General features: G+C 37.2%; 57 protein-coding genes and 1 pseudogene (1 of these 58 running past the window's edge). 32 read left to right on the top strand and 26 right to left on the bottom strand.

From position 1 onward, the window contains the following. From ggt to I6F45_RS00275, 3 genes are all read left to right on the top strand, one after another. Nucleotides 1–256, top strand: the final stretch of a protein-coding gene (gene ggt / locus I6F45_RS00285; RefSeq protein WP_165726052.1) for a gamma-glutamyltransferase. Its footprint begins 1,523 nt before the window's first position; only the last 256 of its 1,779 coding nucleotides appear in the window; its start codon lies off the left edge, out of view; it ends in the stop codon at nucleotides 254–256. Between the two features lie 142 nt (nucleotides 257–398). After that, nucleotides 399–2,093, top strand: a complete 1,695-nt coding sequence (locus I6F45_RS00280; RefSeq protein WP_007586692.1) for an NAD-dependent malic enzyme — start codon at nucleotides 399–401, stop codon at nucleotides 2,091–2,093. A gap of 153 nt (nucleotides 2,094–2,246) precedes the next feature. Further along, nucleotides 2,247–2,972 (top strand): SIMPL domain-containing protein, encoded by a 726-nt coding sequence (locus I6F45_RS00275; RefSeq protein WP_007586691.1) that lies wholly within the window; start codon nucleotides 2,247–2,249, stop codon nucleotides 2,970–2,972. A 182-nt stretch (nucleotides 2,973–3,154) separates the two neighbouring features. Here I6F45_RS00275 and I6F45_RS00270 read toward each other — a convergent pair whose 3' ends face one another. Then, the gene (locus I6F45_RS00270) at nucleotides 3,155–4,501 is read right to left on the bottom strand and encodes a DUF2254 domain-containing protein (RefSeq protein WP_165728638.1); all 1,347 of its coding nucleotides are present in this window, start codon (nucleotides 4,499–4,501) and stop codon (nucleotides 3,155–3,157) included. Nucleotides 4,502–4,654: 153 nt separating this feature from the next. Between I6F45_RS00270 and I6F45_RS00265 the strand changes: the two genes are divergently transcribed. From I6F45_RS00265 to I6F45_RS00200, 14 genes are all read left to right on the top strand, one after another. Next, entirely contained in the window at nucleotides 4,655–5,026 is a 372-nt protein-coding gene (locus tag I6F45_RS00265; protein ID WP_007586689.1) for an MAPEG family protein, read from the top strand. 14 nt (nucleotides 5,027–5,040) lie between these two features. Continuing rightward, nucleotides 5,041–5,673 carry a sulfotransferase gene (locus I6F45_RS00260; RefSeq protein WP_197159411.1) on the top strand — a complete coding sequence of 211 codons (633 nt, stop codon included), beginning with the start codon at nucleotides 5,041–5,043 and terminating at the stop codon, nucleotides 5,671–5,673. A gap of 47 nt (nucleotides 5,674–5,720) precedes the next feature. Further along, complete coding sequence (locus tag I6F45_RS00255; protein WP_007586685.1) at nucleotides 5,721–6,293, top strand: tRNA-(ms[2]io[6]A)-hydroxylase; 573 nt, start codon at nucleotides 5,721–5,723, stop codon at nucleotides 6,291–6,293. Between the two features lie 213 nt (nucleotides 6,294–6,506). After that, the gene (locus tag I6F45_RS00250) at nucleotides 6,507–8,426 is read left to right on the top strand and encodes a pilus assembly protein N-terminal domain-containing protein (RefSeq protein ID WP_024609061.1); all 1,920 of its coding nucleotides are present in this window, start codon (nucleotides 6,507–6,509) and stop codon (nucleotides 8,424–8,426) included. Then, on the top strand, nucleotides 8,423–9,100 hold the full coding sequence (locus tag I6F45_RS00245; protein WP_010552791.1) for a tetratricopeptide repeat protein: 678 nt from the start codon (nucleotides 8,423–8,425) through the stop codon (nucleotides 9,098–9,100). Before I6F45_RS00250 ends, I6F45_RS00245 begins: the two co-directional genes overlap by 4 nt. A 372-nt stretch (nucleotides 9,101–9,472) precedes the next feature. Beyond that, nucleotides 9,473–9,862 (top strand): hypothetical protein, encoded by a 390-nt coding sequence (locus I6F45_RS00240; RefSeq protein ID WP_010552792.1) that lies wholly within the window; start codon nucleotides 9,473–9,475, stop codon nucleotides 9,860–9,862. A 97-nt stretch (nucleotides 9,863–9,959) separates the two neighbouring features. After that, nucleotides 9,960–10,727 carry a hypothetical protein gene (locus I6F45_RS00235; protein WP_182736397.1) on the top strand — a complete coding sequence of 256 codons (768 nt, stop codon included), beginning with the start codon at nucleotides 9,960–9,962 and terminating at the stop codon, nucleotides 10,725–10,727. A 6-nt stretch (nucleotides 10,728–10,733) separates the two neighbouring features. Further along, on the top strand, nucleotides 10,734–12,032 hold the full coding sequence (locus I6F45_RS00230; RefSeq protein ID WP_039487860.1) for a CpaF family protein: 1,299 nt from the start codon (nucleotides 10,734–10,736) through the stop codon (nucleotides 12,030–12,032). After that, complete coding sequence (locus tag I6F45_RS00225; RefSeq protein WP_197159410.1) at nucleotides 12,025–12,900, top strand: type II secretion system F family protein; 876 nt, start codon at nucleotides 12,025–12,027, stop codon at nucleotides 12,898–12,900. Before I6F45_RS00230 ends, I6F45_RS00225 begins: the two co-directional genes overlap by 8 nt. Then, a complete protein-coding gene (locus tag I6F45_RS00220) occupies nucleotides 12,897–13,712 on the top strand; it encodes a type II secretion system F family protein (RefSeq protein WP_007586675.1) in 816 nt (271 codons plus the stop codon). Before I6F45_RS00225 ends, I6F45_RS00220 begins: the two co-directional genes overlap by 4 nt. A gap of 9 nt (nucleotides 13,713–13,721) precedes the next feature. Next, on the top strand, nucleotides 13,722–14,888 hold the full coding sequence (locus I6F45_RS00215) for a hypothetical protein (protein ID WP_197159409.1): 1,167 nt from the start codon (nucleotides 13,722–13,724) through the stop codon (nucleotides 14,886–14,888). Next, nucleotides 14,885–17,764, top strand: coding sequence for an ATP-binding response regulator (locus I6F45_RS00210; protein ID WP_197159408.1), 2,880 nt, complete (start codon nucleotides 14,885–14,887; stop codon nucleotides 17,762–17,764). The genes I6F45_RS00215 and I6F45_RS00210 overlap by 4 nt, the downstream gene beginning before the upstream one ends. A 37-nt stretch (nucleotides 17,765–17,801) precedes the next feature. Then, entirely contained in the window at nucleotides 17,802–18,227 is a 426-nt protein-coding gene (locus tag I6F45_RS00205; protein ID WP_010552799.1) for a response regulator, read from the top strand. A 460-nt stretch (nucleotides 18,228–18,687) separates the two neighbouring features. Beyond that, nucleotides 18,688–19,512 (top strand): alpha/beta fold hydrolase, encoded by an 825-nt coding sequence (locus tag I6F45_RS00200; protein ID WP_197159407.1) that lies wholly within the window; start codon nucleotides 18,688–18,690, stop codon nucleotides 19,510–19,512. Nucleotides 19,513–19,932: 420 nt separating this feature from the next. Here I6F45_RS00200 and I6F45_RS00195 read toward each other — a convergent pair whose 3' ends face one another. From I6F45_RS00195 to I6F45_RS00170, 6 genes and pseudogenes are all read right to left on the bottom strand, one after another. Beyond that, nucleotides 19,933–20,892, bottom strand: a complete 960-nt coding sequence (locus I6F45_RS00195; protein ID WP_197159406.1) for a sugar-binding transcriptional regulator — start codon at nucleotides 20,890–20,892, stop codon at nucleotides 19,933–19,935. Nucleotides 20,893–21,140: 248 nt separating this feature from the next. Further along, entirely contained in the window at nucleotides 21,141–22,142 is a 1,002-nt protein-coding gene (locus I6F45_RS00190) for an ABC transporter ATP-binding protein (protein ID WP_197159405.1), read from the bottom strand. 10 nt (nucleotides 22,143–22,152) lie between these two features. After that, a complete protein-coding gene (locus I6F45_RS00185) occupies nucleotides 22,153–22,983 on the bottom strand; it encodes a carbohydrate ABC transporter permease (RefSeq protein WP_197159404.1) in 831 nt (276 codons plus the stop codon). 2 nt (nucleotides 22,984–22,985) lie between these two features. After that, nucleotides 22,986–23,858 carry a carbohydrate ABC transporter permease gene (locus I6F45_RS00180; RefSeq protein ID WP_197159403.1) on the bottom strand — a complete coding sequence of 291 codons (873 nt, stop codon included), beginning with the start codon at nucleotides 23,856–23,858 and terminating at the stop codon, nucleotides 22,986–22,988. 146 nt (nucleotides 23,859–24,004) lie between these two features. Beyond that, nucleotides 24,005–25,316: pseudogene (locus tag I6F45_RS00175) on the bottom strand (ABC transporter substrate-binding protein). 152 nt (nucleotides 25,317–25,468) lie between these two features. Beyond that, nucleotides 25,469–26,797 (bottom strand): hypothetical protein, encoded by a 1,329-nt coding sequence (locus I6F45_RS00170; protein WP_197159402.1) that lies wholly within the window; start codon nucleotides 26,795–26,797, stop codon nucleotides 25,469–25,471. Between the two features lie 529 nt (nucleotides 26,798–27,326). Between I6F45_RS00170 and I6F45_RS00165 the strand changes: the two genes are divergently transcribed. The 5 genes from I6F45_RS00165 to I6F45_RS00145 are packed head-to-tail and all read left to right on the top strand — an operon-like array spanning nucleotide 27,327 to nucleotide 32,922. Further along, entirely contained in the window at nucleotides 27,327–27,710 is a 384-nt protein-coding gene (locus tag I6F45_RS00165; protein WP_165741180.1) for a response regulator, read from the top strand. Nucleotides 27,711–27,723: 13 nt separating this feature from the next. Continuing rightward, the gene (locus I6F45_RS00160; protein WP_165741179.1) at nucleotides 27,724–28,629 is read left to right on the top strand and encodes an AAA family ATPase; all 906 of its coding nucleotides are present in this window, start codon (nucleotides 27,724–27,726) and stop codon (nucleotides 28,627–28,629) included. A 6-nt stretch (nucleotides 28,630–28,635) separates the two neighbouring features. After that, the gene (locus I6F45_RS00155) at nucleotides 28,636–29,622 is read left to right on the top strand and encodes a DUF58 domain-containing protein (protein ID WP_197159401.1); all 987 of its coding nucleotides are present in this window, start codon (nucleotides 28,636–28,638) and stop codon (nucleotides 29,620–29,622) included. Beyond that, a complete protein-coding gene (locus tag I6F45_RS00150; RefSeq protein WP_197159400.1) occupies nucleotides 29,622–31,592 on the top strand; it encodes a transglutaminase family protein in 1,971 nt (656 codons plus the stop codon). Before I6F45_RS00155 ends, I6F45_RS00150 begins: the two co-directional genes overlap by 1 nt. 7 nt (nucleotides 31,593–31,599) lie before the next feature. After that, the gene (locus tag I6F45_RS00145) at nucleotides 31,600–32,922 is read left to right on the top strand and encodes a Na+/H+ antiporter family protein (protein ID WP_197159399.1); all 1,323 of its coding nucleotides are present in this window, start codon (nucleotides 31,600–31,602) and stop codon (nucleotides 32,920–32,922) included. Between the two features lie 303 nt (nucleotides 32,923–33,225). Here I6F45_RS00145 and I6F45_RS00140 read toward each other — a convergent pair whose 3' ends face one another. The 3 genes from I6F45_RS00140 to I6F45_RS00130 are packed head-to-tail and all read right to left on the bottom strand — an operon-like array spanning nucleotide 33,226 to nucleotide 35,331. Further along, nucleotides 33,226–33,657 carry an acyl-CoA thioesterase gene (locus I6F45_RS00140; protein ID WP_010552809.1) on the bottom strand — a complete coding sequence of 144 codons (432 nt, stop codon included), beginning with the start codon at nucleotides 33,655–33,657 and terminating at the stop codon, nucleotides 33,226–33,228. A gap of 5 nt (nucleotides 33,658–33,662) precedes the next feature. Next, nucleotides 33,663–34,481: a M23 family metallopeptidase gene (locus I6F45_RS00135; protein ID WP_165739853.1), complete on the bottom strand. Its 819-nt coding sequence runs from the start codon at nucleotides 34,479–34,481 to the stop codon at nucleotides 33,663–33,665. Next, entirely contained in the window at nucleotides 34,474–35,331 is an 858-nt protein-coding gene (locus tag I6F45_RS00130; protein WP_197159398.1) for a 6-carboxytetrahydropterin synthase, read from the bottom strand. Before I6F45_RS00130 ends, I6F45_RS00135 begins: the two co-directional genes overlap by 8 nt. A 203-nt stretch (nucleotides 35,332–35,534) precedes the next feature. On the opposite strand from I6F45_RS00130, the gene fabA reads away from it, so the two are divergent. Further along, entirely contained in the window at nucleotides 35,535–36,050 is a 516-nt protein-coding gene (fabA, locus tag I6F45_RS00125; protein ID WP_007582756.1) for a bifunctional 3-hydroxydecanoyl-ACP dehydratase/trans-2-decenoyl-ACP isomerase, read from the top strand. Nucleotides 36,051–36,117: 67 nt separating this feature from the next. On the opposite strand, the gene rmf is transcribed toward fabA, so the two are convergent. Next, on the bottom strand, nucleotides 36,118–36,288 hold the full coding sequence (gene rmf, locus I6F45_RS00120; RefSeq protein WP_002960897.1) for a ribosome modulation factor: 171 nt from the start codon (nucleotides 36,286–36,288) through the stop codon (nucleotides 36,118–36,120). A 409-nt stretch (nucleotides 36,289–36,697) separates the two neighbouring features. Between rmf and acuR the strand changes: the two genes are divergently transcribed. From acuR to I6F45_RS00105, 3 genes are all read left to right on the top strand, one after another. Then, nucleotides 36,698–37,333, top strand: a complete 636-nt coding sequence (acuR, locus tag I6F45_RS00115) for an acrylate utilization transcriptional regulator AcuR (RefSeq protein WP_197159397.1) — start codon at nucleotides 36,698–36,700, stop codon at nucleotides 37,331–37,333. Between the two features lie 49 nt (nucleotides 37,334–37,382). Then, nucleotides 37,383–38,375 (top strand): acrylyl-CoA reductase (NADPH), encoded by a 993-nt coding sequence (acuI, locus tag I6F45_RS00110; RefSeq protein WP_197159396.1) that lies wholly within the window; start codon nucleotides 37,383–37,385, stop codon nucleotides 38,373–38,375. A gap of 72 nt (nucleotides 38,376–38,447) precedes the next feature. Then, a complete protein-coding gene (locus I6F45_RS00105) occupies nucleotides 38,448–38,864 on the top strand; it encodes a VF530 family DNA-binding protein (RefSeq protein WP_007582761.1) in 417 nt (138 codons plus the stop codon). A gap of 102 nt (nucleotides 38,865–38,966) precedes the next feature. Here I6F45_RS00105 and I6F45_RS00100 read toward each other — a convergent pair whose 3' ends face one another. Further along, nucleotides 38,967–39,398, bottom strand: coding sequence for a DUF3859 domain-containing protein (locus I6F45_RS00100; protein ID WP_197159395.1), 432 nt, complete (start codon nucleotides 39,396–39,398; stop codon nucleotides 38,967–38,969). A gap of 206 nt (nucleotides 39,399–39,604) precedes the next feature. Between I6F45_RS00100 and I6F45_RS00095 the strand changes: the two genes are divergently transcribed. Next, nucleotides 39,605–40,612 carry a YHYH protein gene (locus I6F45_RS00095; RefSeq protein WP_197159394.1) on the top strand — a complete coding sequence of 336 codons (1,008 nt, stop codon included), beginning with the start codon at nucleotides 39,605–39,607 and terminating at the stop codon, nucleotides 40,610–40,612. A 13-nt stretch (nucleotides 40,613–40,625) separates the two neighbouring features. Beyond that, complete coding sequence (locus I6F45_RS00090) at nucleotides 40,626–41,150, top strand: hypothetical protein (protein ID WP_165721876.1); 525 nt, start codon at nucleotides 40,626–40,628, stop codon at nucleotides 41,148–41,150. Between the two features lie 111 nt (nucleotides 41,151–41,261). Here I6F45_RS00090 and I6F45_RS00085 read toward each other — a convergent pair whose 3' ends face one another. The 3 genes from I6F45_RS00085 to I6F45_RS00075 all read right to left on the bottom strand — a co-directional run bounded on the left by I6F45_RS00085 (nucleotide 41,262) and on the right by I6F45_RS00075 (nucleotide 44,654). After that, nucleotides 41,262–43,079: a protein kinase domain-containing protein gene (locus tag I6F45_RS00085; RefSeq protein WP_165739842.1), complete on the bottom strand. Its 1,818-nt coding sequence runs from the start codon at nucleotides 43,077–43,079 to the stop codon at nucleotides 41,262–41,264. A gap of 198 nt (nucleotides 43,080–43,277) precedes the next feature. After that, nucleotides 43,278–43,727, bottom strand: a complete 450-nt coding sequence (locus tag I6F45_RS00080; protein WP_165728608.1) for a hypothetical protein — start codon at nucleotides 43,725–43,727, stop codon at nucleotides 43,278–43,280. A gap of 267 nt (nucleotides 43,728–43,994) precedes the next feature. After that, nucleotides 43,995–44,654, bottom strand: a complete 660-nt coding sequence (locus I6F45_RS00075; RefSeq protein ID WP_165739840.1) for an NADPH-dependent FMN reductase — start codon at nucleotides 44,652–44,654, stop codon at nucleotides 43,995–43,997. A gap of 205 nt (nucleotides 44,655–44,859) precedes the next feature. Between I6F45_RS00075 and I6F45_RS00070 the strand changes: the two genes are divergently transcribed. Together I6F45_RS00070 and I6F45_RS00065 are read left to right on the top strand one after the other, a co-directional pair. Next, nucleotides 44,860–45,936 carry a YHYH protein gene (locus tag I6F45_RS00070; protein ID WP_231609579.1) on the top strand — a complete coding sequence of 359 codons (1,077 nt, stop codon included), beginning with the start codon at nucleotides 44,860–44,862 and terminating at the stop codon, nucleotides 45,934–45,936. Nucleotides 45,937–45,943: 7 nt separating this feature from the next. Further along, on the top strand, nucleotides 45,944–46,258 hold the full coding sequence (locus I6F45_RS00065; protein WP_165739838.1) for a hypothetical protein: 315 nt from the start codon (nucleotides 45,944–45,946) through the stop codon (nucleotides 46,256–46,258). Between the two features lie 286 nt (nucleotides 46,259–46,544). Here the strand turns inward: I6F45_RS00065 and I6F45_RS00060 are convergent, their stop codons facing one another. The 4 genes from I6F45_RS00060 to I6F45_RS00045 form a co-directional block, all read right to left on the bottom strand. Further along, nucleotides 46,545–47,348 (bottom strand): hypothetical protein, encoded by an 804-nt coding sequence (locus I6F45_RS00060; protein WP_165728606.1) that lies wholly within the window; start codon nucleotides 47,346–47,348, stop codon nucleotides 46,545–46,547. Nucleotides 47,349–47,743: 395 nt separating this feature from the next. Further along, nucleotides 47,744–47,980, bottom strand: a complete 237-nt coding sequence (locus I6F45_RS00055) for a hypothetical protein (protein WP_165728605.1) — start codon at nucleotides 47,978–47,980, stop codon at nucleotides 47,744–47,746. A 72-nt stretch (nucleotides 47,981–48,052) separates the two neighbouring features. After that, nucleotides 48,053–49,066 (bottom strand): DUF5924 family protein, encoded by a 1,014-nt coding sequence (locus I6F45_RS00050; RefSeq protein WP_165728604.1) that lies wholly within the window; start codon nucleotides 49,064–49,066, stop codon nucleotides 48,053–48,055. A gap of 170 nt (nucleotides 49,067–49,236) precedes the next feature. Then, nucleotides 49,237–50,001, bottom strand: coding sequence for an ATP-binding protein (locus I6F45_RS00045; protein ID WP_165739837.1), 765 nt, complete (start codon nucleotides 49,999–50,001; stop codon nucleotides 49,237–49,239). A gap of 611 nt (nucleotides 50,002–50,612) precedes the next feature. Between I6F45_RS00045 and I6F45_RS00040 the strand changes: the two genes are divergently transcribed. Continuing rightward, the gene (locus I6F45_RS00040; protein WP_165739835.1) at nucleotides 50,613–51,590 is read left to right on the top strand and encodes a DUF1852 domain-containing protein; all 978 of its coding nucleotides are present in this window, start codon (nucleotides 50,613–50,615) and stop codon (nucleotides 51,588–51,590) included. An 88-nt stretch (nucleotides 51,591–51,678) separates the two neighbouring features. After that, the gene (locus I6F45_RS00035; protein WP_165739833.1) at nucleotides 51,679–52,716 is read left to right on the top strand and encodes a methionine synthase; all 1,038 of its coding nucleotides are present in this window, start codon (nucleotides 51,679–51,681) and stop codon (nucleotides 52,714–52,716) included. 123 nt (nucleotides 52,717–52,839) lie between these two features. On the opposite strand, the gene I6F45_RS00030 is transcribed toward I6F45_RS00035, so the two are convergent. The 7 genes from I6F45_RS00030 to I6F45_RS00005 all read right to left on the bottom strand — a co-directional run bounded on the left by I6F45_RS00030 (nucleotide 52,840) and on the right by I6F45_RS00005 (nucleotide 57,531). Further along, a complete protein-coding gene (locus I6F45_RS00030; protein ID WP_197159393.1) occupies nucleotides 52,840–53,271 on the bottom strand; it encodes a retropepsin-like aspartic protease in 432 nt (143 codons plus the stop codon). A 101-nt stretch (nucleotides 53,272–53,372) separates the two neighbouring features. Next, nucleotides 53,373–53,753 (bottom strand): hypothetical protein, encoded by a 381-nt coding sequence (locus I6F45_RS00025; protein WP_165728599.1) that lies wholly within the window; start codon nucleotides 53,751–53,753, stop codon nucleotides 53,373–53,375. A 381-nt stretch (nucleotides 53,754–54,134) separates the two neighbouring features. Beyond that, nucleotides 54,135–54,731: a DUF6624 domain-containing protein gene (locus I6F45_RS00020; RefSeq protein WP_197159392.1), complete on the bottom strand. Its 597-nt coding sequence runs from the start codon at nucleotides 54,729–54,731 to the stop codon at nucleotides 54,135–54,137. Between the two features lie 124 nt (nucleotides 54,732–54,855). Continuing rightward, nucleotides 54,856–55,146, bottom strand: a complete 291-nt coding sequence (locus tag I6F45_RS00015; RefSeq protein WP_231609578.1) for a hypothetical protein — start codon at nucleotides 55,144–55,146, stop codon at nucleotides 54,856–54,858. Between the two features lie 289 nt (nucleotides 55,147–55,435). After that, the gene (locus I6F45_RS21495) at nucleotides 55,436–55,564 is read right to left on the bottom strand and encodes a hypothetical protein (protein ID WP_269435514.1); all 129 of its coding nucleotides are present in this window, start codon (nucleotides 55,562–55,564) and stop codon (nucleotides 55,436–55,438) included. A gap of 239 nt (nucleotides 55,565–55,803) precedes the next feature. Beyond that, nucleotides 55,804–56,778, bottom strand: a complete 975-nt coding sequence (locus I6F45_RS00010; protein WP_197159391.1) for a transposase — start codon at nucleotides 56,776–56,778, stop codon at nucleotides 55,804–55,806. Between the two features lie 342 nt (nucleotides 56,779–57,120). Further along, the gene (locus I6F45_RS00005) at nucleotides 57,121–57,531 is read right to left on the bottom strand and encodes a hypothetical protein (RefSeq protein ID WP_197159390.1); all 411 of its coding nucleotides are present in this window, start codon (nucleotides 57,529–57,531) and stop codon (nucleotides 57,121–57,123) included. Nucleotides 57,532–57,671 lie beyond the last annotated feature (140 nt).

The raw sequence follows: 57,671 nt of genomic DNA, 5'->3' as shown, positions 1-57,671 counted from the left end.
ATCAGCACAAGACGCTATTAACTTACCGCGTACAACAAATCGTAACGATTACACCAGCCTTGAAAAAGGCACAACCATTGAAGCCATTGCGCCTGCGCTTACTAAACGTGGCCACAATGTACGTATTATTGATTTAAACTCAGGCTTACACGCAGTTGAAGTTAAAAATAATACCTTATATGGTGGTGCGGACCCTCGCCGTGAAGGTGTTGCGTTATCTGATTTAACTGATAATAACGCCACTATACAATTTTAAATTATGTATAATATGCATGTGGGCAGTGAAGCCCGCATGTATTTTCTCTCAATGGTCTGACTAGCTTAATTGTCGTTGCAATTAAACCTTTAACACTGATAATGACAGATCATAACTTAAGACTCCGTTAAAGCCTGGAAATATGACAACTAATACTGATCCTAACTACTTATATATTCATCATTCTGGCCCTGGCCTAATTGAAACACCGCTATTAAATAAAGGCAGTGCCTTTAGTAAAAAAGAACGCGAAAATTTCAATCTTGCTGGTTTACTTCCTCCTCGCTTTGAAACAATAGAAGAGCAAGTTGAGCGTTGTTATCAGCAGTATTCTAGCTTTACCGACAACCTTAATAAGCATATTTACTTACGTGCGATTCAAGATAACAACGAAACACTTTACTACCGTTTAGTGCGTGATCATCTTGAAGAAATGATGCCAATCATTTACACGCCGACAGTTGGCGACGCTTGTGAAAAATTCTCAGACATTTATCGCAGCGCACGCGGCTTATTTATTTCGTATGAAGATCGTTACCAAATTGACGACATTTTACGCAACGCTACCAAAGGTAAAGTAAAAGTGATTGTTGTAACTGATGGCGAGCGTATTTTAGGCCTAGGCGATCAGGGTATTGGTGGCATGGGTATCCCAATTGGTAAATTGTCACTTTACACTGCGTGTGGTGGTATAAGCCCAGCATACACATTGCCTGTAATGCTTGATGTGGGTACTAATAACGAAAAGCTTTTAAACGATCCTATGTACATGGGTGCACGCCATAAGCGTATTGCTCAAGACGAATACGATGAGTTTTTAGATTTATTCATTAAAGCGGTTAAACGTCGCTGGCCAAATGTATTACTTCAGTTTGAAGATTTTGCACAACCAAATGCAATGCCGTTACTTAAGCGCTACCGCAATGAAATTTGTAGCTTTAACGATGACATTCAAGGTACTGCGGCTGTAACGGTCGGTTCTTTACTTGCTGCGTGTCGTGTTAAAAATTCAACCCTAAGCCAACAAAAAGTAGTTTTTGTGGGTGCAGGTTCTGCTGGTTGTGGTATTGCTGAGCAAATTATTAGCCAAATGGTTTTTGAAGGTATTACAGAAGCTCAAGCGCGTAGCCAAGTATTTATGGTTGACCGTTTTGGCCTACTTTCAGAGGGTATGGAAGGCTTACGCGATTTCCAACAAGCACTTGCACAACCGCAAGGCTCGTTAAGTGATTGGACTTACAGCGGTGAATACGCATCACTTCTTGATGTTATGCACTGTGCACAACCAGACATTTTAATTGGTGTTTCAGGCCAACCTGGTTTGTTTACTGAGCAGGCTATTCGTGCAATGCACGCCGGTTGTGAACAGCCAATTATTTTCCCATTGAGTAATCCATCTAAGCAGGTAGAAGCGCATCCTGCTGATGTGATTAAGTGGACTGACGGTAAGGCGCTTGTTGCAACAGGTAGCCCGTTTGATCCGGTTGAACACAACGGTGAAATTTTCCCAATCCCACAATGTAACAATAGCTATATTTTTCCTGGTATTGGTTTAGGGGTTATTGCCGCTAAAGCGACACGCATTACAGATGCTATGTTAAGTGTGTCTAGCGAAATGCTTGCAGAGTCGTCGCCGCGTGCAAACACAGGTAAAGGCAGTTTATTACCAGCCTTAACTGAAATTGAAACGCTAAGTAAGCGTATTGCATTTGCCATTGCTAAAAAAGCAATCGAAGAGGGCGTTGCTCTTGAGATTACAGATGATGCGTTATGGGCAGCAATCGACAAAAATTACTGGTTACCAAAATACCGTAACTATAAACGTTGTAGTGTTTAATTAGGTTTATACGTAATTAAAAATAAATAACGTTGTAGGCACAGTTACAACGCTTAACAAAAAACAGGCAATTGCCTGTTTTTTTGTGCTTGTTCATATTTAATTAACCACGTAAGGTCTTTAATAGCATTTACAAAATTAAAGGATCGACTAATGAAAACACTGACTCTTGTTTTAGGTAGTGCACTGGCTTTAAACGTACTTAGTTTTGATGCACTCGCGGCAGCGACACCCGATGCTCCTCATATTTATGTTAAGGGCGAAGCGACTCTTACTACAATGCCAGATTACGTACAGCTTAGTGTAGGTATTACCGAAGTTGATAAAGACTTAATTGCAGCTAAAAATAAAACCGACTTAACCATCGCTAAGGCAATTAAGCTCGTAAAAGAAATTGGTGTTAAAGAGGGAGATATAAACGCCGGGCAAATCTCAATAAACCGTGATAGCCAATACAACCGCACTACCGGTAATCAAGAATTTAAAGGCTTTAAGGTTTCTCGTACGTTAACAGTAAAACTCAGCGATATAAATAAATACCCAGAGTTACTACAAAGCTTAGTTAACAACGGTATTAACGAAATTAATCAAACGCAATTTTTAGCAAGTAACTATAACGAGCTGCATAAAAAAGCGCAAAAGTTAGCAATTAAAGATGCACGGGATGCTGCAAAAGAGTTTAGTGAAGATTATGGCGTTGATTTAAAAGGATTATATAGCGCGTCACTAAGTCCACTCAATGTGCAGTCGCAGCCGTACATGCGTGCAGAAAAAGTAATGATGGCTGATAGCGCACCAAGTAACTATGTACCTGATGCCTACCATGCTGGAGAGATTAAAGTTACTGCCTCAAGCTATGCTGTGTACTACATAGATTAAAATATAGGTTCTTCCTAGGGACGATTAACTCTATGTTGCTCGGTTTTTACTTATTCTTACATGGATGTAAGTCATTAGAGTAACGCAGGAGCAGTTACCGAGCCCACTAGGTTACAAACCTCGCGCCGCGATTTAATCGCCCCTAGATTGAACAAATTTCAATCCAAATAATTCAACACGCCCTAGTGGTGCTCAAAACGTGCCACCAACTTCTCACCTTGCTCTTGGCTGATACGCGCTATAGAGTTGAGCATATTAGTGACTTCGCGCCTGTCGTATTCATTAGTTACATGCTCATTTATGTCATCAACAATTGCATTTAAATAATTAAATAAACTGTTTCGTGCATCGGTATCTTTATGGGCAACAAACAAAATATTTTTAAATGCCTCAAGCACGTTTGTCATTACGTATGCATCGCCTTTGGCGTAATTACGCAGCGGTGTAAAGTTGTCGTGTAATAACTCATCAAAGCTTGTTTCATGAAGGTATAACAATGGGGCATTATCACTGTGCTTAAACGAGTAGTTAATATCGTTAATTGACAGCCTTTGGATAAGTAAAATACTCAGCATATCAATTGATTTAACCGCAGTACCTGGATCGTTGATACCCGGGCTCATTGCCTTAACTGCAATCTCAGATATTTGCGTTAACCCATAACGGTAATGATCGCTAATGTACTCTTCTATATAAAAAATAAAGCAGTCGAGAATTTTATTTATCAGCTCTTCATCGTTTGCTATATCTTTATTACATTTTAAAAACGGGTAACCTTTAACTGTAAAATAGCCTTGGTTAACAGAGATATACACCTTTATATCTTGCTCTGCCAAAATGGCACACAGCTTATCGGTATGTACGCCTTTATAATATCCCTCTGTTTTACTGCTTACCGAATGCCACTTGCTAAAGTCTGGAAAGTCTTCAACTGGGTTCTCTTGTTGTCTTAGTATTATTGTTTTAATTTCGTTTTTAGTTTGGCTAAACAAGCCATTTAATACGTTATCAACCTGAATGGCACGAGAGATTGAATGTATAAAAAACACAAATAAACCTAATGAAATCAAGCCAAAAACAAGTGCAAACAACACACCAATTGAAGGAATAGCCGTACTGCCACCTTCAAGTTTATTAATGTTTATAAGCATAATAATTGAGTAAATTATGCTGCCTAAATAAAAGCCCAAAACCATTTGGTGTGATTTACGCGTAATAAGCCCAGGCACTACGCGGGGCGATAAACTCGCACTGGCCGAATTTAAAACCACCATTACCATCGAAAAACTAAACACGGTAAGCGAAATAATACTCCCCGCTAAAGTGCTTAAAATAGTACGCGCGTTTTCGGCGCTATCAACAAGTACAACCGATATAAACGATTTTAGCTGCTCAATAGGGGCTAAATATTCAACCGACATAGTTATAATGGCAAATACTAAAAAGCCCACTGAAAGCATAGAAGGGTAAAAGCCAATACTGTTAATCATTTCACGGTAACTGTCGGCTACTTTGCGAGGTACAAACATAAAATCCTTATGTAATTTTCTACTTACTTAATACCCTTAGCTTAGCATAGGCATTTATTAAACTTCTGATAATGCTGCTCAAATTTATATGTTATTATCACGCCCACAATAATAAAGCGCATGCTTATGCGATAAAAATAACAGGAAAACGCCGTGATCATTTCAACTTATGCTGCATTACTTGCATTCTTTTACATTTATTTGAGCTTTAACGTAATAAAAGTGCGCCGCGCGGAGCAGATATCACTTGGTGATAATGGTAACGCAACGCTACAACGTGCTGTGCGTGCCCACGCTAACTTTATGGAGTACGTGCCAATTGCTTTAATTTTGCTTTTTTTAGCAGAATACCAAGGGCTTGCTAGCCATTACTGTCATATATTAGGTGGTGCGTTATTAATAGGGCGTGTGTTTCAAAATTTAGGCATAGTAGAAAAAAGCCTGAAATATCGCCAAATTGGTACCATTACTACATTTTTGGTGATTATTGTTAGCGCCTTTGTATTGCTAGTGACACGTGGCTAATTAAAGAAAAGTTAATGAGCAAAATATTTATAATAGGTTTACCGCGTACCGGCACTACTAGTGTGTGCCACGCATTTTTAGAGCTTGGTATTACAACGGCGCATACCGCGTATACTAATGCTTGTTTTGAAAATGCTAACGCGATTGCCGACACTCCCATATTTAATGACTTTAAAGCGCTTGATATTCATTACCCAGACTCTAAGTTTATTTATTTAGAGCGCGAACTTGGTGCATGGCTTGTATCAATAAAACAGCTTTTAGCGCGTATGCACACTAATTTAACCCGTGCAGATGGGGGCTTTAATATTCATATAAAACGTTGTTATTTAAATACGTTTAGTGAGCTTTCGCTTAATAATATTAGCGACGATAGTTACTTAGCTCACTGCTATAAAACACATTTTAATGATGCTCAAACGTACTTTAATAACCGTGACAACGATTTTTTATCCATTGATATAGCAAAGCCTGATAGCTATAAAAAGTTATGCAATTTTTTAGCGTTAAAAAGTGATAAAACTGATTTTGAAAAAATGAATATGGGCGGTAAAGTCACCGCATGGAACGATATTAAACACTCGTTAAAAGTTGAATCTACGGCTAAAGGGCGCATAGATAAATTACTGCCTTACAAGATTTTTTAAATCAAATACGTTAAAATCCCCGCATTATTATTTAAGTTGTACAGAACATGTTTGAATTAAAATACCACACCCCATTTGAATGGACCGAAGTTGTCCTTGCTGACTTTAATACATTTTTACAAGATCATGCTGCTGCTGAAAAAAAAGCATCGGGTATGGCTATGTCTATGCTTTCTCATTACCCAGACAAACGTAAATTAGTAAAAGCTATGACCGACTTAGCGCTAGAAGAATTAATACACTTTAAACAAGTACTTAAATTGCTTTTAGAGCGAGATGTAAACTTAGGTGACGACAAAAAAGACCCGTACATAAAACAAATACGTGCACTGTTTAGACACGGTCGTGATGGTTTTTTAATGGACCGATTACTGGTTGGCGGTGTAATTGAAGCACGTGGCCACGAGCGTTTTTCTTTAGTTGCACAAGCGCTTCCTGAGGGTAAAGAAAAAGACTTTTATGTTGCTATTGCTAAGTCAGAAGAAAAACATAAAAACCTATTTGTAGAACTAGCTTACGAATACTTTGAAAAAGAAGAAGTTGATGTTCGTCTAGAAGAGCTGCTTATAGCTGAAGCTAAAATCTGTGAAAGCATCCCGTTTACAGCCGCTTTGCATTAATTAAAACTAGCGTAAAGCGTATTTTCACTCGCTTTGCGCCACACACCTCTGCTCTTATTTCTTTGTTAACCTCTTCATGAATTGTTGATTTGCAATTTGCGAATCAAAATAATAAAAAACACGTTTATACATCTTAATCCACTGATTATAAATACAAAAACCCTTGGTCTCATACTTGCTACCTATACAGTAAGCAAATTGAGGGAAAGGCTTATGTTAAAATTTATTTTTATACTATTACTAATATCTTTTACCGCTATGGGCAGTGAAAGTCATTTAGATTATATAGAAAATGCAAATGGTGAGCGGGTACAAAAAGTATCGCACTTAGTTAAATGGACGCATACTCGCTTTGTGTTTACCCGTGATATTTCTCGTATTGCACTTGGCCACGAAACAACACTTGATGTGAACGTGGTAAATGGCCGTGAGCTACTAATTTTAGCTAAAAAGTTGGGCCGTACATCTATGATGGTGTGGTACGACGATAAAAGCTCTGAAACATTTTTACTTGGCGTAACCGAAGACTACAGCGTACTAGAAAATGCCTTAAACGACATCCATCCTGACGTACAGCTAACCATAGCGCCTGATCGCCATGCTGTTGTATTACGTGGTGAAGTACCTACTATAAATTATCGTCATGCCGCTTATGAAGCTGCAAAAAACTACCTTTATGCCAGTAGCTCACAAGCATCACAACCCGTTATCACCTCAAATCCTAACCAAGGTATGTTTAATTCACTTGCTCAACGCTTGCAAGGCTTGGGTAACGCAAACGGCGGCAGCTCTCAAAACTCGAGTAAAGTCGCTATTATTAATTTAATAAAAGTAACTCAAGCACCCAAGCCTAAAGAAGAACGTATTAGCGAAGTAATAAAATCAATGGGCGCAGATAAAGTGACCATTAAACGCATCTCGGTTGATGAGTTATCAAATGACGACAACGATGTGTTTTTACTTTCCGGCTCTGTAAAAAACCAGATAGAGCTAGTGCGCTTATTAAATACAATTAATAAATTATTCGAACCAGAGCAAGCATTACAAACTCAGGGTTCTCCTCTTGATCCTAATAATTTAATGGGCGGCGCAACGCAGGATAAAAGTTCAGGTATTGAAGTACTTGCCAACGAGTCAGGCGGTTTAATAAATGATGCTACCTCAGGATTAAATTTAAGTAATGTGAGTTCTAATATTGCAAGAGCAACGTTGCTGTCAGTGGCTGGCGGTAAAGTTTTGTCGAGTATTGAAGTTGAAGATTTACCGCAAGTGCGTGTATCGGTGCAGCTATACGAAGTAAATCAACGTAGGTTAAAGCAATGGCGCCCAGATATTAGCGTGCTCTCTAATGGATATGAAAAAGAAGCGGGTTTATTTGGCCGTGACGGTATGACTAATCGTGAATCTGGCTCTGCAACAATAGAAAATGCGCTGCAATTAATTGGCGGTCAATTAACTAATAACTTACAGCTTTCTACCTCACAGTTTGCCATTGATATGTTATTTTCATTACTTGAACAAGAAGGTATTTCTCGAACGCTTTCTCGCCCTACAATCACGGTTTTAGCCGGTGAAAGTGCCGTGTTTAAAGTCGGTGGTGAAGTACCTGTACCTACAAGTTATAGCCCTTCAGGAATTACAAGCGGGCAGCAAGGTAGTAGTGGGTCGGTGTTTAGCGGTACAGAATTTAAATCATTCGGAGTTGAATTAAATGTACGCGCCATGGTTGACGACAAAGATAGAATAACACTTGATCTAAACCCAGTAATTTCATTACCCGATACCACGTTAACCGCCGAAATTGCACAGAGTACAGGCAGCAGTTTAAATAGCAGTGCATTTAATACACGCAGCATGCAAACATCAACACGTTTAAAAGACGGACAACCTCTTATTATTGGTGGCTTAATTAGCACCGATAACAACGCAAGCCACGACTTTGTACCTGATGGCAACGGCAATAGCATGCTAGGAAAGTTAAGCGAAACAACCAGTAAAAGTGAAAACAACCGCGAGCTAATTATTGTTGTTACTCCAAACCTGGTGCGTGAGCCAATTAATACCTTACGTTCGTGGGAACAGGCAAATATCGACACCCAGGTACTTAGCTATATACAGGAGCAAGGGCTATGAAAATATTTTATATTATTTTACTGCTTACTTTATCGGGTTGCGCTCATATTGATTACAAGCCAACAGTAAATCCTTACAACGCGTTGAGTGACATCGTTAAAAAATACCAATTAAATGCCCAACCATTAAAGTGTGAAGGTATAAATGCAAGTAACTGTTTAAACCTAGTGCATGAGGTGAATCAGTTAATGCTTGAACACCCCGATAACACGGCAATACTTTCAATATCGGCCTACGTACTTTATAAAAGTGGCCGTGCTAATCAATCTCAACAAGTTATAAACACATTACTGAATAAAGCTAATCCACCATTAAATGCAATTACTTTAGGGGTTACGTTAGCAATAGAGCAAGGTAATTTAGCTAAAGCAAAAAGTATTGCTCAATACGGCGTTGATGTTTTTGGTACACATGCTTCACCATACCTGCAAATGGCCTCTATACATTATGCTCAGGGCAGTTACGTTATAGCTTCAAACTACTTAGAGCTTTCGGTTAAGTTTGGTTTAAATAGCACTGCCTATTTTTACCATAAAGGGTTAATTGAAGAAGCTAATACCAATAATTTATTGGCTTGTGGCTACTATGAGCAAGTTTTACGTGCAGAACCCACGCATAAAAAAGCACTTGCTAGGCGCGGTAAACTCTCCGTTTTAGGTAATTGTTATTCTTAAGGCCTTCGGGCCTTTTTTTATACCTAAAATTTGGCATTATTTAGGGCCAAAACCACTTTATTATTTATCAAAAATACAAGTAAAGCTTACGCTCATCCTACGTTTTATACGTAACCTCACAAGACTGCTTTTAATATTTACCCCTTACACTATCCATCAGTTTTAATAATACTTTCAATAACGTAAACCTAGCATTATTTATCTAAAATATTTTTAATATTGATTTGCATTTTGCAAATCAAAAATTAAAACATCTAATAAACAGTAACCATTAAAAACATAACCAACTGTATTTAATAGTTATTTATAGCTGGCATGGTCCTCGCAATATGTAAAGTGAGCATAAGCTCTTCTAATTTAAAGGCTACGATTATGAAAACTATTAAACATAACTTAAATAGCAAAAAGCAAAAAGGTTTTGTACTAACGTCAGAGCTAATCATTCTTTCTACTTCAATGGTAGCAGCACTTGTAATTGGTTTATCTACATTACGTGACTCGGTAACCAGCGAACTTGAAGATGTAGCTGAAGCAATTGGCTCACTTGACCAAAGCTATGTATTTGACGGCATGATTAACGCTGAAGGCACTGCTGAAGTGTCTGGCTCTGGGTTTGTAGATTCAGTTGATGTGTACGCAGGCGATGGCAGTTCATTCACTTTTGTTGCATCAGACTTTAGTGAAAGTGCCGCACTTGTTAATGCAACACCAAGCGGCGATGCTGCAACACGTACAGCAGCAGGCGGTTCACAAGGTAACTAACGCAAGGTACCCAATATAAGGCAACCAGGTTTGAATACCAAGCTTAAGGCTCACTGCCACAAAAGTGTGGCAGTGAAAGTTACTCTGGAGGAATATTATGAAAAGTAAAAGTAACAAAGGCGCAACCACTGCGGCTCTCACATTACTCATCACCTCTGGCATGTTAGCTTCGGCTTTGGGCATTAGACAGGTAAACGATGAAAATAGCGTAACAGCCTGGGTAGTAAACAAAAATATGTCGGCCGGTCAAACAGTAACCGTTCACGATGTAGAGCAAAAGAGTATAGATCCAAGTAACTATTCAAATATTGCACTGAGCGTTCAAAACCCACGTGCATTAATTGGTCAAAAATTAGCAACTAATAAAATGGTTGAACAACCCTTGTTCGACACCGATTTTATTAGAGCGAAAAGCCAAAATTTATCAGAAGCCATACCGGCAGGGCGTGTTTTATATACTTTAAAACTAAACACCTTAGATATTCCGCTTTCGCGCATACACAAAGGTGACCGACTCGACATAGTCGCTAAAACTAATCGCTTAGTAAGAACAGTTGCCCGTGATGTACAGCTTATTGGTGTTTCGAAAGGTCCTAAATCGCAAGCCGCTAAAAGTGGCGTAATGGATAATTTAGCTAAAGAGTCTAATTCTGCTACGGGCGGTGTTTCATTAGTCCTTGCGGTACTTCCAAAAGATGTTTATTCGTTGGCGGGTATAGATAACGCCGACAAAGTTTCAATTATTGTGCATAGCGCTTATGACATTGAACAAGGTCGTTTGCAAAACTTTTCACGCTTACAAACCAGTCGCACAATCGAAGTGGTTAAAGGCGTTAAAAATGAAGCTGTATATGTAGCTAAGTGAGTTTTTATGTTTAATTTATCAAGCAAACATGAAGAAGTTCAAACCAGTTTAAGTACCTTTGAAGAGCTTAAAAAGCTATTGCATGATGCCGTTATCGAAGAGTACGAACAAGAACCAACCGCGCTTTTATCAAGTAATGTTCTCGAAAAAATCTCTGCTTTGTGCAGTGAAATTCCACAATTTAATCAATCTTCATTTAATCAACACCAACAAGAGCAGGTTGTTCAGGCTGTATTTGATGAAATTCAGGGTCTGGGTCCTATTGCACAGTTTATGCTGGACGATCAGGTGAGTGATATTTTAATAAACGACACGCAAGATATTTGGATTGATAAACAAGGCAAACTACTTTGCACAGCCAGTAAGTTTGATGACGAACGCCATTTACGCCGATTTGTTGATCGCTTACTTGATGGTTGTGGCCGACAAGTGAATGCGCTTATGCCAATTGTTGATGGCAAACTAAAAGATGGTAGCCGTGTTCATATTATTGTACCGCCTGCGTGTACCAGCGCAGCTATTGTGTCTATTCGTAAGTTTAACCATAAAAAAATAAACGATGACTTTTTAGTTAATAACCATTTTTTAGATAAAAACATCCTATCATTTTTAAAAAGTGCAGTTAAAACAGGCGTTAATATTTTAGTATGTGGCAATGCCGGGGCTGGTAAAACGTCATTATTAAACGTACTTGCCAACTCAATTAATCCGAATGAACGTGTTGTAACCATTGAAGAAAGCGCAGAACTTAATTTGCATCACAACCACGTTGTGCAATTAGAAGCCCACGACACAAACAGCGATGGTAAAGGTGCAGTTAGCCTAAGAGATTTAGTAAAAGCAGCCCTTAGAATGCGCGCAGATAGAATACTTGTTGGAGAGGTACGCTCAGGCGAGGTAATCGATATGCTCCAAGCAATGAACTGTGGTCACCAAGGTTCGATGACGACCATACATGCTAACAGCGCAAATGATGCCGTTATTCGTTTATCTACCTTAGTGCAGTTACACAATGCACAACTGAGCGATACCCATACAAGTTCGCTAATCGCGTCGAGTATTCAACTTATTGTGCATGTTTCTCGCTCAACTAATGGCACCCGAACTCTAAAAAGTATTGGTGAAATTAAGCGTGTTAATGGCGGCGCACATTTTAGCCCGCTTTATAGTATTAACGAAGCAGAGCCTGTACAAAGTGAGTTAATAGATAACTCAAGTGTTATTGAGTTTATGAAAGGCCAAGGCGCAAATGCAAAAGAATTAAAAGCATTACTGCACAATAACCCGGAGGCTAACAATGACTAAACTTGATTATTTATTAGCTATAGCGGCGGTTATAACCTTTGTACTTGCAACTAGTGTGTTGGTTTCTTTGTATGCTAAAAATAAAAGCAGCCAAGGCACTAAAAAAGTAGATATTTTAGAAGAAAAAGACGTACTTACTCTGTCACTTCGAGTGCTAGGCTTAAACATAAGTAACGCCTGGTTTATAAGCATGGCGTGCTCGCTCTCTAGTAGCTCATGGTTTTTAGCTAAATTATATTATCCAGAGGCATCAACCAGCGCGTTTATTATTTCAATCGTGGTTTTTGTAACCTGTTTTATAACTGTGATTGACTTGGCTCATTATAAATTAGCAAAATTTGAGCATCATTTTTTAGAATTTATTGAAACCGTACAATCGTGTTTAAGCACTGGGCTATCGCTACAGCAATCAATGCAGTTTGCTGATGAACATGCAGACCCATATATAAAAAAACAAAGCACCTTACTAATACAACGCATGAGCATGGGTAGTGATGCCGAAACGTCGTTTGCCCCTTTAATTGAAAGATACAACTGCGAAACCGTAAGATTGTTTGCTCATAGCATCATTACACATACACAAAGCCAGTGTGATTTAACCGATATGCTAAAAAGCGTATGCAACATGATGTCGCTTCGGACCCTCGACCGACAACAGCTAAAAGCTAAGCTTTCGGGTACTAAATACGCTGCTGTATTTAGTGGTTTTTTACCTTACGTACTAATTCCTTTATTTAGCTATACCGATCCAACCTGGTTTGAACCATTATTAAACGACCCTAATGGGATTGCATTTATAACGGTTGCGCTTCTTTGTCAGCTATTTGGTTTTTTATGGCTACGCCTTAGCTTAAGGGTAACATTATGATTGATATACTTTTACTTATCGGACTTTTAGTAAGTATGGGCTCATTTATCCATATTCATAGGCAATCTCTTAAAGTTGAATTAGATAAACCCGATACTAAAAACATTAATTGGTATCCGCTAATCATCATCTCTAAACGTCAACTAAGACAAGCAGGGATTCAAATTAATAAAATATTAATAAGCCTGTACTGCTTCAAAGTGGCTGCTACTTTCAGTGCATTTACGGTTATAGAACTAACAGGTTATGAGCTGAGCCAATCGATTAAATTATTACTGTGTTTTATGTGTTTTTTTGCACCTGAATGCTGGTTTTTATTACGTAAAAATCAACGCAAAACCACTATTAATAATAGCTTAGAGTTTTTTTTACGGGTGTTACTGGTTTACATGCGCGCTGGATTTTCACTAGAGCGCTCATTTGCACTGGCAGTTGATCATGGATTAAGTCAAAAACACCCATTATACAAAGAGCTAAAGTTATTTTTATTCGAACTAAGCGCAGGTAAAGATCGTGAATTTGCATTTAATTCACTTTTTGAAAGAACCGGCGTATTAGGAATTAAAAAGCTCGCCAACTTAATGTTAATAGGGTCAAAACTTGGTACGCCACTTATCCAAGCAGTAGAGGCTCAACTTGAAGGCCTAGCTCTAAAAAAGAACATTTTACTCGCTAAAAAGGTAAACAAAAAAGCGATGCACACAACCTTTCCCATTATCTTAATTTGTTTTCCGATGTTTTTGGTATTGGTGTTTTTTCCCGCAGCATTACAAGTAATGAACGTACTTAAAATGCTTGTAGAAGTGTTATAGGAGCCTGATATGAAAAAGCATTATCAACATGGGTACATACTTACTATTGAGCTTATATTGATTATAACAATTTTAATTATTGGCTCAATTGGCGGGGTTATTTTAGTCAGAGATGCCCTTATTAAGCGCCATCAAACTAAGGTAGATAATCAAATTACTGTCGTTGATGCTAACAATAGACCACTCGGTATTGCAGTAAGTTTTGATGAGCATCAAGCACCACTCATATTTTATACAGACCGTGGAGCAAACAACACGTACAGGGCATTAATAGGCATACGAGACGATAGGTTTACCTCGCGAGAAGCTGTTTATTACGATGCTCCAAATTGCCAAGGTAACCCGTGTTTAAAGGGCTTAAGTGACGAAGCAACAGACAGCCAAGGTGTTAGCAAGTTAAATAATACCGGTAATGTAAGTTATATAAATGCGCTGCAGCAAGGTTCAAATTATGCAATAGGGCAGTTAGGTAATACCGTTATTGGTCAGTTATTAAGAAGTACGCCACAACAATGCCCAGCTAATAGTGAACAAATTCTATCTCGTTATGTATCGCAAAAAGTAGTAACAGGCTCACCTTGTGAAAGCTTTGAAATAGATAAGCAACCGGCCGACAGCAGTTGTTTAGTTGGCTTGACCGCTTTGGGTCATCCACTTGTAGGAACCGACGGTCGAGAGTTGGCGCTATCATGTGACACATGCCAAGCAGGGTACGAATCGCAAGGCGACATACTTGATTTATATTTACCCGAAGTAGAATCCCTCTTAAAAGAAGCACTTAAAGCGCTTAAGTTCGTTCTTATAGGAACAAACTTTGATATAGAGCTTGGCACTATATGCTGCCCAGAAGGGACACGCTTAGAAGAAGATGAAAACATTGTAGAGACACTCGTCTTCACTATTTTACAAACTACATTTGAGCTCGCCGGTATTGATTTAGTAAATAACCTTATTATTAGTGAAACACTGAGCTTAATAGGGATTGAGCCAGGCATTACATATTGCAAAACATCACTTAATTTAGTTAATGCAGAACAAGTAATTAATATCACCACAGGCGAACCAGCACTTAGTAGCTTAACACCACCATTTAAAGTTTTACTGCCAGTACATAGCGGCCAAAACAGTACAACGTGGATACATACTCCCCCTAAAGGGGAAGGAGAACGTCAATGAACGCCTCAAATATATTTACCTCACATGCTAATGTAGCAGATACACAAACCGATGAAATATCAACAGAAATTAAAGAAACGCTAACACTACTAAAACAGTTTTATGATGTTCCAATTGTTAAATTTATCGATTTTAGAGAAGTTTATTCAGAGCAGTTAATAACCTGCAACGATAAAGAAAGCGTCGAAAATGAGTTATTAAGCTATCAAAAACGCTGTAGACAAGAAAAACTATATTTATTTGAAGATACCTTTTTTGATGATGTATCAAACAACACGCACAAATTAATTCGTTTTTATGCACAATATCCAATTTATAGTGTCACTAATAAATTAATTGGCGTAGTGCTGATGGCCGATTTAGCACCTAAAACATTAATAGGTTCACAAAAAGATCAGTTTATTTCATTTGCTCAATTATTACAGACACAGTTAAATAAAAATTCAGATTCAGTAAGTAATCAAAGTGCTAAGCCTGCGAAAAAAAATTATGGTGAAAAGTATATTCATGTATTTAGTTTAGCGCCCGTCGCATTTTTAATTGCATTAGTATTATTCTCATTCACTGCATTACTTCTTTATACTATTGAAAAAAAGGAGCTGCAAAGTAACTACAATCAACAAACCCAGCAATTACGTAAAACGTTATTTAATGCATTAGAGCGATTTGATAATCAAGGATTGTATATATCTCAAAAAGATTTAGTTATTGCAGGCTTTTTGCAAAGCCAAAATAACTATACAAAAGAGCAGCTTAACAATTTAGTGCAGAGTCAGGTTTCACAAAGTTTAACTTACAAAGGGTATGTTGTGTTTGATTCTGAGTATAACCAGCTTGCACTTTGGTCAAAAAGTAATTTTGATTTAGCCGCGTATGGGTTTACAAACTGGTTAGAAAAATTTAATAAAAGAGCAAATAAACAAGCAGTAGAAGTATTTACGGTTGCTGATACGGCCTTCTTAATTTCTGAAATAAAAATAAAACAAGGCTCTATTTATACACTTACAGCATTTGATTTAAGTAAGTTTTTAAAAGCCGTTATTGGCAAATTAAACACTGAAAATTATAACGTTTTTATAGCAACACCACAGTTTACTTTAGGAAAACAAGGAGAAGTAAACCCGAGTATAATTAAAAATAGTATTAGCGCTTTAAGCAGTCGTTTTCCACCTACTTGGCGCTTGCATGTGCAACCAATGAATAAAATAGTACGACCACAAATAACTAAATACAGTTTAATTAGATTAGGGTTAATCTCTTTTTGTGTATTCGCGTTTGTGTATTATTTTTTACGTTTGCCAAGGCGTTTACACAGTGAAATAAAACAAAAAAATCAGTTAATACTCAATAGAGAGGAGCTTTTTTCAAGTTCTCTGGATGCACTGCCGCATGGGTTTGCTATTTTTAATAGCCATGAATTTCCTGTGATTACCAACAATGCTTTTAATCTTTTATTTGCACAGGTGAATAAACAAAACAGTCAGCTATCGTATAGCCAGCTGATAAGTATTGCCCAGCAGCATAATATTATAAATCACTACCACGAACATCATAAGCTTGATGATGACCGTAACCAATTAATAGATATAGGTTTTACAGACGGGAAGTGGATAACTGTATTACAAAGACATACAGATTTTAATGGTTTCGTTTGCTACTTTAGAGATGATACAGAGGCACATCAAAAAGAATGTTTACTCGCTGATGTTCTCGAAAAATCAAAACAGACAAATCAATTAAAAGAAAAATTTGTTACAAGGCTTAGCCGTCAGTTAAAAACGCCTTTATCATCTTTAAAGTCATTAGTTGAAATATCTAAAGATCCAATAAGCTTTAACGAATTTAAAAACAATGTGGGGAATATTTCTGATGCATGCGACCAGCTAGAAAGTGTAATTCAGCAACTCGTAAATATAAATAAATCGGAAATAGGTAAGTTAAAGCTTCAGGCCAAAAACGTAAACCTAAATCAAATGATCAATAATAATATGTCGATTTTAGCTAAAGAGGCTGAAAATAAAAGAATCGTTCTTAAAAATAATATTACGCCTGAATTAACGGTCGCAAGCGATGAAAAGTTAATTTCTCAATTGGTTATTCAATTAGTGACTGAGGTTTTGGATTCATCAAATAATACAACGCTTTCAATTAACGCTCAGATTAAAAATGAAAGTAAACGTAATTACTTATACCTCGATTTTTCATTAAGTAATTTGATCGACAGTAGTAACTTTATAACTGAGCTTAAAAGTATATCGGGTGATGATATAACGCGCTTTATAGATGATAAAGACGTGTCATTAGAGTTAAAGTTTTTTATTTCAATATTTAAAATGTTAGGTGGTAAAGCGATAATTGTAAGTAGTAACGCGAATAAATCAACGATATCACTTTCTATGTTGGTAAACATAGCAACCAAACAAGGTAAAGACAATGAGCAAGAAGTACCAAGTAGCTCGTTAACAAATAATGATTTAGTAAAAGCTAGTTTAGTAACTAACAAACACCAAAACACGCTGTTACTGGTTGATGACGATCCTCTTGTTGAGATTGTAATTAGAGCGATGCTAAAAAATGAGAATATTAAAATAGATTACGCGCGCAGTGCAATAGAAGCGATGTTGATGGTATCGCAAAACAGTTACGACATTATTTTAATGGACATAGTAATGCCAGAATTGTCGGGAACTGACGCTATGTTAAAAATTAAAAAACACAGTGACAATTTGAAAACTAAAATAATTGCGCATACATCGACACCCGATACAGATTCAAAATACGTTAACCAGGGCTTTGATGACATGCTATTAAAACCAGTAAAACAAGGTGTATTAATAAACCAAATAACACGCATTTTAAAAGATAAGTCGTTATAAATTAGCGTATATTACTGGAACAGTAATGAGGTAAAACATGAAAAACACTATTGAAAATATGGCTGAAGTTATCGAGTTTAAAGTAACGCCAATAAATAAAACTAAACGACTGCTTTTAGTAGATGATGACTTGCTAATAGAAATAGTAATTAGAAAAATGCTTAACGAAGAAAATATTTTAATAGATTTCGCATCAAGTGCTATAGAGGCGCTACTTATGGTTTCTCAAAATATTTACGATATTATTTTAATGGATATAGTAATGCCGCAATTTACAGGCACCGACGCAATGCTAAAAATAAGAAAGCATGCTGACGCATCAGCAACAAAAATTATCGCTCATACATTTAGTGAAAACGAAAATAGTGATAACAAGTATGTAAAGCTTGGGTTTAACGGCCTGTTATTGAAGCCAGTTAAGCAAAGTGTATTAATAGAAAATATTAGATATTTTTTGGAATGATAAATAGAAACAGTAGGGCGGTTAACTATTTTTTATTTATAGCTTACTAAAAAGTTAAATTATAATTTTTTAAAGCACTAATATTTATTAGTGCTTTTGCGTATATGAACCTTTAATTTATTTAAATTTTTAAAAGTCCTTTAATAAGAATAATTACTTCAAATTATTCCTTCAAAGTATTACAAACTACGCTTTTGTAATTGTTGCATGTATACGAGTCATCGTTTCACACTTCTTAAAACGGTTTGATAAACACAATTGTTAAACGCTGTAATATTATAAAATCAGTAAATTTATTTAGCCTAGAGCCCACGAATCACAAGGGTTTAACTTTTAAAACATTAAAATTTTTTAAAAACTAATAAATACTCATATTGGGACGGAATTTGCTTTATAAGGCTATATTCTAATTTTATAGTTTACTAAATATTATAATTTTTAAAGTTAAAGAGGCAAAATTATGAACAAGACACAGTACGTTACAGTAGAAGGTCATCAAATTGCTTATCAAGAAATGGGACAAGGAACACCTTTATTATTGATACACGGTATTCCGACCAATAAATTTTTATGGCGAAATGTGATGCCAAAACTTGCATCAAAATATCGAGTAATAGCGCCTGATTTACTAAACTTTGGTGAATCTGATATGCCAATTAACACCGATGTTTCTATAAATGCGCAATGTAGAATAATGTGTAAGTTTATGGATGAACTCGGTATTTCTAAAGTTAATATTGCTGCACATGATATTGGTGGTGGTGTTGCTCAATTAATGGCTGTAAATCATCTGGATAAAGTAAACGGGTTGGTTTTAATTGATAGTGTATGTTTTGATTCTTGGCCAATACCAGAATTTGAACCTTTGCTAGAACCAGGTGTAGAAGAAAAAACAACTGTAGCTGAATTTGTGGATACATTAAGAGATTTCATGCCCAAAGGTGTTTACGACTCGAGCGTAATGACTGAAGAGTTGATGAAAATATACTTAGCACCATGGAGTAATGAAAAAGGAAAAGCCGCTTTATTTAGTAACATGCGCAGGCTCAATAAAGAATATACCGAAGCTATTACAGGCGATCTTAAAAGCTTACCTCATGAAACACTCATAATATGGGGTAAAGAAGACAAGTTTCAAAAGCCAAAGTATGCGCCAATGTTAGAAGAAGCAATTCCAAATTCATCATTGATTTGGATAGATAGAGCCGCTCATTGGGTTATTGATGAACATCCAGATAAAGTGTCTGATCTTATTAGTGAATTTATGAATGATAAAACATTCTAGTGAATTACTAGGTTTATTAAAAAGCTATTTGTTTCAATACGTTAAGTTTGATTGGGTAAAGTAGCGAATAGGCAATCATTGTAATACCGCTTGATAATATTAATAACCAAGCGGTATTTTTATATGTTCAAGAAGCTAATACCGTAAATGGGTAAGACACTGACTATTAAGATAAGTAGGTTAATGCTTATTAAATAGTCAAAATATCGCGTTTATACGTTAATTAATGAAGGTGAGTAACTTGGTTATGTATTTATTTATGCTATTTAACATAATATAAATTATAGGTAGTTAATGACTATATAGTAAGAGCGCTTAAATGCACCCTTACTATGTCCAATACTAGACGGTATCGGACATTAAGTGGTTTTATTACAATAACAGGTATTACTATTAAAGATGCTTTGTTTATCAAATTGTTCAATCAATACTTAGTAAACGCTCAGCTGTATATTCGTTAGTAATTAATCCACTGATCATGTTTGACCTTACTGCGCCCAAAATGGCTAACACTTTTTCTTCACCAGCAGCTATCGCATAAATCTGTTTGTTTGCATTTGTTTTTAATGGCGTACTTGCTACACGCTGATTAACTGTGCAATCTAAAAGCTTACCGTTTTTATCAAACACCCAACTAATCATTTCACCAATGGCACCGAGTTCTTGTAACTCTTTAAGTTCTTGCGCATCAATAAAACCATCTATATGTAATGGCGATTTTTCACCTAAGCTACCAATACCCACAAATGTTACATCGGCATCTTTAGCGAGTTTTAAATTACCGGTAATATTTTGTTGTGCATGTAACTGTTCTTTTTCTTCAATGCTTCTTGGTAAAACTGGCAATGGCATTGGGTAATGTTTTGCATTGGTGTGTTCGGCCATTCTTACTACAACATCATAAGGTGAAGCCGATCCGTCCAAAGCCATATTACCCAGCATTGCTACAATTTTATGTTGCGGACAATCAACAGTTCTTAGCTCATCTACACATGAACGTAAAACTCGACCGGTTCCCATTGCAAGTACTTTGGGTTGTTCTGATTTTAAATGTCGTTCTATTTCTGCCGCGCCAGCTTGTGCCAAACCTAATGTAGATGAAGGTTCAGACGGATCGCTCGGTACAACTTCGCACGAATCTAACCCAAAACGGCTTTTTATTTTTTCGGCCAGATCCATACATTTAGCAATCGGGTGGTCAAGTCTAACTTTAATTAGACCTTGGCTCACAGATAATGCGACCATTCTTTGTGCAGATTGACGAGATATATTTAGCTTTTTAGCAATTTCATCTTGTGTGTTACCGCCAACATAATATAACCACCCTGCTCTGGCTGCATCATCTAGCTTTCTAATTTCTGTATTTGATAGCTTTACCACGTAAACCTCTTAAAATAGAAGGAAAACTAAATCCTTATTTTCATTACATAATTTTAATTATATGTGCTGCTATATAAATTATTTTATTAATTTTGGAATATCTATTTATCAATAACGTTTTTGTTATTTATAATTGTAAATATACCATTCCTTAATAAAAAATACCTAGGTTTCATAGGATTATGTAATTAGAATTTAGTTAATAGCACCCTTATAAAGGTGCTATTTAAGGTAATTAAAAATTGGCTTTAGCTAATTGTTAAACCATTATTATCAAACTTTAATACTTTATCTGCAGGTGCGCTTAGGTAAATACTGTCGCCATATTTTAATGGGCAATCACCATCAGCTTTTACTGTTACGGTACCTTTGCCTTCAATATTTATATGTAAAAAGCTCTCCGATCCTAAGTGTTCAATAACACCGACAGTACCCGCCCAAGTGCCGCTTTCTGAAGAGAGTGTTATATGCTCTGAGCGAATACCAATACAACTAACATTCGTATCTTCATTTTGTGGCTCTTCTATAAAATTCATTTTTGGCGAACCAATAAAACCCGCTACAAATTTGTTTACAGGATTTTTGTAAAGCTCTAGAGGTGTACCTACCTGTTCAATAATACCGGCATTAAACACAGCAATTCTGTCTGCCATTGTCATGGCTTCAACCTGATCGTGCGTAACATAAATCATTGTTGTGGCTAAACTTTTATGTAATTCAGATATTTCTAAACGCATATTTACACGTAGCGATGCATCAAGATTTGAAAGTGGCTCATCAAACAAAAATGCCGACGGTTGACGTACAATAGCGCGCCCTATTGCAACACGTTGGCGCTGACCACCCGATAATTGCCCAGGTTTTCGGTCTAAATAATCGGTTAAATTAAGTATTTTAGCGGCGTTTGCAATTTTACTTTCGATTTCTGCAGGGCTCACTTTTGCTCTTTTTAAAGGAAAAGCAATATTGTTACGTACGCTCATATGCGGGTATAACGCATATGATTGAAACACCATTGCTAAGCCTCTTTTAGCAGGCGGTGTTTTTGTAGCGTCAACGCCATCTATTTCTATATTACCGCTGGTTGTATCTTCAAGCCCTGCAATCATTCGTAATAAAGTAGATTTACCACAGCCCGACGGACCAACAAAAACGATAAATTCGCCATCTTTTATTTCTAAGTCGAGTGGCTTAATTACGTTAACTTCATCAAAGTTTTTAGTTACTTGTTTTAGTGTGATGCTGCCCATGTGTATTCTCCTATTTTACTGCGCCGAAACTTAATCCGCGCACTAATTGTTTTTGACTAAACCAACCAAGTATTAAAATTGGCACAATGGCCATGGCAGATGCTGCCGATAACTTAGCGTAAAATAACCCTTCAGGGCTTGAGTAACTGGCAATAAATGCCGTTAAAGGTGCAGCATTAGCAGCGGTTAAAATAAGAGTCCAAAATGCCTCATTCCACGACAAAATAACATTTAACAATAACGTTGATGCTATACCAGGTAAGGCTATTGGCAATAAAACATGAAATATCTCTTCGCCAATTGTTGCGCCATCCATACGTGAAGCTTCAAGTATTTCGTTTGGTATTTCTCTAAAGTAGGTGTAAAGCATCCATACCATTATTGGTAAATTAATCAGTGTCATTACAATCACTAAGCCTAACTTTGTATCGAGTAACGCAAAGTCACGAAACAATAAGTAGATAGGAATAAGCACGCCTACTGGTGGTAACATTTTGGTTGAAAGCATCCACATTAATAGATGCTTTGTTTTTTTAGTTTGAACAAAAGCCATAGACCACGCAGCAGGTACGGCAATTAATAAACCAAGTAAACTTGAACCTAATGATATAACCACTGAGTTCCAAAAATGGTTAAAGTAAGGTGAACGTGACAATACATCTCGGTAGTTTTCGAGTGTCCAATCGAACGCATATAAACTGGGGCTTACTGAAATTGCTTCGGCTTCAGTTTTAAAACTGGTGATTAGCGTCCACAAAATAGGAAAGAAAATCATACCGCTTATTGTCCATGCAGCAATGGTATAAATTAGTTTGGAACGACGGCTATCTTTTATAGTCATAATTAACCCTCCAAGTTTTTGCCAATTAAGCGCATTAAGAATATAGCGACAATATTTGCGATGATAACTGCAACTATGCCCCCTGCCGAACCGCCGCCTACATCGAACTGAAGTAGTGATTGCGTATAAATTAAGTACGTAATATTGGTTGATGAATACCCTGGACCACCACTTGTGGTCACTAATATTTCGGCAAAAATTGATAACAAAAATATAGTTTCGATTAAAATAACGGCCGTTACGGCGCGCGATAAGTGCGGTAATACGATGTAGAAAAACTTACTAAATGGACCTGCGCCATCTAAATCGGCAGCTTCTAATTGTTCACGGTCGAGTGATTGTATTGCTGTTAGCAGTATTAATGCTGCAAACGGTAACCACTGCCAAGAGACAATAATGATGATTGAAAATAACGGCATTTGAGCAAGAAAATCTATTGGCTCAAATCCGAGCCAAATTGCAAAGTGCGCAAATAAGCCATTAACTGGGTTCATTAGCATGTTTTTCCATACCAATGCCGACACAGTTGGCATTACAAAAAATGGTGCAAGTACCATTATGCGAACGTAGTTTCGACCCCATATTGCTTGGTCTAGTAAAATAGCTAAACCAATACCACCACAAATGGTGATAAGTAAAACACCGGTTACTAGGTAAAGTGTGTTAAAAAATGACTCAAAAAATGCCGGATCAGTTAGAAAAAATTCGTAGTTTAGAAAACCTACAAATTCTTTATCTCCTGGTACTAATAAATTGTAATCGATAAATGAAAAATACAATGTCATGCACAGCGGTACTATCATCCAAGCAAGTAATAAAATTACACTAGGAAGAAGCATAAACCGAGCAAGCGTGCGCGAGTTAGTTGTTGCCATAAAGGTGACCTTAAAAAAGCCAATTCTATTTACTTGTTAACTATCAAGTGAAAATCAGAAACCCTTGATAGTGTTTATAACTAACAAGTAAATAGAATTGACATAAAATATTGGGTAAGTTTGAGTACTTACCCGCCCATTACATGCTATTTAGGATAGCGAGCTTTACGCATTGTTCGCTCAACAAGGTGCTGAGACGTTCTAAGCGCTTGCTTAACGCTCATTTGGCCAGTTAATGCTGCTGAGAATTGTTGCCCAACAGCTGTACCAATTCCTTGAAACTCAGGAATAGCAACAAACTGAATACCTACATAAGGCACCGGTTTAACGGTTGGATTTTTAGGATCTGCAGATTGAATAGAATCTAAGGTAATTTGCGCAAACGGTGCTGCGTCCATGTACTTTTGATTACTGTAAAGTGATTTACGTGTACCTGGCGGTACTTTTGCCCAACCTTTTTTGTCGGCTACAAGTTGAGTGTATTCTTTAGATGTTGCCCAGCTAATAAATTTCATTGCGGCATCTGGTTTTTTGCTGCTTGCCGGTACGGCTAAAGTCCAAGACCATAACCAGTTACCGCGTTTACCCAGACCGTTATCTGGCGCAAGTGCAAACCCTACTTTATCGGCAACTTCTGAATCTTTTTTGTTAGTAACAAATGCGCCTGCAACGGTTGCATCAATCCAAATACCACATTTTCCGGTTTGAAATAGTGAAAGGTTTTCATTAAAACCGTTTGCAGATGAACCAGCAGGACCAGATTCTTTCATCACATCGACATAATACTGAAGGGTATTTTCCCACTCTGGGGTATTAAACTGTGGCTTCCAGTTTTCATCAAACCAACGAGCACCAAACGAATTTGCCATGGATGTAATAAGCGCAACGTTTTCGCCCCAACCTGCTTTACCACGTAAACAAAGACCATATACCCCTTCTTTTTTATCTGTCATCGCTTTAGCAGCTTTGCGTATAAAGTCCCATGTTGGGGCTTTAGGCATAGTTAGCCCTGCTTTTTCCATTAAGTCAGTGCGGTACATAACCATTGAACTTTCACCATAAAATGGTGCAGCATAAAGCTTATCGTTAATCGTTAATCGTTAAACCGCTTCGGATTGCAGGTATTAAATCGTCTAAATCGTAGTTTTCACCTAAATTATCCAGCTCTTTTAGCCAATTTTGCTTGCCCCAAATAGGTACTTCATAAGTACCTATGGTCATTACATCGTATTGGCCGCCTTTTGTTGCTACATCGGTAGTGACACGTTGGCGAAGAATGTTTTCTTCTAGCGTTACCCATTTTAGGTCTATGTCAGGGTTTTGGCTGGTAAAGTTACTACTTAATTCTTTCATGGTGATCATATCACCATTATTTACAGTGGCTATTGTAATCGTTTCTTTTGCAACAGCGCCCATGCTTATAAAGCCACACGCGAGCATAATTAATTTATTTTTCATCGGGTATTCCCCATACACATTATGTTTTAACAAGTGCTATTAAATTTCAATCAATTACCAATTCTATTTATGGCAGTTTTAACGCATAAAACTGCCCGCAAAGTGCCTTTTTAGGTCCTTTGTATAAATAGTTAGACTAGTTGGATAATGACTTAAAATTTAACAGATATTTCAGAAGTGAAGCCGTCAAATCCTTTACCGATTTGGCCGCCCGAATTAACACCTTCTTCTTGGTTAACATACTCAACTTTTAAAAGCGTTTTATCGTTAAACCAGTAACCTGCGGCTACTTGAATACGCTCTACTGTGTTGTCTGTCTGTTCAATTAAGTCGGAAGTGTTTTCGGCTTCTGCATAACGAGCCGCTACATATAGCTTTTTAGGGATTAGATATTGTTGTGCTTCAAACACGAAGTACTCAACTGATGAGTCGCCTTCTATTACACTGTTTGAATCAAAAGTAGTGCCATTTTCATCTGCTATGCCGTTTGTACCAAAGTAGGTAATACCGGCAACGGCATTACCAGCTGCATCTGCAAACGTGTAGTCATCAGATGATTTACCAACCATAAAAATTAAGCTAGTTTCGTCAGATGGTTGATAAGCTAAGTTAAGCTGGATGATTGATTGCTCAAGCCCTGGCATTGCGCCAACATGAGTGTCACGCTCGTTCGAAGGTGACGCTGAGAAGTTATAGTTTTCACCATCGCCAAAGCGATAGTTTGTTGTGGTTACACCATCAAGACTGGCTACACTGTTTTCAAAACGTAACTGGTCGCCTTGATTGGCTTTTAATAAGTTTAAACCTGCTTTAAAGCCACCTTCAAATTCTAGAGTACCTTGAAGTCGGTAGTTATAACCTCTGTCTTCTTGAAACGCTTCACCGAAACTTGAAGTCGTAATGTGACCTGTAACATTATAAGCACGTACTACACCACTATCGAAAGTTTCGCTGTAACTTAGCTGTGCGCCGTTTTCTGCGGTTGCGTAATCGGTAATACCATTACCAATAAGTGCATTACTTTGGTTATCTGCGCCGTCTTGAAAACCTTTAAATTGAAATGGTGAGCCACCAATATTACCCAAACGCAGTGTTAAATTTGCGTTTTCTTTTGGTGTGCCATAAAGACCTAGTAGGTCAAATTCAACACCTGCAAAATCGTTGTGAAATGAAAAGTCACGATCTTCGCCACCAAAGTCATTAGGCTCTTCTGCAATATCTATATCGGCAATGATGAACTCGTTAATATGAAATTTAAGCATTAGATTAGCTCTAATACGGCCAAATCCTGATTCTTGTTCTTCATCTTCTGGACGAAATGCGCCGTCTTTAGCTTGAATTGACTGAAAGTTTTGCATTAGTAAAAAGTCTACGTCAACGCGATCTAAATATTCAGAAATATCAGCCTGTGCTGGAGCCGATGTAGCCATAGCTGCCGCTATGAGAGAAATTGCAAATTTAGTCTTTTTATTATTCAACATAATAAGCTCTTTATTTAGTGTGGTGTGTGATGCCAACTTTATTAAATTGCATATTCATTTAATGAAATTGGTATTAATTCAGTGTGTATAGATGAGGCTGGCTGAGCAAAACATTAAATAGTTAATGAAATTGCACTTGTGAGCATAAGCCCATCTACTGAGCATAATCACAGAATGAATTTAGAAGGTCAACGATTTTTTATTACAAAACGTTTACAAAAAATCGAATTTTTATGTAAATATTTTTGAATCAATAAGTTAAGTAGCAAATTTGTTACATCAGATTTTGAGGAAATAAAGTGTAGGATTAAGGGATTTATTGTAGATACGTCATTATTGTTCAATACAATTAATAAAAATATAAGTTAGTAGAAGCTATGAAAGCAGGTAATCCTTTAAAAATAGGTTGTTGGGCAAACCTATAAACAGTTTATTTATTAGTGTTTTTTAAGTAACGTTCTTGAGCTTATGATGGGGTTAGCTTAGTATTAAAGCACTTAGATGTATTCAAAATAGAAGTAACCTACATATGGAATTTGTTCGCCCGCTAGAGCCCATCCTCATTATTGATGACGTTAAGGAAATTCGTGATTATCTAAACCAAATTTTAACTGACTTAGGGTTTGAAGATATATTAGAGAGTGCTGATTTTAGCTCTGCCAAACCTATTATGGACAATAAACCGCCAGGCGTTATATTTGTAGATGTAGATTTACCTGACTCTAACGGTGCAGATATATTGGAATACATTAATAGTACTTACCCGCACACTCATGTTGTTATGTGCTCTGGCCACAATAGTCTCGAAAACGTACAAAACACGTGGGAAATGGGCGCTAAAGGCTTTATTGCAAAACCTTTCAACACAAAAAAAGTAGACACTGTAATGAAGCGTCTTGAAATAATAGAATAATAATAAGGTTAGCATGCATAGTACTGTTACTGCGATTATAGACGATCTTTCGAGTGTTATATTTGGTAAACAACAACAAATAAAACTGGCACTTACATGCTTATTTAGCGAAGGGCATTTACTCATTGAAGATTTGCCTGGTATGGGAAAAACCACTCTTTCTCATGCATTGTCAGCTGTGCTAGGTTTATCGTATCAGCGTATTCAATTTACCAGTGATCTTCTGCCTGCTGATATTCTGGGTACTAATGTGTTTAACTCTACCGAGCACAGTTTTACGTTTCATAAAGGCCCTATTTTTAGCCAAGTTGTTTTAGCTGATGAAATAAACCGCGCCGGACCCAAAACACAAAGTGCATTGCTTGAAGCAATGGAAGAGCAACAAGTAACAGTCGATGGAAAAAAATATACGCTGCCAAATCCATTTTTTGTGATAGCAACACAAAACCCGATTTACCAATCAGGTACTTATCCGTTACCTGAGTCGCAATTAGACCGTTTTTTAATGCGTATAAGCTTGGGGTTTCCACCTAAAGAAGCCGAAAAACGCTTAATTTTGAATATGCAAAAACGAGATTACAGTCAGTTACCTAGGCGTATTAACCAACAAGAGTTAGCGGTAATTCAAACCCAGATTAGCCAAATTACTTTAAGTAGCCCAGTTATTGACTACATTATAGAGCTTGTTAATTATACACGCACAAGCAACGCTTTTGCAGCATCGTTATCACCGCGTGCCAGTATGGCTCTGGCTAAAGCGGCTAGGTCGTGGGCCTTTATTGAGGGTCGTGATTTTGTAATGCCAGAAGATGTTCAAGCCGTATTTGCAAGTGTGTGTCAGCATCGATTAGGTTTGCATAATGAGTCCGGTGAAGCGCAAGTAAACGATATTTTAAAAAACGTTTTAGTTCCGGTATAAACTTTCATGCCAAAAAAAACAGCTAAGCGCCCTTCTTTATTTAAGTCATTTAAGCGAGGTGTATTTAATAAATTATTAAAAAATAAGCATTTAAAAAACTCAATTACACTTGAACACAGAACAATTTATGTATTGCCATCATCCCTTGGTTGGTACTTTGTAATTGTGGCTATTTTAAACTTTGTGATGGGCATTAATTATCAAAATAATTTAATTTTAATAATGTCTTATCTTATGTTTGTGGTGATGATTATTGCTGTATTAATGGGCTACAGTAACGCTAAAGGCTTAACGGTTAAATTTAAAGATGCATTTAACAGCTACGCTCCTCAAAAACCGAGTATTGTATTTGAATTACAAAGCGCTAGAGTTACCCAATCTATTAATTTAACATATCAAGGTAGTGAGCAAACTCACAAACATACCGACGAAGTTGATAGTAAGACTCAGTTACTTACACTCAACTTACCCTACAGCTCACGCGGTAAGTACTCAGTGCAACGTATTAAAATGGCGAGTAACTACCCCTTTGGCTTAATAACTGTTTGGAGCTACATTCAATTACAAACAGATGTTTTTGTATACCCGTCGCTTGAACAAGTACACAGTGATGCGCATGTTTCTATGCTTGATGAGCAAGCCGATAAAGGTATTTCTACACAATCTGGTAGCGAAGAGTTTGAGTCGTTAATCCCACATTTACCAGAGATGGGCTTGCAAAGAGTGTCGTGGAAGCATTACGCAAAAACACAGCAGTTGTTAGTAAAAGAGTTTGTAGACTTTAAAACAGCGAATGCGCTCTTCGATTTTACGTTAATGAATGGAGATACAGAACAACGTTTAAGCCAGTTATGCTTTTTAGTGTGTGAAGCAACCGAGAAAAACACCCCTTTTATGTTAAAGCTACCGAATAAAACAATAAATACAAATACCGGACAGCAACATAAGCAGCAATGCTTAGAATTATTATGCTCATTTAATGGTGATGTGTAATGGACATACTTAAAAACGAAAAAGTAATAAATTATTCGCTGTCTTTTATATATGCATGTTTAATTGTATTTTTTGTATCACATTTACCGCTTGCTTTTGTAGGTGTACTTTCACTTATTTGTGCATGGAACTTTTACATAACGCTGAGTAATAAACCAAAGCCAAATGCTTGGCTGGCAAATATACTCGCAGGTGTGTCACTAGGTTTAATGCTCTACACAGTAGGCATGTCGGATACGGTTATTTTATTTGTGGCCATGCTGCTACTTGCTAGTTTATTTAAGCTGCTGCAGGCTAAAACCAAAAAACACTATCATGTAATTACAACGCTTACGTTTTTTTCACTCTCATCGGTGTATTTATTTAACCAAAGCATTTTAACGACTTTAACTGTAAGTAGTTTATACATATTAAACTTTGCAGTACTTGGCTTACTCGAATCCAAACATAATTTAAAAATAGCCTCTAAGCAAAGTGGTAAATTACTACTTTTAGCGCTTCCTTTAGCTGTATTTTTACTGCTTTTTTTACCAAAAATGCCCGCCTTTTGGCAGCTCCCTGGGCCTAAGCTTGCAAAAACAGGGCTTTCTGAACAAGTCGATCCATTCGATATTGCAAAACTTTCAAATTCAGATGAGCTGGTGTTTAGAGCTAAATTTAACGAAGTAAAACCTGTAGCCCCTTATTACTGGCGAGCAATAGTGCATGATGAATTTAATGGCAATGCGTGGCTAACGTCTGACTTTTTAAAATATAATAATTTAAAAAGTAATATTAAGAGTACTAATGACGAGCAACTTATTGCAAGCTACTCAATTATTACTGAGCCCGCTACGCAAAAATGGCTCTATGGTTTAGCGTATTCAAGCAGCAACTCACAAAATGTTGAAGGTAATTCACTCGGTTTATTACGAAAAAAAAGCCGCCAAGCTAAAAGCTTACAATACGATGTAAACAGCTTTAGTTTTTCAGCTTTACCACTTGGACAATTTGAAGAAAAACGCTACAAATATCTAGCTCATAAAGAGAATGTTAAAACATCATCACTTGCTAAAAACCTAAAGAAAAATACACACTCTGACCGTGAATTTTATAATAGCCTATTGCAATATTTTGTAAATAAAGGATTTACTTACACGCTAACCCCTACACCTATGAGTGGTGATAACACGATTGATCAATTTTTATTTGATAATAAACGAGGCTTTTGCGGCCATTACGCGAGTGCTGCGGCTTATATTTTCAGAACTGCTGGTATACCCGCTCGATTAGTCAGTGGCTATTTAGGTGGTGAACTAAATCAAGATAATAATACGCTGACTGTTCGCCAGTACGACGCACACGCGTGGGTAGAAGTATATTTACAAAACGAAGGTTGGGTTATTTTTGATGCAACTGCTGTTGTTGCACCAGAGCGCTTAAATGGTTCACTTTCACAAAACGAAGAACTAAATACAGAATTTAAAAGTAATCTAGATTTTGGATTAGTGAGCTTAAGTGATTTTCCGGGTATTAATTGGTTAAGGCTAGAGCTCGAGAATTTAGATTATCAATGGTCTAGCTGGGTACTTGGCTTTGATGAAGAAAAACAAAACGATTTTTTAAAATCTCTTTTTGGTAGTAAAAAAATTTGGCTTGTTCCATTAATGGTATTACTCACTGTAGGTTTTTGTTTTGTTGGTTACTTTGTTTATTTAAACTTACCAAAGCGCCCGGCTAAATTAGCGCCTATGGTAAAAGAGTTTAATGAAATACAAGCATGGGCAAAAAAACAGAAGTTTAATACGCCCGAGCATTTAACACCCAGCCAAAGATTACAGCTATATGCTGATCAAAAACCTCAAGCTGCTCAATCAATAAACACTTTTAGCCAATTATTTAACCAAGTACGCTATGGTAAAAAACCTTTTACTAAAGAGCGTAAAACTCAGGCTAAAGATCTGATAAAATTAATTAAAACATCCAAATGAGAATACTATGAATGCTGTTGTTATAGGCGTTATTTTAATGCTCGGGCTATCTTTGGCCCGCGTTAACGTCATTGTAGCTATGATTATAAGTGCTTTAGTTGCGGGTTTAACCGCAGGATTGGGCATAAAAGAAAGTGTTGATGCATTTAATTCTGGCCTTTCTGCGGGCGCCGAAATTGCACTGAGCTACGCTATGCTCGGTGCATTTGCCGTTGCTATTTCTAAGTCGGGTTTAACACGCATACTTGCCGATAAATTACTTGCCAAAGTAAATGCAAAAGGCAGCGGTAATGAAACGTTTTTAAGCTACTTTATTTTATTGATTATTTTAGGCTGTGCGATTTCTTCTCAAAACTTAGTGCCTGTGCATATTGCCTTTATTCCTATTTTAATTCCTCCACTACTCGTTGTTTTTAATCAGTTAAGGTTAGACAGGCGTGCTATAGCGTGTATTTTAACATTTGGATTAGCAACCTCCTATATGGTGCTGCCTTATGGTTTTGGGGGAATTTACTTATATTCTATTTTGCATAAAAACCTGGTCGATAACGGCTTAGACATTGTAAATACACAAGTTCCTATGGCGATGATAATTCCTGCATTAGGTATGTTTATTGGATTACTTATTGCGGTATTTATTACCTATAAAAAACGCCGCGACTATACAGAACAACCATTAACAACTGTGAGTAAATCTGCTGAGGTAGAAAACCCTAAAAAAGTAATGATTGTAGGGCTATGTGCCGTACTTGCTTCGCTTGTTGCACAAAACTTAAGTGGCTCAATGATTTTAGGCGGCTTAGTAGGTGTAATGATATTTAGTGTATTTGGGGTAGTTAAATGGGAAGAAAACGGCGACGTATTTAGTAAAGGCGTTGCGATGATGGCCATGATTGGCTTTATTATGATATCGGCACAAGGCTTTGCTTCAGTTATGCAAGCAACCGGCGATGTAGCAAGTTTAGTACACAGCGGTGCTGCCCTTTTTGATGGTAATAAACCTTTGGCGGCTGGTGTTATTTTGTTAGTCGGGTTATTAATTACAATGGGTATTGGTAGCTCGTTTTCAACAGTGCCTATTATTGCAACTTTGTTTGTTCCTTTGTGTTTAGACCTCGGGTTTTCTGTTATGGCAACCGCTGCACTTGTTGGTACTGCGGGCGCTTTAGGTGATGCAGGCTCCCCTGCTTCAGACTCAACGCTTGGACCAACATCAGGTTTAAATGCCGATGGCCAGCACGACCATATTAGAGACTCTGTTATTCCAACGTTTATTCACTTTAACATTCCACTGCTGATATTTGGCTGGATTGCAGCAATGGTGCTTTAAGTAGTATGTATGCATATAAGTATTCGTAAATTTAATTAAAAGCTAAATGTAACTAAAAAGGTATGTTTAAAGCATACCTTTTTTGCTTCTAACAACTCTTATCCCTATCAATTTCTCTTTTATTTTGATTAGTTTATTAGTTTATTAGTTTATTAGTTTATTAGTTTATTAGTAAATATTAACTGAGCTGTTGAGATTACATTTAATAAATATTTAGTATGATGTGTTCTTTATGGTTTTTTATATAAGCACCAATTAAGGTGCTTATATAATGTTACTCTACCGCGTCTTTAAAGCTCTAAATTACTCAAAACCATAAATCATTTTATCGCATACTACCGGTGTTGGTCTGTGATTATCATCGACAGCAACAAACGTAAAGCTACCACTAATGGCAGAGTGCTTATCATCTCTGTGCATAGTTTCTAATAGTATATCTACATCAACTTTTAAGCTGGTGTTACCTACATGGACTACTTTAGCAATTAACTCTGCAAAAGTACCTGCTGGTATCGCTTCTTTAAAATCAACTCTATCGGAAGATATGGTAACCAAAGGCTTACGGCAAAAACGAGTCGCTGCTATAAATGCCACTTCATCCATCCACGCCAGTGCATCACCACCAAATAAAGTATTGTGATGATTAGTACGCCCAGGAAACACGGTCTTAGTTACCGATGTAGTTGAGTCTTCAATACGCTGAGCAATTATTGCATCGCGATTTACGTCAGTCATAATCTCTACTTTTTGTTTGCTAATGTATCTTGCATTAGTAATGCTGGATCGAGGCGTTCGCCTTTCCAGTTAAAACGCCAATCTAGGTGAGGACCCGTTACACGCCCTGTTGCACCAATTTCAGCCACTTTGTTACCTTGCTCAATTTTGTCACCCACTTTTACATCAAGCTTACTTAAGTGAATGTAAGTTGAGGTAATGCCATGGCCATGATCAATAATTAATGTACCGCCTGAGTAGTATAAATCAGGCTCAGCAAATACCACGGAACCACTAATCGGCGCATAAACAGGGGAGCCTGTTTTATTGGCAATGTCTAAGCCAAAGTGCGGACGACGAGGCTCACCATTAAAATAACGTTGGCTGCCATAAACACCCGATATACGCCCTTCTGCAGGCTTTAACACAGGGTCTAAAAAGTACAGTAAATCAGAGTCAACTTCACGTGCTTTACGCACAGCAACTGCTTCGCGGCTTATACGTGCGCTAACTTCTTTTGGCGGTGAAACATATTTTTTAGCTACGCCGGTAATTTTATCAATTTTATATTCACGCTTGGTAATAGCTATCGGCTGAGAATGTGACTTGTCGCTGCTATCTACCCATTTCAAAGTATGAGTAGTGTCAGCATCACGACCAAAACCAAATACAAAATCACCACTAGATGAAAGTTTTAACTCTTTGCCATCTAAGCTTACCGATTTAGCATTTTCAAGCTTACCAGTAACCAAGCCGCCTTGTGTTAAGTGCCCTTTTAACTCAAGTGCCATAGCACTAAGGCTAGTAGAGGCAATAAGTGCTGTTGCTAAAAGTGTTTTAAACATAGCTAATCGATCCTTTTCCTACCCCTTCATAAGCGGTTACTTTTACTGCTTTTTCTGGGTATTGGGCTTTAATTTGACCAGCTACATGTTCAGCAATACATTCTACGGTTGTATCTACTGGTAAAATGTCGCAACGAGATTCGCTAATAGCCATTTCAAAATAGCCTTGTGCCGATGTATAGGCAAAACATACGTCATCAGCTTTAGCTGTAATGTGTTTTAAATCACTGCCGCTAATTTGATCTTCACTGGTGGCTAAGTAAATATCTTCCCACTTTTGAGACCATTCTTTTTGCAAGCGCGGCATAGAAATACCATCTAAACTAATACCAATTTGAGAACGATGCCCGTGAATAATGCGTTGGCAATTACCGTCATGCTTTTTAAGACCATGGCTGTAATGATAGTAAAAGCTTTGGCTGTGTTCAGGCTTAAGAGACAGCTCAATTTTTTCAATGTTATCTGGGAGTTTTGGTAAAATAGTCGCAATTAAAAATTCAGTAACCGATTCAACCGTTACTTCGTCTGCGTTAATCATACAATAAGCTTGATGAGGGGCGCTCATAGCTAAGTGGTTGTTTTCACCAAATGTACAGTCGAGTGTTTTATGCTCGTCAAACTCAGATACAGTCCCATTAAGGCCCGTAGGAATTGCTAATCGGTGATCAATACACTCATCTATAATGCCTTTAATTTGCTTTTTAACTAAACCAAAGTCTAAAACCATAGACTCTTCGTTAAGTTTACCGTGCAAAGTTAAATCAACAATCCAGCTCTCGCCAACGGCGCCGCGTTTGTTAGATAAGTAAGAAAAATCAATCACAGTTAGTGAGTTAACAAAAAGGATCATAAACTTCCTTTAGACTGGTTATAAGACAGCGTTAATTATAATGATTTCTGATTGTAATTGCGCGGTTTTATAGTGCAAAAACCAATCGTGTTGATTGATTGATGATTTAATATGCAATATTTTGATTTTTTAACTGCTCCGAGTTGTTTAGCGTACAAGTGTACGCTAAAGTACTTGGCAATTTCTAAGCGAAGATAAGTGTTATGGAACCTAAAAATAGCTATACAAAAGAAGATTTGATCCTGTGTGGTCAAGGTGAAATGTTTGGTGAAGGCAACTGCCGTTTACCAAGTGACAACATGTTAATGATGGACCGCATTACCTCTATTACTGCTGATGGCGGAATTCATGGTAAAGGCGAAATTGTTGCTGAGCTTGATATTGACCCTAGCCTGTGGTTTTTCGATTGCCATTTTAAAGGCGACCCAGTAATGCCAGGTTGTTTAGGATTAGATGCTATGTGGCAACTAGTTGGCTTTTACTTAGGTTGGTCTGGTGGCCCTGGTCTTGGTCGTGCGCTAGGGGTGGGTGAAGTTAAATTTACTGGCCAAATTTTACCAACTAATAAAAAAGTAACTTACCGTCTTGTAATGAAACGCGTAATTAAACGTAAATTGTTTATGGGCGTTGCTGATGGCACTGTAGAAGTAGATGGCCGAGTAATCTACGAAGCAAAAGATTTAAAAGTGGGCTTATTCCAAGACACTAGTGCGTTTTAATTTTTAAATGCACAAACAAAAAGGCCTCCAATGTGGAGGCCTTTTTGCTTAAATTCGATTATTGATTTTAGGTTTTGTACATGTTGCGGTTTTCAATCGCTTCACGCCAACCTCCTAACCACTCTGATTTTGGATCTACTTGTTGATAAGGGCATAGCTCTTTTGAGCGACCTGCTAAACCTGCTTTAAAACCTTGAGAATGAGCTCTTTCTAAACGATCTCTTTTCTGTCTCTTCATCGGTAATATCCTCACCTTTTTATTTATATATTGTGTAGCATTAGTGAAATCTACATTTAATGAATAGTTAATAAAAATGTAAAATTCAAATTGTAAAAGCAATTAAATTGTTTGACTTTAACTAAGCTGCTGATGCAAAAATGAATTAACATTTAAAAAAGTAAGTGGTCATACAACATTTAATTTGACCGGTTCGTAATAACAAATTGGCGATTTAATAATCGCTAAAAAGTACTTGTGTGCTTTAATTGTGACCGACTAATATTGACTAAGTTCCAAACAAAAATGTAATCGTGACACTTTTATTTCATTAATCTTAAATTAGTAGCCCGCCCCTAAATTTGAACTATTTTTAAACAATTTAAATTTATACTTGATTATTTAAAGTCGATCGGTCTAATATAGGTTCATGAACAAAAATACATCAACACCAATACGCCGTGGTCGCCCACCTAAAATAGCCAGAGAAAACGCCGATACAAAAGCGTTACTTATTCGCACGGGCCTTGAAACCCTAACTGAATTTGGTTTTAGCGCCACGGGGCTCGATACTATTTTGAAAAAAGCGGCTGTACCTAAAGGCTCTTTTTATCATTACTTTAAAAGTAAAGAAGCCTACGGTATTGCGTTAGTTGATGCATACGACAGTTATTTTATTGCCAAGCTTACCCATTACCTACACCAAGAAGATGTTCCCCCACTTGAGCGAATCGTTAATTTTACTCAAAGCGCAATTAAAGGGATGAAAAAATACGATTACAAACGTGGCTGTTTAGTCGGTAACTTAAATCAAGAGCTTAACCATTTAAGTGATGAGTTTAAAACCAGATTAATGCAAAGCTACACAGCTTGGCAAAACCATGTAGAGGTTTGCTTAAACCAAGCTAAGCAACAAGGCACTATTGCAAGCCATGTAAACACACAATTAATGAGTGAGTACTTTTGGATTGGTTGGGAAGGTGCTGTTATGCGCGCCAAGCTCACCAAATCAAATACCCCACTTACTTTGTATACAGAAATGTTTTTACGCGCATTATTAACCTAATGCGTTTTTATTTACCAATTAAAAGACGATCGGTCTAAAAGGATATCCCATGAGTAACCCAATTAAAGCCATTGTTATTAATAAAGAAGATAATAACTACAGCGCCTCATTATCGACTATCGAACATAGCGATTTACCAAACGAAAATGTATCTATTGACGTGCTATACAGCACACTTAACTATAAAGATGGTTTAGCAATTACTGGTAAAGGCCCCGTTGTACGCAGTTTTCCTATGGTGCCAGGTATTGATTTAGTGGGTACGGTTACACATTCCACCAGCGATGAATTTAAAAATGGCGATAACGTAATATTAAATGGCTTTGGTGTAGGCGAAAAACATTGGGGCGGACTTGCTCAAAAAGCAGCTCTTAATAGCGATTGGCTAATCCCCTTGCCTGCGGGTATTTCACCTAAACAAGCTATGCAAATTGGTACAGCCGGTTATACCGCTATGCTAAGTGTGATAGCGCTTGAAAAACAAGGCATTACTCCAGAGTCTGGCGAAATACTGGTAACCGGTGCTAATGGCGGCGTGGGTAGCTTTGCTATTTATTTACTAAACCAACTTGGCTATAACGTAACGGCGGCAACAGGTCGATTAGATCAAAGTGAGTATTTAAAAGAGCTTGGCGCATCAAACATAATTGACAGAAGTGAGCTTTCAAACCCGGGCAAACCTTTGCAAAAAGAGCGATTTGCAGCAGCAATAGACTCTGTGGGTAGCCATACACTGGCAAATATTTGTGCTTCATTAAAATATGGTGGTGTAGTAACAGCATGCGGACTTGCACAAGGTATGGATTTACCAGCATCGGTGGCACCCTTTATATTACGTGGTGTATCTCTTATAGGGATTGATAGCGTAATGCGTCCTAAAGCCGACAGAATTGAAGCATGGGATCGCTTAGCTAAATTAGTAAGTACTGATTATTTAGATAAAATTTCGACAGAAATATCACTTGAACACGTAATTGATAATGCAGAGCAACTTATGGAAGGAAAAATTCGTGGTCGTGTTGTAGTTAATTGCCAAAGTTAAGCTATTTACTCTGTTAAAGCCTCGTTATTAAATTTATAATGCAATTTGTATTTTAATAATGAGGCAACACCTATGAGCAACCAAGAACTTTTCAGTAATAACCCACTGCAAGGCGTAAAATTAGAACAAGTGGTTGAAGAGCTGGTTGAACAATACGGGTGGGAACTCCTACACGCTTATTTACAACTTAACTGCTTTAAAAATAATCCTGATGTTAAGTCTGCGGTTAAATTTTTACGTAAAACACAATGGGCACAAGAAAAAGTAGATAACTTTTACCTGTACCGTCTTAAAAACTTACCTAAGCCTGATGATGTGCAATACGAATTGCCGCCACGAGATCGTGTTATCCCCGCTGATCATAAACCTGGTGAGCCATGTGAACTTAGTTTTGTTGACGCTAAACGTATTGTAGAGAAAAAAGAATCTAAGCAACGTGCTCGCGATCGTAAGCAGCGTTCTAATTCTAGTAACCCTTGGGGTAACTAAAAACTTACTAATTTAAGGTTGAAGAGCTGTTTATAAATAGCTCTTCGATTATCTTCCCATTAATTTCAATTATATCCGCGTCACATAGCTAATAAATAACAATTAGTACCCTCGGTTTTTCCAAAAATCTGTTTCTGTGCGCTCTGCCTCTAATGCCACATTAAAAGTTTTATCAGCAATGATTTTTCCATTAAGCTCAATAGTCATTCGCCAATCACCTAGTTTATTTTCTATTGGCAGCCAGAGTGTATCGCCTAAGTAAAAATTCCAATCACTATCTTTAACGTATACATCGCCTTCAAAAGGGTCCATTACATCACCGTTGCTGTCTGGAATATCAGGATGGTAAATACAATAATGAAGCTTTTCACCTTTACCTTTTTTAATATTTACAATTAAGCCAAACTCAATATCTACCTCAGCTATTACATTTGTTGTAAATTGCTCTATTTGCGGCAACGTTTTACTTTCACTATCCCACTTAGAGTAAATCCCGTGACTTTGCAATGTAACTACAGGTTTTATTTTAGCCATTTAGGTAGCCTTTTATATTAGCTATTTTGGCATTAGTTTAACTTTTTGAAATTTTAAAATAAAACACATTCTCATAAAGTTAAATCTCAACTTGGCTTTAATACTTTGCCTATTTACGTAATTGCTAATTTGTCATCATTGTTTACACACTATTTGCACAATTGCTGATTATTGTTTGAGTAACTTAATTGATCTGGTAGGTAGCAATGAAACAACACACACTTAATAGTAAAAATCGAAATAGGGTAAATGCTTTAAAGCTCACTTCACTTGCTTTAATTGTTTCATCTTTAGTTGCATGCGGTGGTGGAGAAGGCATAGATGATAGCTTAGCAACTACAGAAAGCTCATCACAAACCACTACAGATAATGGCACAGGTACCAGCAATTCAACCCAAAGTGTACTTTGTGAATATAGCTACAGTGAATATAACGAGTCAGAGTCAGTACAAGCCACCAGCGCTGCAGATTGGTCATGCACAGGAACTACACGCGACTTAGTAGCTAATGGCATACCCGATCACGAAGTAGGCACATTCCCTAATGCTGACAATCCAAATACTATTTCTGAACAATCAGTAAATGAAAGCTACACACTTGAGCCTATAGAAACAACACAAGCAACCATGCTTGGTGGTCCTCGTGGAATGATAGGCGTTGTACTTAATGGCATTAAAATAGACGCTGGTACAGGCGGAAGTTGTGATGATTCTGGCACCGATTGCGATTTAGGCGACAATAGCGGCAACTGGAATATAGAAGCCCTAAGCCAAGACACGTTTAGTTTTGGAACAGACGACAACAATGCACATGTACAACCCGATGGCACATATCACTATCATGGTATGCCAGAAGGCTTTGTAGCAATGCGAGGTGGCAATAGCACCACTATGACTCTAATAGGCTGGGCAGCAGATGGCTTTCCTATATATGCACGTTACGGCTATTCAGACTCAAGTGATGCAACTTCAGCCCTAACCGCAATGACCGGTAGCTACCAACATATAACAACCGTAAGCGCAAACCGCCCTTCTACCGATATATACCCATTAGGTACATTTGCACAAGATTGGGAATACGTAGCAGGCTCTGGTGATTTAGATGAATGTAATGGCCGCGTTGGTGTAACGCCTGAGTTTCCTGATGGGATATACCACTACTACGCAACAGACACTTACCCGTTTTTTCAACGCTGTGTTAAAGGCGAAGTTTAGTTAGGAGTAAGCTATGCCTTATATAAAAAGAGGTCTACTGAGTATGACTACTTTGGGTTTGTTGATTATGCCAAATTTAGCAAACGCGCATTTAATGGTTGCAGATCACGGTACGCTGAATTTTGTTGATAATAACGTGTTTATTGTGCTTTCAATCCCTATGTCGGCTTTTAAAGGGGTTGATGAAGATAAGGATGGCAAAGTATCAATAGTTGAGTTTAATGCTCATAAAAAACAAATAAGTAAGCGAGTTAAAAAGAACGTTTATTTAGCAGATCATCAGTATAAATTTACTATTGACGGACTTTTACTAAACCCAGAAGCGTCGCATACACATAAAAGCGACAATATAGACCAAGTAACCATTACTGGGCGCTACTCTTTGCCCAGTAAATTAACTAAAGTTAACTTTAACGTTAAGCTATTTAGTAACAATGAGCACAAGCAGCATTATCAAATAACAGCGACTAATAAAACGCAAAAACTTACTCATCAATTTGAGCTAACACCAACGTCGCCCTTTAGTAAGGTGTTTTAATAATTAGTAATACTTACCTAATAATTAAGTGGCAAAGAGTACAAGTTAAACAAACTTATGCTCTTTTTTTATCTTTGTCTTTTCATTCAGCACTCTTAATTTAAGTACTTTCTATAAAGATACAAGCTTAGGATTTTTAGGAAAGTAATGCTCTTCTTGCTGCTCACATAAACTAAACTCACGGGTGTTTTTATATGGGAGTTTCATAAAGCCCGCAACACCCACGTCCGTAATATTTACCGCGTATTGCATTAGTTTATTTAGCAAACGTTTAAACTCAACCTCTTTACTCGAATCGAGTAAGCGGTAGTAATGGTGAATCTTCATTCTGTCCGGCAGTGCTTCAAAAATAATACACCCCGTATGATGAATTTGGTTAAGCTCAAATACGCACTTAATAACTTTTTTAGGTAGCTGTAGTTGCTCATCAGGGTCTTTACCGTCTTCAAAGTATGAATGCGGGCGGGTTATGTCGTTTACCTTCATGCTTACAACTTCGTATTCAAGCTCTGGTAGGCTATCAAACTTAAATGCACCCGTGCCATCTCGCTCTAATTGAATGGTTTTACGGGCATCAAACAAACAACACTTAAATAACCCTTTTTGATTAATCGCTTGCGCAAGCATCACCGTGTTATTAATCGCATCACTAAACGCATCACCCAATGATTCGTCATGCATAATTAAAGACGATTCAACAAACATCGACTCATCCTTCCAATGAAAACTGAGCCCACCAACAACAGGGTATTTAGCTAATCGGCTTATTGATGCTAAAAATGCTTTTTCGTTATCGCCTGTATCAAACAAAAACTCTTTATAATAACGGTCAAGTTGCGCGTCGTTTATATCTAGTAATTGCTGATTATGATCGGCCTGGCGTAAAAACTGTTTTCGTGAACTATATACCACCGTGTCGGGCTGCTCGGCCTTGCCATACCAAAAAGGAATATCTGCTTTTTTTTGTTTTTTATCAAGCTCAGGTAAGTACGCTTTAGCCATAGTTGTAATATTACGCATAAAGTAATCACCGGCACCATCACGTTGTGCCTTACTTTTAGAAAGCATGCCATCAATAACTTTAGCCAGTTCTTTTGGGAGCCCTAAGCTGCTTGCAGGGATGGCTTGCGCACCAAAGCGACACGACTGCGCCGACGCTAACGCATACAACGTAGCGGCTACACCTTGTTCGTCAAATCGTGGGGATGACTGCTCCCCCGACATTTGTGCTTCACCAATAAAGTACACATCGCCCATACGAGCATTAGTTGTACTTAAATCGCCCGACATTAAATCCATAAAGTTACTCGCAACAGGGTTACCATCGCTATCGAGCTGTGCATACACAGAGCTTCCCCAATCCACTAACGACAGCGCATCAGTGTTTGCATCCCAAACAAGGTTTGAAGGCTTTATATCGCCATGCACTATAGGTTGTGGGCTAATGCCGTTTTTGTGGCTGCGTAAATCAATTAATACATTACGTAACCTAACAGCTAGCGCCATTATTTGCGCGGCACTAAAGCGCCCTGTTTTAAGCGATACTTTTTCAAGGTCCTCTCCAATGGCGCGCGCCATCATTAAAATCCCTTGTTTTTTAATTCGCTCGAATGCATAAAAGGTAGGCACTAAGGGGTTATTAATTTGCGAAAGCATATACGCTTCGTCTTCTAGGCGGTCACGTACACTTTGGGCAAGCGTAATACGCGAAAACTTAAATACCCAAGGTAAGCCGTTATCGTCATCACCTGCAAACACAAAACCAAAAGCACCTGAACCAATCATTTCAACGTTTTTGTAGCCCAGCAGTGTTAGCTGCTTAATACAAATATTAAGCCACTGGCGGTGTTTTTTAGCATCGCGGTGCGAAAGCAAATAAACAGATTGCTCTTCGTTGATATAAAAGTTGCGGATTTCTTTGGCTTTCAATACAGGTACTCAAACTTATAAAACTAACCAATTATTAGTTTTATGTAATGAGATTACAATAGGTTAAATAAGAGTTTTGAAATCGTTGAATAAAACAGCGCTAAAATAGCGCCAGAACAGTAAATTTAATTGTAAATGTTAAAGCTCAAAGTAAGCTTTTACAATGAACTGTATATAAGTACAGTTCATTGCTTTTTGCTAACTTTTAATAACACGAAGCTGCTTAATTGATGACACAGCTATGTGCGTTTGATAATAATATTTATTAGTGGCTCTACCACGGCTCATAAAATCGATAGTTACTCGTTTAGCTTCGCCTGTTACTTCTATTGTTTTATCAATAAAAAAGGTGTCTGCTGGTTGTCCGTATTTACTTTGAAGCTCTGCTACCACATTAGGCTGTATTGATATCGTAATAGAACGCCTATCTCGATAATCAGTTTCGGTATTTAAATACAACCAACTCCCCTGAGCTCCCGCCGCTTTAATATGAAACTGGTAAGTGCCAGCAACACCCTTAGGTGCACTTTGCTCAGTTAAAGCGATAAGGTTCATATTTCCAGCCGTACTTTGGCTCATTTCAATTTTATGGGGAACAGAACTACATGCACTAAGCGTTAGCACACTTAGTAAGGCTAGATATTTCAAGACACAATTTCCTTGTTTTTTACACCAATTCGCATAATTAAGTAATCTATTTTGAGACAAGAAAATCGTGTTGATAACAAAGCAAAAATTTCGTTATTGAGTTGTTCTATATCAAAAATTTTTAATGCAGTTAGCGATTTAATCCCTTAAATTGATTAACTATTATTGAGAATTGGTATTATGCATTATTAAAAATATGTAGCGTTAATGATACCACTTTATGCAGCCATGTTTCTATAATCAATCCAAACAATTAGTTAGCGGGTATTAAGGTGCATTGCGCTGAGAAGGAGCTGTTTTAAAGCTTTTTAGCAAACTTTGTGGGTCAACCACCTCGGTATGCTCTTTAGCAGCCTGCGCCCACCATATTAGTTGGCCAAACGTGCGTGAGAAATAATTAAACCACGATGATTGACTCTCTCCTGCGACAGGTTTGCCATCCTCACTAAACACATCTTGCGCTTTTGGCACGTGGATCATAGCCGATACCGGCAAACAGCCAAGTTCAGATAAAAAAGTACGCATGCTAATGGCAGCTCTTACGCCACCCCACTGTCCTGCTGAGTAAGTTACTATTGCACTTGGTTTATACGAAAATAGTGAGCTACCAAAATGATTAAGTAAGTCAGCGAGGGCTGGACTCATGCTGTGATTGTACTCAGGGCTAATCATTATATATCCATCTGCGGCTTTAATTTTATCAGCTAATAGAGTGAGTTCTGTAGGTGCATTACTTTTAGCGTATGCAAAGTGTGGTTTAAATACGTTTTCGCTAGGAAAGTCCAACGTATCAATTAGCTCAAACTCATGATCGCCAAAATGCTCTGTTAAGCATTCTATACAAGCCCTAGAAACCCTTAAGCCTAAGCGAGCTGGTTTTGGTGGTGTACTATCGCGTACCGTGCCTAAAAATACTAAAAACTTCATATGTAATTCTCAACTGTATTTGAACGATAGCTAAACACTAACATTTTTAGTTATTGTGTATTACACATACGCATTGTTTATTGATTCAAAACACAATAATAATTAAATTTAAAACTGAAATTTAGCAACAACCGCGCCGTTAAACATATTTCATCGTGTGTTAAATTCACTCGCTTGCATACTTTTTACACATTTGGCCAGTAATATGCCACAGTATAAGTACGCTAAAACCTATACCGAAAAGGATACAGTAATGGGCTTAAAAAATTATAGCGCATGTGCAATCATTGTTACCGCAACAGCTTTAACTCTAAGTGGTTGCAACGACTCATCTAGTAACAAAAATACCGAGCAAGTCAGTAGCCCACTTAGTGAGCCGCAAAAAGCGAATCAATCAATAAACCTATCTATGTTCAAACAAGAGGCTTTTATTACAGAGCCTAAAATTGTTGATTGTGAAACCCAGCAAGGTACTAAAACAACCTGTTATGAGTTTACTACATCAGGTGCACCCGCAGGCAGAGAGCCTGGCCCATTTTGCCCTCGCAGCACAACAGACGGAGCTGATGTATCAGGTACTTGGTTTGATAAACAAGGTAAAGGAGAGCTAGTCGACTTAACTGGCGACTTTATTCTTAAGCTAGATGAATACTACGGCGATGAAAAATGGGTATTGTATGACGCAAAAACAAATAAAGTTCGTTATACAGCAACAAAAGAATCTTGCTCAGGTGCTGCACGCCCAGATGTAGAAGAACAATACAAACAAAATTGTATTGAATGCGAGCTATCTTATTTAGAAGATAACTTTTCGCTTACATATTTAATTCCGACTACACCCATAGTGAGTAAAAAATCCAGCCGATTACATACCGTGGGCATAGCGCTTGATGGTACTGAACTTTCAGGCCCTGCACCTATAAATGCTATTTTAGGCAGTTATACAATTGCAGCATTTGACGACTGCGGTGGGCATATTAACCTGCACCAAGGTTATCACTATCATTCAACAACAGGATGTACCAATTCAGCTCCAAATACTGACGGACACGCCCCTTTAATAGGTTATGCCGTTGACGGTTACGGTATTTACGCAATGAAAGATGCACAAGGCAATGAAGAGTCACTCGGCGAATGCCGTGGTATAACAGATGAAACCAGAGGCTATCATTATCATGCTGCCAGCCCGAGCGAAAATTTGTTTATTGGCTGCCTTCATGGTGAGTCAGTAAGAGCAGCAGGTGGCCCGCCGCCAGGCAATAAACCACCACCAAAGCATTGAGAAAATTATGACTATTAAATATAAGTCACTGTTTGTTTTACTTGCTCCTTCATTATTACTTTTAAGTGGTTATGCGGCAGCACATTCTCAGCCACTTAATCAAATAGCAGTGAAAGCATGCTTTGAAAAGCAAAAGTCACAATCGTGTAAGTATCAGGGTGGGCATAACGACTTATATATAGGAAGCTGCCAATATATGGCTGATGACTTAATGTGTGTTCGTAACCAACCCATTCAAAAAGTTGATAACAAAGAAAGTAAAACGAATGACAGCAATGACAGCCACGAACCTAAAAATAAGCAGCATAATAGTAGTTTATAAATTAATAGTTAAGAGTTGTGGGTTTTTTATTATACCAATTCGCTTAATTAAGTGATCTATTTTGAGGGTAGAAAAACGTGTTGATAGCTAGGCAAAAAATTCGCTATTTGGTTGTTCTCGGCAATTGCTCCTGCATTGCTCTTCCTTCTGCATCCATGCAGTCGTAAATGAAAGTTTTTTAACACAGGTAGCGACACGTTTAGCCCCGCAAAATGATTAAGTATTATTGCGGATTGGTATTAGGTGCAGTAAATTTACTGCACCTAATTAATTTAAACTGTTTCGATTAGTATTGATAACTTAGCCCTACACCACCCCAAAATATATTTCGAAGTGTCTCGTCACCTACAAAGCGTTTTTCATCTTTATTAACTGCAATGCTATAGCTTGTATATGTGTATAAGGCTAACTGATTAAAAAGCTGATACGACAAGTTTGCAGTAAACTTTACGTTGTTAATTCCGTTGTGCCCATCATTAACATACCCCGCATTAAACCCCACGCCCGATTGAATATCTACTGATAGTAAATCGTTAATATAAAAATCTTTTTTTACTGCCAGCTCCAAAAATGTACCGCTGGCATCAAATGAATGATAAACACTACTTAACAACTGAATATCGTCTGCATAAAAATACGCAAAGTCGAGGCTTAGCTCATTATCGTGAGCATCAATGCCTTCTTCACGAGCTTTAATATAGTTATAACCTACATACATCTCTATCCGCTCAGATAAGTGAGCGGTATAAATAGCATTTAAATTAAGCTCTGAATAATCACTACTAATACCTTTTGCCGCCCAAGGGATCACCGCAAAGTTTTTATAATTAAACTCAGTAGCAATTGATGTAATACCATTACCGGCAAGGTTATCTCGACCTTCGGTTACATATCGGCTTTCCCATAATGGGTGAATATGTAAATCAAACTCTTTATTTTTATAATTTACGTCAGTATTAGTATGCTTAATATTTCCGCCTACACCCACTTCAAGCTCTTGATAGTGCTCTTGTGTTTTTGCTTGTGCGTAAGCTGTATTTACTCCCGCTAGAGTCGTAATAACAAATACATATTTTAAATAGTGAGTCATTTATTAAGTCCAAAACCATCATAAATGGTAAAAAGTGGCGCATAGTATTGTTATAAAACGTATTAGCGCAATAAATGGATGCACATTTATTGTTTTATTTATTAGATTTTAAAGTATTTACTAAGTATTACCCATAAACTACAAGTTGCAATTAGCTCGGATTTCAACCAACAAACCAAAGCTATATACGCACCGAGCAATGCTCTAGCTGGTACTTAATTTAATAGTTAAAATGATAGTTATAGTACTCACGGTGAGGTGTTCCCTATTGCAAAAACAGGAAAAGTATAAGTAGGAAGTGTAAAAAAGTGCGGTAAAGGGGAAAACTATAAGCAGCAATAATTCATTAAGCTGCTTATTATTCTTAAAATAATTAACCTAATTTGTTAGCCAGTTTAGTGACTCAAATAAGCCATAACGGCAATGAGTGCAAAGTAAAAACAAAAACCGAGTAAGAAGATTAAGTCGACTCTTCTAGCTTTACTCGCTTTATAAGATGCAAAATCCTTAAACTCGCTTTTATACTGCCCAAACGTTACCACTTTTACTAGCAGCCACCCGGTCGAGTAAAACAAAAAGCTCAAACCCGTTTCAACTATTAGCCAAATAAAAATTTCAAACGCAATACTCATAATTTATATCCATTACTTTGCTATGAAAAAACTATATCAATTAGTTATTTAAATTGCAGCCGATTAAGCTAACTAAGGTGTAACAGTAAATTTCGTTAAACCTATTAGTTGTCCTGACTCAGTAATGACTTTAACTTGCCATTTACCAACAGAGTCTTTAGGAAAGTTTACCTTGTGAGTCCATGCTCTATAACCAAGTTCTCGCCCACCGTTTATATTTAACGTAATTCGATCAACCTCTTTTTTATTATGTATCCATACATGAAATATTTTTTCGTTTAAACCTCTTGGCGCTTTAACAGCCGTCCAACTATATAAACCTTGATGGTGTAGCGTATAAGAATCTAACTGCTTAATGCTCCCTACAGGCTTTTTATGCTGTAAATCAACCTCATGAGCTAACGTAATATCGGTTAATCGCAGTGCTGCAGGCGGCACGTAGCTTCTTAATTGCCAAATAGACGCGCTTAAGGCACATAAAATCACTACAAGAATAGGAAAACGCCACCAGCGTGCATTAGGCATTAAATTGTTTAAACTCGGTAGAGTAACCACTACAGCCGTTACAAGAGCTGCGGCTAAACTTTGGCTAGTAGTCAAATTTAATAAAATAGGCAGCGTAACAAGCAAAACAACGAATAAAGCAAAGTTATGAAAAACAGTAAATAACGTGCGGTTTCTGGCAAGTTTTTTGTAATAAAATGGGTCGATTACCGATATAAGTGCACACAAAGCAATGAGGGAAGTAAAAATTGCTTGAGGATGATCCCACTGCGTAACCGCTAAAAAAAATGGCAACGCAAAAAATAGGCTTTCTTGTTGCACCATTTGCAGAGCAAAACGCATTACATTAGGAGATACAGCCACACCAAATTTTTCTTCAACTTTGTCACGTAGCCAGTTATCAATAATCAGCCATAGCCAACTAACAAGCAAAAATATGGCAATAAATTGCGAAAAAGACTCTTTTCTATCTACCAGTGCAAAGCTAGCAACACCCGACAAAAATGACATCACAGCCAATAATCCAGGCCGCTTTTGCATTGCGCTTATAAATTTAGCAATTATATTTTTACAATAATCCATTTATGAGTATTTCCGCACGGGTATGTACTTTATTATTTTTATTCAGAATATGATTAGTTTAACCAAGTTTAAATGAACAGCAGATAGATGGGCTTAAAACTAGCCATTTAACAGTTGATTACAAAAACAGCGATTAAATAGCATCATCCTAAAAAGTAGGTTGTTTTTACTTATTTAAGCTCAGCGCAATTAAATAAAAGATCGGCATAGCGGTCCATTGGTACATTTATTAATTTTTGTAACGCGTGAGCTTTGGCCAGTAACTCATCTTGATTGAATGAAGGCATTGTATTATTAAAAGCAAAAACAATTTTATTGCCACCTTCAATTACAAAACTAAGAATTTTTCCTGCAAACTCTTTATCAAGCAGTTGGTCAAATACCTCTCTTTGCCCAACTTTGGTATGGCAAATATTAAGAACGAGTACACCATCAAAAGTGAGCGCATTTTTACAATCACGTAAGTATGATGATTGCACTTGGTCTGACTCCATCCCCTCTGAGCTATATAGATCAGAAAAAATTACGTCCGTTTTTATCTGCGTTTTTTTCATATAATTTGCCGCATTATCAATATGAATAAACAAACGTTCTGACACAGGAACTTCAAAATATTTTATAGCCATATCAGCAACGGCTTTACGGTATTCAACGGTATGTATAGTCAGTGCGGGAAACGCATGATAAAGACTTTTTGCTATAGAGCCCGCCCCAAGTCCCATTATCATCGCGGTTTTTAAGTGCGGTATAAAAAAAAGCGCAGCCATCATAGCTTGCGTATAAGCTAAGCTTAACCCGTTAATATTATTTAATTTGATACAGCTTTGATAAATTTTCCCGTCAAAGCTGAGAATAAGATTCTTTTTTGTTTGATATACATAAACCGGGCCATGCTCATCAGTAACTGATGCAATACAAGTGCCTTTGATATCCACGAATACTCGATAGGTGAGGTGATGAAAAATAAGTATAACTTACTTAACGTACTGACATTGTTATTAATATGATTTATAGCGCTTTTATTAATACCTAAGTGCTATGCAGTTATTAAGAAGCCTGTTTACCTTTTAATACTAGACTAGCAGAAGTAACTACTTTTATAGCTAACTTAAGCTTAAATAGTCATAACATTTACTATAAACAACGATGTAAACAGCTAAAAGCTTAGCTAATACACTGTTATAGCTATAAAAAACTTCTTTGAATATTCCTCATGTTCAACATGAATAAAGTGCACACCGAAATAAAGGAAGTCTAAACGGCTGAACATCCATCCTTTATTTCTATCGATTCATGCTTAATTGTCATCAATTACTAAGCAATCACATCTAACAATAATGATTAATGAATATGACTCATGTTTTATGTGAAATTAAACCGTTTTTCTTCATATACCAATCAACGTATAAATTACTCATCCCTTAGCGCTAAACACTATTACTAACAACTTAAAGCCGCTGAATAACAAAACCAGCACAGTAAGTTGCAAGGTTAATAAAGCGCAGAGCATCAATCAGGTTTAAATTATAAATTGGATATAAACACGATGAAAAAAGATTTTACATTTAATATTAAGAGCGTTTCACTCGACGAAAATTATCATCCATCAACTAATACGCGTATCACAACCAACTTTGCTAATTTAGCCAGAGGTGAATACCGCAAAGCAAACTTGCGTAACGCCTTAAACATGATTAACAACCGTTTTAATGCCCTAGCCCATTGGGATAACACCAAAGGTGAGCGTTATGCTGTTGAGCTTGAAATTATATCTGTTGAGATAGGTATTGAAGACGGCGGCGAAAGCTTTCCATCAATCGAAATATTAAAAACAAATATTGTTGATCATAAAACTAATAAGCGCATTGAAGGCATTGTAGGAAACAACTTTTCATCGTATGTGCGCGACTACGACTTTAGCGTACTCCTACAAGAGCACAATAAAGGCAAGCCTCAATTTAGTATTCCAGATGACTTTGGGGTTTTACATGGCAAGCTATTTCAGTCATTCGTAAATTCGGATACATACAAACAAAACTTTAAAAAGCCACCGGTTATATGCCTGAGTGTGTCAGATAACAAAACCTACAACCGCACCGAAAACCAACATCCGGTACTTGGTGTTGAATACGAGCCAAATGAATCGTCTTTAACTGAGCAATACTTCAAAAAAATGGGCTTGCAGGTACGTTACTTTATGCCATTAAATAGTGCAGCGCCTTTAGCATTGTTTTTCTTTGGTGATTTACTGAATGATTACAGCAATCTTGAGCTTATAAGCACCATTAGTACAATGGAAACGTTTCAAAAAATCTACAGACCAGAGATTTATAATGCCAACGCAACAGCGGGTAAATCATATAAACCAAACTTAAAAAACTTGGATCATTCACTAACGCAAATTGTGTATGACCGAGAAGAGCGCGGCAAGTTAGCAAACGAGCAAGGCAAGTTTGCACAAGAGCATTTTATCAAGCCATACCAAACGGTTCTTGAGCAATTCTCTAGTAGCTATCTTTCATAACACTTGATAGTAACAACCAATAATAACGAAAAATAACGCGCTTAACGCTACGTTTAATAATTAACTAAAATATACGGCATTATTTATTATGAAAAAATTATTACCAACCTCTACCGCGGGCAGTTTACCTAAGCCTTTATGGCTTGCAGAGCCAGAAACTCTTTGGTCACCTTGGAAATTACAAGGTGATGAATTAATTGAAGGCAAACACGACGCCCTACGTTTGTCATTATTCGACCAGCAACAAGCAGGCATTGATATTGTTAGCGATGGCGAGCAAACAAGGCAGCATTTTGTAACTACATTTATAGAGCACCTAAATGGCGTTGACTTTGAAAAACGTAAAACAGTAAAAATTCGTGACCGGTACGATGCAAGCGTACCCACCGTTGTGGGCCCTGTTAGCCGTCAAAAACCTGTGTTTGTCGAAGACGCTAAATTTTTACGCAAGCAAACCAAGCAACCAATAAAATGGGCATTGCCAGGCCCAATGACCATGATCGACACGCTTTACGACGACCACTATAAAAGCCGTGAAAAACTAGCGTGGGAATTTGCCATAATTCTTAATCAAGAAGCCAAAGAGCTAGAAGCCGCAGGCGTTGATATCATCCAATTTGATGAGCCCGCGTTTAACGTATTTTTTGATGAAGTAAACGACTGGGGAATCGCCTGTTTAGAGCGCGCAATTGAAGGGCTTAAATGCGAAACCGCCGTGCATATTTGCTATGGCTACGGTATTAAAGCCAATACAGATTGGAAAAAAACACTAGGAAGCGAATGGCGACAGTACGAAGAAGCATTCCCTAAGCTGCAGCAATCTAATATCGATATTATTTCACTAGAGTGCCATAACTCCCATGTACCAATGGATTTGCTAGAACTTATTCGCGGTAAAAAAGTAATGGTAGGCGCTATTGATGTAGCAAACCATACTATCGAAACGCCAGAAGAAGTAGCTAATACGCTACGTAAAGCACTGCAATTTGTAGATGCCGACAAGCTTTACCCGTGTACAAACTGCGGCATGGCTCCCCTACCTCACCATATTGCTAACGGCAAACTAAATGCCTTAAGTGCTGGGGCTGAAATTATAAGAAAAGAGTTATTAGATAAGAGTTATTAGATAAGAACTTGGAAAGTAGCTTTAAAATACAAATTGTAAACGATTACAGCTGGCGCATCATGCCATGATCAAACCTATAAACATGGTGCGCTAGTTAAAATTTACTAAAGAACAAAGTTTAGGTTAGATACTTAATTTTTTTTCATTAAAAAGCTCTAGCCTGTTTTTTGAAAAATCGATACCAGCTTGGTATTGAATAAAAAACGGAGAGCCTAATAAGCCATGTACTCCCTTTTCACCATCTGCTACTTGTACATGGTCAAGATTAAGTGATACAAAATCAGGACTCTCAAATAAGGCATTTCCTAATTCTATTGAATGAACTTCTATATCGCCCATATCGTGATCCGAAGTCCCCAAACCTGCTGCATTCTCAACATTGAGTGTTTCTTCAATGCCAAGCTCAATAAGACATGCACGGTCTAAAACAGATGATCCAGCGGCACTATCTAAAATAAAACGTAACGATTTACCATTAATTTTAGCTTCAATAATTTGGTGGCCTGTTTGTGATATTTCAAATTCAATTATAGTTTTGCCTTCAGATAAATTCATATACGTTCCTTGTTATAAAGTTTTTAAAATCTTACTTACTATTTTCAGCTTCCCACAATTAATAGCCAAATTTTACTAGTCGCCCACCTCAGCGCGTTTTGTTATGTAACGTTTATCACCTGAGGCTCAATATTTGTTAAAACATGAATGATTTCATTTGTAGTCATTACTGAATAATGAAACAGCTTATTGTTGTTTAAACTGAAAGTATTCGTTTTAGTTTGAGCATACTCCAATAAGCTTGAATCAGAATATACGCCGATGACGCCCAAATCACGGTTTTGATGATAGTCATGAAAATGGCTACTTTCATCATAAGTTTCGAATAAAACGGTATTTGTAAACACAACCATAAACCTTACGGGAGCATCATCTTCTAAATAAGTGATAATGTTCAGTGTTAGTAACCCATCCACATACGATAATTTGTCTAAGCTCCAGTCTTGGTAATTATTTGTGACTTCATCGATGGCAGTATTCATTGAATTACCTAACGAGCCTGTAGATTAACTCGTTTTTTATTTGTTTTTATTGATAAATAAACCATAGCTGAGTTCCTATTTTGGTTCAATCGATTACTGTATTTTTACGCAGAATATAAAGAAGTGTTTACTGTTGGTTTTAATTGGCGTTTTGAAAAGGATTACTGGTGTTTATGTGCAAAATTTAGGATGGGTGCCTTTGTTATTTCCTCTAAGAAAAGAACTAGATAAGTAAAGTCGGGTCTAAATCTACATACGCCCTACGATGAATCAACTTACCTAACTACATTGAAAAGTAAGGGATCACCGCTGTTAAAATTTGCGATGGAAAGAGAGCTTTAGCGCTTGCTGTCCACCTCAGGCCGTGTTGTTATATGTAGATTAATTCAAGTCTATTTCAGGGTGCTCTTTAATCCCGTACATTTTTTCCATTATTTTTAAGTAAAAATCTAAAGAGGGCATCTTCATTTCTTCACGCAGTTTATCTACATTAGTTTCATCTTCTATGGGGCTAAACACAACTTTACCTTCACTCACGTCAGCTTGAGTACCATAGATTTGTTTCTTTCCTTGTGCAATAAGAACTCTATCAGTTAAAAGAGCAACTTGTTGTCCGCTAACACCTTCGCCATTCAAATATGATTGCTTTAAATAAGGAAGCATTTTTACTTTAAATGCAACATCAGGTGAATGCTGAATGACTAAAAATGCTGCTCCAACTCCTTTAACTCCAACTAAATCTTTTGTTACCCAATGATGCTTTTTAATGATAGCTTTAAGTTTTCCTGTATTACTTTCATCTATTTTCATCATTTGTTCTAGGAGTGTTTTGGGCGGGTTTTGCCATCCAGCTTTTCCTATTTTGTTTCGAATATGTTGATCTTCAATTTCCATTTCAATTAGTTCTTTTTGCAGAGGAAGGTTAATTTCGGCAAAAGAATAAAAAGGTATTAGCAACAGTAAAAATAGGTAACGCATCAACTGAACTCTCCTTGTACATATAACGCCTCAAACAGAGGCTAAAAATTGTTGGGCAAAATAGCGAGGCTCGAGTAATGGCCAGCTGTTTTTAGTCCTACTGCTTTGCCTTGTTAAGTATACTTTAACGCAAAACCAGATATATAAATAATGTTGAAAATAAACCTTTTGAAAAAAGTATTAATCCAAACGATTTGGGATTTTTTGTACGGTTTACCATAAAGCCTTTAATATCTATTTGACCAAATTTAAAAGCAATAACATTATGAATAATCCAATGACCTGACAGAGCAAGTATTGCAACACTTGCCACTGAATCCCCATAACCTTCGACTTGCGGTGTTACAAATACTGCTACAAGAATAATCATTAAAAAGAATATGAGTGATATTTTATACGCTTTCTCATAACTCAATTTTGTACACCTAACGAGCCTGTAGATTAACTCGTTTTTTTATTTATTTTTATTGATAAATAGACCATAGCTGAGTTCCTATTTTGGTTCAATCTATTAGTGTTTTTCATAAAATTTAGGATGGGTGTCATGTTTATCTTTATTAGTATGGGTGTCATACTAATTATTAATCACCACCAGTTGTATAATCATGTGATGACCTAATATTTGGACCTTTACTCTTAGTAAACGGATCATCTTGACTCCGATAAAAGATCCATAAAGCTAGCGCCCCAACAAATGGTATCAGCTATACAATAAATATTTGCGCACCTTTTTGAAAGGTTTCCAAATCATCACGACGCACCAGAAATATTGAAACAATAATATTGAGTAGAATCGCAATACCTGCGACTAAGTACCAAATTTCAAATTCCAATTTAAAGCTCCCTTGATATATAACGAAAATACAAACTTGACAGCCACCTTAATCGAACAAACAAAACTGTGCCACTAAATTTGCCATTCCGGTTCAGAATTTATCTTTTATTGCTGGGTCACTTTATTTCATCCGTTAAATAAGTCATTAGCATGCTTAAACCTGAATTACACGCATAAAAATAACTGCAAAATTCCAGTTTTAACTTTTACTGAATGTTTTACTGAGTAGCTTAAGTATTATGCGAGTAGCTTTTCGCAGTTGCTAATATTTGATCGCCGTTTCCGCTTTAAATTTTCACAGTAACTTGCTTGTGAAGTGGGCCTACCTACTGCACCATGGAATACGCGCGTAAATTGTGTGGTGAGTTTTAACCAGTTTTCGGGGGATATATTAAGTCTTTCTAGCAAAGGAAGGTTCATATTATCAATGTGCCCGCGTTTATCCTCTCGTATTATTCGCCCTGTTAACTCAACAAGTTCAAGGTACGATTTAAGCTCAAACGGCAGCCCTTTAGGCATAATCTGACGAGGCATACCAGCAAAACGTAGTAACTGTTTTGGTTGTTTACCTTCTGCCGCGCATGTTAAGCGACTTTGTACACTGGTATGGTCTGATTCTTCTGGTGTGTTAGCCATTTTAGCTCTAATGGGATTTAAATCGACATAGGCCATACAGGCTGCAAGTGCTGCTTCATCTAGTAATGCTTGCGATTTAAATCTGCCTTCCCAGAATCGTCCTGTGCAGTTATCTTCTTTGTTTGCTCTACGCGCAATATCTTCATTTAATAACCGCATAAACCAGCTGATACTTGCTAGGCGTTCGCGGTATTGTTTAACCGTTTGATTGAAAAAGATGAGTTCAACTTTACTTAGCTTTTCACCTTGTGCATATTTTTGCGTAAGTACGGTGCCTTTACAGAGTTTATGCCAGCGAATAACAATCGCTTTATCATTCAGCCTGTTTGCTTTCTTATCATCTACATACAGTACTAAATGGGTGTGATTACTCATTACGGCATAAGCAGCTACGTCAATACAAAACACTTTTGTTAACACAAGTAGTTTGTCTTCAACCCAGCCTCTACGATGCTCGTAAGATTGACCAGTAAAACGGTCTTCACCACACAAAAATGCACGACGAACACACCGTGAAATACAATGGTAGTATTTTGTATCAACCAAACTTACTTGACGCTTTCTTGCAATTGCCATAAGACACCCTGCCTGTTTTTTGCACTAATTAAAACGTAGTCTTTAATTTTAAAAAAAGCAAAATTTAGGATGGGTGTCTTGTTAATTTTTTGTTGTTAATTTTCGATATATGTCTAGTTTATCTAATTCAATTTAGGTTGGGTGTCTTGTTAATTCCCATTAGATCACAGCGAATGAATGGATTCAAGGTTAAAAAGCAATCAATTGAAAATAGTAGAATACGTTCCTAGAAAGAGTAATTCTACAGCCTCAACGCCCCATTAAGAGGCTTTTAATTGTTGGTTATAATGTGAAGCGAAGCGGAACCTAACCAACTGTTAAAAGTCCTGCTTGAATGGCTTGTTATAAAGCACTTGCACATTTCTTGATATTATCCTTAAAAAACAAAGCCTTCCCTTTTAACCTTAACCCATCGAAATCAAGATTAATAGTAAGCTTATTATTCGTAATACTTAAGCTTCCCGATTTAGCAACTATAATTTTTGAGTTTAACCACGACTTTACTTGATGGGATTCTAGATCCCCATTTAGGGTAGAAACCTGAAAAGTATAAATCTGATCAGAAATTGATTTGTTGCCATAATCGAAGGGTGTGTGATGGCTACCTGTAACGGTCTCTCTATTAATGATTTCAATTTGATAATTGGAGTTAGGTGTTAGACAAATACTTGCTTCGTCTAAGATTTCTGTATTAACAAATGCACAACTTGTTAAAAGGAAAAAGACATTAAGTAATAAAATTCGAATATACACTCCACGCTCCGTGTGCTTTATAACGAGCCTGTAGATTAACTCGTTTTAAAATTTGTTTTATTGATAAACAAACCATAGCTGAGTTCCTATTTTGGTTCAATTGATTACTGTATTTTTACGCAGCATATAAAGAAGTGTTT

Origin of the sequence: Pseudoalteromonas sp. SWYJZ19, assembly GCF_015864375.1 — a bacterium.
Taxonomy (GTDB): domain Bacteria; phylum Pseudomonadota; class Gammaproteobacteria; order Enterobacterales; family Alteromonadaceae; genus Pseudoalteromonas; species Pseudoalteromonas arctica.
The sequence above is the reverse complement of the archived record's forward strand: the minus strand, read 5'-3'. Positions and strand labels throughout refer to the sequence as shown.

Coding starts and splice junctions, on each gene's coding strand:
- I6F45_RS00280 (WP_007586692.1), top strand. CDS start 399: ATGACAACTAATACTGATCCTAACTACTTATATATTCATCATTCTGGC.
- I6F45_RS00275 (WP_007586691.1), top strand. CDS start 2,247: ATGAAAACACTGACTCTTGTTTTAGGTAGTGCACTGGCTTTAAACGTA.
- I6F45_RS00270 (WP_165728638.1), bottom strand. CDS start 4,501: ATGTTTGTACCTCGCAAAGTAGCCGACAGTTACCGTGAAATGATTAAC.
- I6F45_RS00260 (WP_197159411.1), top strand. CDS start 5,041: ATGAGCAAAATATTTATAATAGGTTTACCGCGTACCGGCACTACTAGT.
- I6F45_RS00255 (WP_007586685.1), top strand. CDS start 5,721: ATGTTTGAATTAAAATACCACACCCCATTTGAATGGACCGAAGTTGTC.
- I6F45_RS00250 (WP_024609061.1), top strand. CDS start 6,507: ATGTTAAAATTTATTTTTATACTATTACTAATATCTTTTACCGCTATG.
- I6F45_RS00245 (WP_010552791.1), top strand. CDS start 8,423: ATGAAAATATTTTATATTATTTTACTGCTTACTTTATCGGGTTGCGCT.
- I6F45_RS00240 (WP_010552792.1), top strand. CDS start 9,473: ATGAAAACTATTAAACATAACTTAAATAGCAAAAAGCAAAAAGGTTTT.
- I6F45_RS00235 (WP_182736397.1), top strand. CDS start 9,960: ATGAAAAGTAAAAGTAACAAAGGCGCAACCACTGCGGCTCTCACATTA.
- I6F45_RS00230 (WP_039487860.1), top strand. CDS start 10,734: ATGTTTAATTTATCAAGCAAACATGAAGAAGTTCAAACCAGTTTAAGT.
- I6F45_RS00225 (WP_197159410.1), top strand. CDS start 12,025: ATGACTAAACTTGATTATTTATTAGCTATAGCGGCGGTTATAACCTTT.
- I6F45_RS00220 (WP_007586675.1), top strand. CDS start 12,897: ATGATTGATATACTTTTACTTATCGGACTTTTAGTAAGTATGGGCTCA.
- I6F45_RS00215 (WP_197159409.1), top strand. CDS start 13,722: ATGAAAAAGCATTATCAACATGGGTACATACTTACTATTGAGCTTATA.
- I6F45_RS00210 (WP_197159408.1), top strand. CDS start 14,885: ATGAACGCCTCAAATATATTTACCTCACATGCTAATGTAGCAGATACA.
- I6F45_RS00205 (WP_010552799.1), top strand. CDS start 17,802: ATGAAAAACACTATTGAAAATATGGCTGAAGTTATCGAGTTTAAAGTA.
- I6F45_RS00200 (WP_197159407.1), top strand. CDS start 18,688: ATGAACAAGACACAGTACGTTACAGTAGAAGGTCATCAAATTGCTTAT.
- I6F45_RS00190 (WP_197159405.1), bottom strand. CDS start 22,142: ATGGGCAGCATCACACTAAAACAAGTAACTAAAAACTTTGATGAAGTT.
- I6F45_RS00185 (WP_197159404.1), bottom strand. CDS start 22,983: ATGACTATAAAAGATAGCCGTCGTTCCAAACTAATTTATACCATTGCT.
- I6F45_RS00180 (WP_197159403.1), bottom strand. CDS start 23,858: ATGGCAACAACTAACTCGCGCACGCTTGCTCGGTTTATGCTTCTTCCT.
- I6F45_RS00170 (WP_197159402.1), bottom strand. CDS start 26,797: ATGTTGAATAATAAAAAGACTAAATTTGCAATTTCTCTCATAGCGGCA.
- I6F45_RS00165 (WP_165741180.1), top strand. CDS start 27,327: ATGGAATTTGTTCGCCCGCTAGAGCCCATCCTCATTATTGATGACGTT.
- I6F45_RS00160 (WP_165741179.1), top strand. CDS start 27,724: ATGCATAGTACTGTTACTGCGATTATAGACGATCTTTCGAGTGTTATA.
- I6F45_RS00155 (WP_197159401.1), top strand. CDS start 28,636: ATGCCAAAAAAAACAGCTAAGCGCCCTTCTTTATTTAAGTCATTTAAG.
- I6F45_RS00150 (WP_197159400.1), top strand. CDS start 29,622: ATGGACATACTTAAAAACGAAAAAGTAATAAATTATTCGCTGTCTTTT.
- I6F45_RS00145 (WP_197159399.1), top strand. CDS start 31,600: ATGAATGCTGTTGTTATAGGCGTTATTTTAATGCTCGGGCTATCTTTG.
- I6F45_RS00140 (WP_010552809.1), bottom strand. CDS start 33,657: ATGACTGACGTAAATCGCGATGCAATAATTGCTCAGCGTATTGAAGAC.
- I6F45_RS00135 (WP_165739853.1), bottom strand. CDS start 34,481: ATGTTTAAAACACTTTTAGCAACAGCACTTATTGCCTCTACTAGCCTT.
- I6F45_RS00130 (WP_197159398.1), bottom strand. CDS start 35,331: ATGATCCTTTTTGTTAACTCACTAACTGTGATTGATTTTTCTTACTTA.
- fabA (WP_007582756.1), top strand. CDS start 35,535: ATGGAACCTAAAAATAGCTATACAAAAGAAGATTTGATCCTGTGTGGT.
- rmf (WP_002960897.1), bottom strand. CDS start 36,288: ATGAAGAGACAGAAAAGAGATCGTTTAGAAAGAGCTCATTCTCAAGGT.
- acuR (WP_197159397.1), top strand. CDS start 36,698: ATGAACAAAAATACATCAACACCAATACGCCGTGGTCGCCCACCTAAA.
- acuI (WP_197159396.1), top strand. CDS start 37,383: ATGAGTAACCCAATTAAAGCCATTGTTATTAATAAAGAAGATAATAAC.
- I6F45_RS00105 (WP_007582761.1), top strand. CDS start 38,448: ATGAGCAACCAAGAACTTTTCAGTAATAACCCACTGCAAGGCGTAAAA.
- I6F45_RS00100 (WP_197159395.1), bottom strand. CDS start 39,398: ATGGCTAAAATAAAACCTGTAGTTACATTGCAAAGTCACGGGATTTAC.
- I6F45_RS00095 (WP_197159394.1), top strand. CDS start 39,605: ATGAAACAACACACACTTAATAGTAAAAATCGAAATAGGGTAAATGCT.
- I6F45_RS00090 (WP_165721876.1), top strand. CDS start 40,626: ATGCCTTATATAAAAAGAGGTCTACTGAGTATGACTACTTTGGGTTTG.
- I6F45_RS00075 (WP_165739840.1), bottom strand. CDS start 44,654: ATGAAGTTTTTAGTATTTTTAGGCACGGTACGCGATAGTACACCACCA.
- I6F45_RS00070 (WP_231609579.1), top strand. CDS start 44,860: ATGCCACAGTATAAGTACGCTAAAACCTATACCGAAAAGGATACAGTA.
- I6F45_RS00065 (WP_165739838.1), top strand. CDS start 45,944: ATGACTATTAAATATAAGTCACTGTTTGTTTTACTTGCTCCTTCATTA.
- I6F45_RS00060 (WP_165728606.1), bottom strand. CDS start 47,348: ATGACTCACTATTTAAAATATGTATTTGTTATTACGACTCTAGCGGGA.
- I6F45_RS00055 (WP_165728605.1), bottom strand. CDS start 47,980: ATGAGTATTGCGTTTGAAATTTTTATTTGGCTAATAGTTGAAACGGGT.
- I6F45_RS00050 (WP_165728604.1), bottom strand. CDS start 49,066: ATGGATTATTGTAAAAATATAATTGCTAAATTTATAAGCGCAATGCAA.
- I6F45_RS00040 (WP_165739835.1), top strand. CDS start 50,613: ATGAAAAAAGATTTTACATTTAATATTAAGAGCGTTTCACTCGACGAA.
- I6F45_RS00035 (WP_165739833.1), top strand. CDS start 51,679: ATGAAAAAATTATTACCAACCTCTACCGCGGGCAGTTTACCTAAGCCT.
- I6F45_RS00030 (WP_197159393.1), bottom strand. CDS start 53,271: ATGAATTTATCTGAAGGCAAAACTATAATTGAATTTGAAATATCACAA.
- I6F45_RS00025 (WP_165728599.1), bottom strand. CDS start 53,753: ATGAATACTGCCATCGATGAAGTCACAAATAATTACCAAGACTGGAGC.
- I6F45_RS00020 (WP_197159392.1), bottom strand. CDS start 54,731: ATGCGTTACCTATTTTTACTGTTGCTAATACCTTTTTATTCTTTTGCC.
- I6F45_RS00010 (WP_197159391.1), bottom strand. CDS start 56,778: ATGGCAATTGCAAGAAAGCGTCAAGTAAGTTTGGTTGATACAAAATAC.